General features: G+C 44.4%; 61 protein-coding genes and 1 pseudogene (1 of these 62 cut by a window edge). 23 read left to right on the forward strand and 39 right to left on the reverse strand.

Going from position 1 to position 56868, the window contains the following annotated elements; translation table 11 throughout:
- Nucleotides 1–741 carry the 3' portion of an SDR family NAD(P)-dependent oxidoreductase gene (locus QWZ05_RS05795; protein WP_290297202.1) on the forward strand. It extends 192 nt beyond the left edge of the window, so the window shows 741 of its 933 coding nt (coding positions 193–933); its start codon lies off the left edge, out of view; it ends in the stop codon at nt 739–741.
- 30 nt (nt 742–771) lie between these two features.
- Here QWZ05_RS05795 and QWZ05_RS05800 read toward each other — a convergent pair whose 3' ends face one another.
- The 3 genes from QWZ05_RS05800 to QWZ05_RS05810 form a co-directional block, all read right to left on the reverse strand.
- Complete coding sequence (locus QWZ05_RS05800; protein ID WP_264875976.1) at nt 772–975, reverse strand: hypothetical protein; 204 nt, start codon at nt 973–975, stop codon at nt 772–774.
- 337 nt (nt 976–1312) lie between these two features.
- On the reverse strand, nt 1313–2269 hold the full coding sequence (locus tag QWZ05_RS05805) for a sensor domain-containing diguanylate cyclase (protein WP_264875977.1): 957 nt from the start codon (nt 2267–2269) through the stop codon (nt 1313–1315).
- 151 nt (nt 2270–2420) lie between these two features.
- Nucleotides 2421–3941: a T6SS phospholipase effector Tle1-like catalytic domain-containing protein gene (locus QWZ05_RS05810; protein ID WP_290297205.1), complete on the reverse strand. Its 1521-nt coding sequence runs from the start codon at nt 3939–3941 to the stop codon at nt 2421–2423.
- A gap of 376 nt (nt 3942–4317) precedes the next feature.
- Between QWZ05_RS05810 and cspE the strand changes: the two genes are divergently transcribed.
- The 3 genes from cspE to QWZ05_RS05825 all read left to right on the forward strand — a co-directional run bounded on the left by cspE (nt 4318) and on the right by QWZ05_RS05825 (nt 6081).
- A complete protein-coding gene (gene cspE / locus QWZ05_RS05815) occupies nt 4318–4524 on the forward strand; it encodes a transcription antiterminator/RNA stability regulator CspE (RefSeq protein ID WP_264875979.1) in 207 nt (68 codons plus the stop codon).
- Nucleotides 4525–4696: 172 nt separating this feature from the next.
- On the forward strand, nt 4697–5053 hold the full coding sequence (locus QWZ05_RS05820; RefSeq protein WP_264875980.1) for a YibL family ribosome-associated protein: 357 nt from the start codon (nt 4697–4699) through the stop codon (nt 5051–5053).
- 137 nt (nt 5054–5190) lie between these two features.
- A complete protein-coding gene (locus QWZ05_RS05825; protein ID WP_264875981.1) occupies nt 5191–6081 on the forward strand; it encodes a DMT family transporter in 891 nt (296 codons plus the stop codon).
- Between the two features lie 161 nt (nt 6082–6242).
- Here QWZ05_RS05825 and QWZ05_RS05830 read toward each other — a convergent pair whose 3' ends face one another.
- A complete protein-coding gene (locus QWZ05_RS05830; RefSeq protein ID WP_290297208.1) occupies nt 6243–6488 on the reverse strand; it encodes a DUF6868 family protein in 246 nt (81 codons plus the stop codon).
- 313 nt (nt 6489–6801) lie between these two features.
- Here QWZ05_RS05830 and QWZ05_RS05835 point away from each other — a divergent pair, with 313 nt between their 5' ends.
- Nucleotides 6802–7236 (forward strand): hypothetical protein, encoded by a 435-nt coding sequence (locus tag QWZ05_RS05835; protein WP_290297209.1) that lies wholly within the window; start codon nt 6802–6804, stop codon nt 7234–7236.
- A gap of 110 nt (nt 7237–7346) precedes the next feature.
- Here QWZ05_RS05835 and QWZ05_RS05840 read toward each other — a convergent pair whose 3' ends face one another.
- Entirely contained in the window at nt 7347–8963 is a 1617-nt protein-coding gene (locus QWZ05_RS05840) for a methyl-accepting chemotaxis protein (protein WP_290297211.1), read from the reverse strand.
- A gap of 309 nt (nt 8964–9272) precedes the next feature.
- Between QWZ05_RS05840 and QWZ05_RS05845 the strand changes: the two genes are divergently transcribed.
- From QWZ05_RS05845 to QWZ05_RS05855, 3 genes are all read left to right on the forward strand, one after another.
- Nucleotides 9273–10286 (forward strand): Gfo/Idh/MocA family protein, encoded by a 1014-nt coding sequence (locus QWZ05_RS05845; protein ID WP_290297213.1) that lies wholly within the window; start codon nt 9273–9275, stop codon nt 10284–10286.
- Entirely contained in the window at nt 10283–10765 is a 483-nt protein-coding gene (locus tag QWZ05_RS05850; RefSeq protein WP_290297215.1) for a GNAT family N-acetyltransferase, read from the forward strand. The genes QWZ05_RS05845 and QWZ05_RS05850 overlap by 4 nt, the downstream gene beginning before the upstream one ends.
- A 245-nt stretch (nt 10766–11010) precedes the next feature.
- Nucleotides 11011–13137 (forward strand): methyl-accepting chemotaxis protein, encoded by a 2127-nt coding sequence (locus QWZ05_RS05855; protein ID WP_290297216.1) that lies wholly within the window; start codon nt 11011–11013, stop codon nt 13135–13137.
- Between the two features lie 59 nt (nt 13138–13196).
- Here the strand turns inward: QWZ05_RS05855 and kduD (QWZ05_RS05860) are convergent, their stop codons facing one another.
- The 9 genes and pseudogenes from kduD (QWZ05_RS05860) to kduD (QWZ05_RS05900) all read right to left on the reverse strand — a co-directional run bounded on the left by kduD (QWZ05_RS05860) (nt 13197) and on the right by kduD (QWZ05_RS05900) (nt 22241).
- Nucleotides 13197–13958 (reverse strand): 2-dehydro-3-deoxy-D-gluconate 5-dehydrogenase KduD, encoded by a 762-nt coding sequence (gene kduD / locus QWZ05_RS05860; protein WP_290297218.1) that lies wholly within the window; start codon nt 13956–13958, stop codon nt 13197–13199.
- Nucleotides 13959–14063: 105 nt separating this feature from the next.
- Nucleotides 14064–14245, reverse strand: a pseudogene (locus QWZ05_RS05865) (hypothetical protein); the annotation flags it as partial.
- A gap of 1 nt (nt 14246) precedes the next feature.
- On the reverse strand, nt 14247–16247 hold the full coding sequence (locus QWZ05_RS05870; RefSeq protein WP_290297220.1) for a heparinase II/III domain-containing protein: 2001 nt from the start codon (nt 16245–16247) through the stop codon (nt 14247–14249).
- A 6-nt stretch (nt 16248–16253) separates the two neighbouring features.
- Nucleotides 16254–17687: a glucuronate isomerase gene (gene uxaC / locus QWZ05_RS05875; RefSeq protein ID WP_290297222.1), complete on the reverse strand. Its 1434-nt coding sequence runs from the start codon at nt 17685–17687 to the stop codon at nt 16254–16256.
- A gap of 134 nt (nt 17688–17821) precedes the next feature.
- Nucleotides 17822–19588, reverse strand: coding sequence for a sodium:solute symporter family protein (locus QWZ05_RS05880; RefSeq protein ID WP_290297224.1), 1767 nt, complete (start codon nt 19586–19588; stop codon nt 17822–17824).
- Between the two features lie 322 nt (nt 19589–19910).
- Nucleotides 19911–20546, reverse strand: a complete 636-nt coding sequence (locus tag QWZ05_RS05885) for an RpiB/LacA/LacB family sugar-phosphate isomerase (protein WP_264875992.1) — start codon at nt 20544–20546, stop codon at nt 19911–19913.
- Between the two features lie 51 nt (nt 20547–20597).
- Nucleotides 20598–20918 carry a cupin domain-containing protein gene (locus tag QWZ05_RS05890; protein ID WP_290297226.1) on the reverse strand — a complete coding sequence of 107 codons (321 nt, stop codon included), beginning with the start codon at nt 20916–20918 and terminating at the stop codon, nt 20598–20600.
- Nucleotides 20888–21451, reverse strand: coding sequence for a YgjV family protein (locus tag QWZ05_RS05895; RefSeq protein ID WP_264875994.1), 564 nt, complete (start codon nt 21449–21451; stop codon nt 20888–20890). Before QWZ05_RS05895 ends, QWZ05_RS05890 begins: the two co-directional genes overlap by 31 nt.
- A gap of 28 nt (nt 21452–21479) precedes the next feature.
- Complete coding sequence (gene kduD / locus QWZ05_RS05900) at nt 21480–22241, reverse strand: 2-dehydro-3-deoxy-D-gluconate 5-dehydrogenase KduD (protein ID WP_290297228.1); 762 nt, start codon at nt 22239–22241, stop codon at nt 21480–21482.
- 260 nt (nt 22242–22501) lie between these two features.
- Between kduD (QWZ05_RS05900) and kdgR the strand changes: the two genes are divergently transcribed.
- The 3 genes from kdgR to QWZ05_RS05915 all read left to right on the forward strand — a co-directional run bounded on the left by kdgR (nt 22502) and on the right by QWZ05_RS05915 (nt 25961).
- Complete coding sequence (gene kdgR, locus QWZ05_RS05905) at nt 22502–23287, forward strand: DNA-binding transcriptional regulator KdgR (protein WP_290297229.1); 786 nt, start codon at nt 22502–22504, stop codon at nt 23285–23287.
- Nucleotides 23288–23379: 92 nt separating this feature from the next.
- A complete protein-coding gene (locus QWZ05_RS05910) occupies nt 23380–25248 on the forward strand; it encodes a DUF294 nucleotidyltransferase-like domain-containing protein (RefSeq protein ID WP_290297231.1) in 1869 nt (622 codons plus the stop codon).
- A 2-nt stretch (nt 25249–25250) separates the two neighbouring features.
- The gene (locus QWZ05_RS05915; RefSeq protein WP_290297232.1) at nt 25251–25961 is read left to right on the forward strand and encodes a 3'-5' exonuclease; all 711 of its coding nucleotides are present in this window, start codon (nt 25251–25253) and stop codon (nt 25959–25961) included.
- On the opposite strand, the gene QWZ05_RS05920 is transcribed toward QWZ05_RS05915, so the two are convergent.
- On the reverse strand, nt 25953–26348 hold the full coding sequence (locus QWZ05_RS05920; RefSeq protein ID WP_290297234.1) for an ACT domain-containing protein: 396 nt from the start codon (nt 26346–26348) through the stop codon (nt 25953–25955). The two genes, QWZ05_RS05915 and QWZ05_RS05920, sit on opposite strands and share 9 nt — an antisense overlap.
- Before the next feature lie 128 nt (nt 26349–26476).
- Here QWZ05_RS05920 and QWZ05_RS05925 point away from each other — a divergent pair, with 128 nt between their 5' ends.
- Complete coding sequence (locus QWZ05_RS05925) at nt 26477–26983, forward strand: hypothetical protein (protein WP_264875999.1); 507 nt, start codon at nt 26477–26479, stop codon at nt 26981–26983.
- A gap of 7 nt (nt 26984–26990) precedes the next feature.
- Here QWZ05_RS05925 and QWZ05_RS05930 read toward each other — a convergent pair whose 3' ends face one another.
- The 3 genes from QWZ05_RS05930 to nrdD all read right to left on the reverse strand — a co-directional run bounded on the left by QWZ05_RS05930 (nt 26991) and on the right by nrdD (nt 30237).
- Entirely contained in the window at nt 26991–27458 is a 468-nt protein-coding gene (locus tag QWZ05_RS05930; RefSeq protein ID WP_264876000.1) for an ASCH domain-containing protein, read from the reverse strand.
- Nucleotides 27459–27508: 50 nt separating this feature from the next.
- Nucleotides 27509–27976 (reverse strand): anaerobic ribonucleoside-triphosphate reductase-activating protein, encoded by a 468-nt coding sequence (gene nrdG / locus QWZ05_RS05935; RefSeq protein WP_264876001.1) that lies wholly within the window; start codon nt 27974–27976, stop codon nt 27509–27511.
- A 140-nt stretch (nt 27977–28116) separates the two neighbouring features.
- Complete coding sequence (nrdD, locus tag QWZ05_RS05940; protein ID WP_264876002.1) at nt 28117–30237, reverse strand: anaerobic ribonucleoside-triphosphate reductase; 2121 nt, start codon at nt 30235–30237, stop codon at nt 28117–28119.
- Between the two features lie 295 nt (nt 30238–30532).
- Here nrdD and QWZ05_RS05945 point away from each other — a divergent pair, with 295 nt between their 5' ends.
- The gene (locus QWZ05_RS05945) at nt 30533–31444 is read left to right on the forward strand and encodes an endonuclease/exonuclease/phosphatase family protein (RefSeq protein WP_290297238.1); all 912 of its coding nucleotides are present in this window, start codon (nt 30533–30535) and stop codon (nt 31442–31444) included.
- Between the two features lie 49 nt (nt 31445–31493).
- On the opposite strand, the gene QWZ05_RS05950 is transcribed toward QWZ05_RS05945, so the two are convergent.
- Nucleotides 31494–32096, reverse strand: coding sequence for a 2OG-Fe(II) oxygenase (locus tag QWZ05_RS05950; RefSeq protein WP_264876004.1), 603 nt, complete (start codon nt 32094–32096; stop codon nt 31494–31496).
- A 181-nt stretch (nt 32097–32277) separates the two neighbouring features.
- Between QWZ05_RS05950 and QWZ05_RS05955 the strand changes: the two genes are divergently transcribed.
- The 3 genes from QWZ05_RS05955 (at nt 32278) to QWZ05_RS05965 (ending at nt 34467) form a co-directional block, all read left to right on the forward strand.
- Nucleotides 32278–33516, forward strand: a complete 1239-nt coding sequence (locus QWZ05_RS05955; protein ID WP_290297242.1) for a leucine-rich repeat-containing protein kinase family protein — start codon at nt 32278–32280, stop codon at nt 33514–33516.
- A 164-nt stretch (nt 33517–33680) separates the two neighbouring features.
- On the forward strand, nt 33681–34133 hold the full coding sequence (locus QWZ05_RS05960; RefSeq protein WP_290297243.1) for a DUF302 domain-containing protein: 453 nt from the start codon (nt 33681–33683) through the stop codon (nt 34131–34133).
- Between the two features lie 103 nt (nt 34134–34236).
- On the forward strand, nt 34237–34467 hold the full coding sequence (locus QWZ05_RS05965; protein ID WP_264876007.1) for a PAS factor family protein: 231 nt from the start codon (nt 34237–34239) through the stop codon (nt 34465–34467).
- 79 nt (nt 34468–34546) lie between these two features.
- On the opposite strand, the gene QWZ05_RS05970 is transcribed toward QWZ05_RS05965, so the two are convergent.
- The 4 genes from QWZ05_RS05970 to QWZ05_RS05985 all read right to left on the reverse strand — a co-directional run bounded on the left by QWZ05_RS05970 (nt 34547) and on the right by QWZ05_RS05985 (nt 36604).
- Nucleotides 34547–34876 (reverse strand): zinc ribbon domain-containing protein YjdM, encoded by a 330-nt coding sequence (locus QWZ05_RS05970; RefSeq protein WP_290297245.1) that lies wholly within the window; start codon nt 34874–34876, stop codon nt 34547–34549.
- 174 nt (nt 34877–35050) lie between these two features.
- Entirely contained in the window at nt 35051–35299 is a 249-nt protein-coding gene (locus tag QWZ05_RS05975) for a DUF3297 family protein (protein WP_264876009.1), read from the reverse strand.
- 210 nt (nt 35300–35509) lie between these two features.
- Nucleotides 35510–35962 (reverse strand): hypothetical protein, encoded by a 453-nt coding sequence (locus QWZ05_RS05980; protein WP_290297247.1) that lies wholly within the window; start codon nt 35960–35962, stop codon nt 35510–35512.
- A gap of 24 nt (nt 35963–35986) precedes the next feature.
- On the reverse strand, nt 35987–36604 hold the full coding sequence (locus QWZ05_RS05985; RefSeq protein WP_290297249.1) for an HAD family hydrolase: 618 nt from the start codon (nt 36602–36604) through the stop codon (nt 35987–35989).
- A 454-nt stretch (nt 36605–37058) separates the two neighbouring features.
- On the opposite strand from QWZ05_RS05985, the gene QWZ05_RS05990 reads away from it, so the two are divergent.
- Together QWZ05_RS05990 and QWZ05_RS05995 are read left to right on the forward strand one after the other, a co-directional pair.
- The gene (locus QWZ05_RS05990) at nt 37059–37343 is read left to right on the forward strand and encodes a type II toxin-antitoxin system TacA family antitoxin (protein ID WP_005398409.1); all 285 of its coding nucleotides are present in this window, start codon (nt 37059–37061) and stop codon (nt 37341–37343) included.
- Nucleotides 37340–37618, forward strand: a complete 279-nt coding sequence (locus tag QWZ05_RS05995) for a type II toxin-antitoxin system RelE/ParE family toxin (RefSeq protein ID WP_264876012.1) — start codon at nt 37340–37342, stop codon at nt 37616–37618. Before QWZ05_RS05990 ends, QWZ05_RS05995 begins: the two co-directional genes overlap by 4 nt.
- Before the next feature lie 427 nt (nt 37619–38045).
- On the opposite strand, the gene QWZ05_RS06000 is transcribed toward QWZ05_RS05995, so the two are convergent.
- Nucleotides 38046–38579, reverse strand: coding sequence for a GNAT family N-acetyltransferase (locus QWZ05_RS06000; protein ID WP_264876013.1), 534 nt, complete (start codon nt 38577–38579; stop codon nt 38046–38048).
- A complete protein-coding gene (locus tag QWZ05_RS22305; protein WP_307726627.1) occupies nt 38576–38845 on the reverse strand; it encodes a type II toxin-antitoxin system TacA family antitoxin in 270 nt (89 codons plus the stop codon). The genes QWZ05_RS06000 and QWZ05_RS22305 overlap by 4 nt, the downstream gene beginning before the upstream one ends.
- Nucleotides 38846–39127: 282 nt before the next feature.
- Between QWZ05_RS22305 and QWZ05_RS06010 the strand changes: the two genes are divergently transcribed.
- Together QWZ05_RS06010 and QWZ05_RS06015 are read left to right on the forward strand one after the other, a co-directional pair.
- A complete protein-coding gene (locus QWZ05_RS06010) occupies nt 39128–39376 on the forward strand; it encodes a type II toxin-antitoxin system Phd/YefM family antitoxin (protein WP_264876014.1) in 249 nt (82 codons plus the stop codon).
- Nucleotides 39366–39656 carry a type II toxin-antitoxin system RelE family toxin gene (locus QWZ05_RS06015; protein WP_264876015.1) on the forward strand — a complete coding sequence of 97 codons (291 nt, stop codon included), beginning with the start codon at nt 39366–39368 and terminating at the stop codon, nt 39654–39656. Before QWZ05_RS06010 ends, QWZ05_RS06015 begins: the two co-directional genes overlap by 11 nt.
- A gap of 150 nt (nt 39657–39806) precedes the next feature.
- Here QWZ05_RS06015 and QWZ05_RS06020 read toward each other — a convergent pair whose 3' ends face one another.
- Nucleotides 39807–40496: a pseudouridine synthase gene (locus QWZ05_RS06020; protein ID WP_290297258.1), complete on the reverse strand. Its 690-nt coding sequence runs from the start codon at nt 40494–40496 to the stop codon at nt 39807–39809.
- Nucleotides 40497–40746: 250 nt separating this feature from the next.
- Here QWZ05_RS06020 and QWZ05_RS06025 point away from each other — a divergent pair, with 250 nt between their 5' ends.
- Nucleotides 40747–41415, forward strand: coding sequence for a hypothetical protein (locus QWZ05_RS06025; RefSeq protein ID WP_264876017.1), 669 nt, complete (start codon nt 40747–40749; stop codon nt 41413–41415).
- Nucleotides 41416–41550: 135 nt separating this feature from the next.
- Here the strand turns inward: QWZ05_RS06025 and QWZ05_RS06035 are convergent, their stop codons facing one another.
- The 6 genes from QWZ05_RS06035 to QWZ05_RS06070 all read right to left on the reverse strand — a co-directional run bounded on the left by QWZ05_RS06035 (nt 41551) and on the right by QWZ05_RS06070 (nt 47383).
- On the reverse strand, nt 41551–42153 hold the full coding sequence (locus tag QWZ05_RS06035) for a hypothetical protein (RefSeq protein WP_237312830.1): 603 nt from the start codon (nt 42151–42153) through the stop codon (nt 41551–41553).
- Between the two features lie 152 nt (nt 42154–42305).
- Entirely contained in the window at nt 42306–43397 is a 1092-nt protein-coding gene (locus QWZ05_RS06040) for a hypothetical protein (RefSeq protein ID WP_290297271.1), read from the reverse strand.
- Nucleotides 43398–43564: 167 nt separating this feature from the next.
- On the reverse strand, nt 43565–44410 hold the full coding sequence (locus QWZ05_RS06050; protein ID WP_290297275.1) for an HNH endonuclease: 846 nt from the start codon (nt 44408–44410) through the stop codon (nt 43565–43567).
- A gap of 133 nt (nt 44411–44543) precedes the next feature.
- The gene (locus QWZ05_RS06060; RefSeq protein WP_110415740.1) at nt 44544–45104 is read right to left on the reverse strand and encodes a hypothetical protein; all 561 of its coding nucleotides are present in this window, start codon (nt 45102–45104) and stop codon (nt 44544–44546) included.
- 119 nt (nt 45105–45223) lie between these two features.
- Nucleotides 45224–46870: an ATP-dependent nuclease gene (locus QWZ05_RS06065; protein WP_290297277.1), complete on the reverse strand. Its 1647-nt coding sequence runs from the start codon at nt 46868–46870 to the stop codon at nt 45224–45226.
- A gap of 156 nt (nt 46871–47026) precedes the next feature.
- Complete coding sequence (locus tag QWZ05_RS06070; protein WP_290297278.1) at nt 47027–47383, reverse strand: DUF6404 family protein; 357 nt, start codon at nt 47381–47383, stop codon at nt 47027–47029.
- Between the two features lie 267 nt (nt 47384–47650).
- On the opposite strand from QWZ05_RS06070, the gene QWZ05_RS06075 reads away from it, so the two are divergent.
- Entirely contained in the window at nt 47651–48613 is a 963-nt protein-coding gene (locus QWZ05_RS06075; protein WP_290297648.1) for an integron integrase, read from the forward strand.
- 23 nt (nt 48614–48636) lie between these two features.
- Here the strand turns inward: QWZ05_RS06075 and cobA are convergent, their stop codons facing one another.
- The 7 genes from cobA to QWZ05_RS06110 form a co-directional block, all read right to left on the reverse strand.
- Entirely contained in the window at nt 48637–49392 is a 756-nt protein-coding gene (gene cobA / locus QWZ05_RS06080) for a uroporphyrinogen-III C-methyltransferase (RefSeq protein WP_290297279.1), read from the reverse strand.
- Nucleotides 49393–49513: 121 nt separating this feature from the next.
- The gene (locus QWZ05_RS06085) at nt 49514–50368 is read right to left on the reverse strand and encodes a formate/nitrite transporter family protein (protein WP_290297280.1); all 855 of its coding nucleotides are present in this window, start codon (nt 50366–50368) and stop codon (nt 49514–49516) included.
- A 202-nt stretch (nt 50369–50570) separates the two neighbouring features.
- Complete coding sequence (gene nirD / locus QWZ05_RS06090; protein WP_264876027.1) at nt 50571–50894, reverse strand: nitrite reductase small subunit NirD; 324 nt, start codon at nt 50892–50894, stop codon at nt 50571–50573.
- 16 nt (nt 50895–50910) lie between these two features.
- Entirely contained in the window at nt 50911–53469 is a 2559-nt protein-coding gene (gene nirB / locus QWZ05_RS06095) for a nitrite reductase large subunit NirB (RefSeq protein ID WP_290297281.1), read from the reverse strand.
- Nucleotides 53470–53828: 359 nt separating this feature from the next.
- Entirely contained in the window at nt 53829–54254 is a 426-nt protein-coding gene (locus QWZ05_RS06100) for a YeeE/YedE family protein (protein WP_290297283.1), read from the reverse strand.
- The gene (locus tag QWZ05_RS06105; protein ID WP_264876030.1) at nt 54254–54679 is read right to left on the reverse strand and encodes a YeeE/YedE family protein; all 426 of its coding nucleotides are present in this window, start codon (nt 54677–54679) and stop codon (nt 54254–54256) included. The genes QWZ05_RS06100 and QWZ05_RS06105 overlap by 1 nt, the downstream gene beginning before the upstream one ends.
- Nucleotides 54680–54689: 10 nt before the next feature.
- On the reverse strand, nt 54690–54998 hold the full coding sequence (locus QWZ05_RS06110; RefSeq protein ID WP_264876032.1) for an ArsR/SmtB family transcription factor: 309 nt from the start codon (nt 54996–54998) through the stop codon (nt 54690–54692).
- A gap of 178 nt (nt 54999–55176) precedes the next feature.
- Here QWZ05_RS06110 and QWZ05_RS06115 point away from each other — a divergent pair, with 178 nt between their 5' ends.
- Nucleotides 55177–56829 carry an FAD-dependent oxidoreductase gene (locus QWZ05_RS06115; RefSeq protein WP_290297287.1) on the forward strand — a complete coding sequence of 551 codons (1653 nt, stop codon included), beginning with the start codon at nt 55177–55179 and terminating at the stop codon, nt 56827–56829.
- The last annotated feature ends 39 nt before the right edge of the window (nt 56830–56868 follow it).

Consider the following 56868-nt stretch of genomic DNA (forward strand, 5'->3'; position numbering starts at 1 on the left):
GTTAGCGATTTAGAGTCATGCCAAAAAGCGGCTGAAAACCTCAATACCAGAGTCGATGGCATTGTATTGAATGCCGGAGGGGCCGGCGGCTCTGAACCGACTAAACTGACAAAAGATGGCGTCATTTTTACCTTTGCTGTAAATGTTCTAGGTAACATCCACTTAACTGAGCTTCTGATGCGCAACGGTAAGTTATCTAAGAATGGCTCTGTCATGTATGTTGCAAGTTTTGCCGCGAGAGGCGCGCCTGAGTTGGGGTCGAAAAAACCACCGATCACCGAGGGTTCAGTTGAAGAGTGGCGAACCGTCGTTAATGGTGAAAAGTTTACCACCAACACGTCATACACAGACCACTATGGCTCCGTAAAACTGATGGGGGCATTGTGGACGATGAGCATGGCGCGCAAGCATTCAGACATGAGATTTATCACAGTTGATCCCGGCATGGCCGTGGGTACTTCTGGAGCGGATGACTTCCCTTGGTATCAGAAGTGGGCGACCAATGCCACAATGCGAGTTATGCAGTTCATAGGCAGAGCGCATTCTGTCGATGTTGGAGCGCAGCGTTATGTCGATGTTCTGCTCAATGAAGATACTTTTAAAACGGGTATCTGGTGGGGTAGCAAGAAAGGACTTACAGGAGAACTGGCTAACCAGCGACAGCACTGGCCTGAAATTATCGGAAGTGAACTTGCTCAAGACAATGCAGCTGCCGTTATTCACTCTTTTTTGCCTCATTAGTTATCGAGTGTCACGCGTGAAGCTCATAGGCTAGCCTACTTCAGTAATTCTGATATTCGGCTTACTTGTGTCAATCAACAGGCTCCACTCTTTGTCGAATGCCTCGACGAGAACAGCATATTGATTTGGAAAGCCTTTCAGTGGTGCTGATTTCATATTATCAATGTATGCCGGAGGGACAGAGTACTGACTCTCCATGTAACGTTTAACTTCAATAGAATGTGAATTGTTCATTGCCGATTGCTTCCTTGATGCCGCTCAAAGTGGATGATTCACCACTTCATTGTCACTAATTGATTGCACGTGGCTTCTCGCCCTCTTATGACACGCTTAGTTTGTATGCATGAGCCAGATGCCCGTGAATCGTGATGGTAAATGACTTCTATGAATGTTTTATGTACAACTTGTGGCATTAGTGTTCTGGCTGCGGTAGATACTCTTTGAATGGATTCGTCTTTATATAGATTGGTTTAATGGCAATATCGTCAATATGGCTTATCTAGAGGGGCTCATCCTGCGGCTAGACTTTGTTCAGATGACTAAACCAATCTCCTGGCCTAGAAAAACCGCCTCACCTTGGACACTTATCTTTATACATTTCACAATCGGCCTTCTCAATCCGCTCTTCTAGAGTGGCTGCACTATCATGCTTAAAATGACTGATGCCGAGGCTATACTCAATGCAGTAGGGTTTACCAAGCTCTTGGTTTATTCGAGCAATATTGTCACTAAAACGCGAGATACTGAATTGGACGATATCAGGGTTTGAATCGGTAAGAAAAACTGCAAATTCATCACCACCCCACCGGGCAACAATGTCTGATTCCCTAAAGGTTTGAACCAGCTGTTGTGCAAAAGTTTGCAGCACAAAATCGCCCTCTGCATGCCCATAGGTATCATTGATCGCTTTGAACTTGTTTAAGTCGAAAAGCAACACTGAGCTATCAATCTTGCTGCGTTTACACAGTTTAATCGCTTGCTCACCACATGACATCAAGCCCCTGCGGTTGGCAATATTAGTGAGTTCATCGATGGTTGCGACCTGCAAGGTGTGTATCTCATGCTCAACCATTGCCCCAAGATCACAAAGTAGCTGACGCTCGTCTTTGCTGAGTTCTTTTGGCTCACTGTCGATCAGGCACAATGTACCGATGTTTATCCCAGGCCTAAGCTTTAATGGATAACCGGCATAAAAACGGATATTAGGCTCTCCTGTCACCAGTGGGTTATCACTGAATCTTGGGTCTTGTCGGGCATCTGGAATAATGAAAAGATCGTCGTTGAGGATCGCATGACCACAGAATGAAATTTCGCGAGGCGTCTCTGTCGCGTCAAGACCCTGAATGGATTTGAACCACTGTCTGTCTGAATCAATCAAACTGACCAGAGCCATGCGCACGCCAAACACTTGCTTTGCCATACGAGTAACACGATCAAACGCCTCCTCGTAAGGCGTATCCAAAATATCGAGCATCTTTAAAGCGTGAAGCCTCTCGGCTTCATTACACGGCATCTTCGGAGGCGTCATTCATCATCCTTGTTCTAGTGCAATCTAATGTACGTTAAGTCACTATAAATAAGCCACTATTTATACTAGCCAAGAATCAGAGTAGTTTAATAATCAACCCACTGACAAGCCAATAGAGTGTAAATTTAATGATTCATAAGCCCCTTCACACTCAAACCACCTCAACCTTCAGCGTCACATAACCTCGATTGTTACCATAGAAGCCCCAAGCATCATTAGGGTAACAATAGAGGTAGCCTCCATTTCCCTTTACTTGATACTGTGCTTTATCGCCAATCTCAAATGACTCGAGTGGAGCGTGAGTACCATCCTTTTGTGGATTACCGCCATTAGCGACAGTGCCCATCAAACAGAACCAAGGAGAGTTTTCGTGGCGCTTGGTGCCGGAGAAGTCTTGGTCTTGATGAAACAGAGTATTGAAGGCGTTCTCTAGTTTACCAAACAGGCTACCAACCACATGCAGTGCCTCCGAGATATGAAATTGGCCATCGTTAGTCCCTTTTGGACCGCAGACAATCTTTGCATCTTTCCATGCGCCTGTTGCGCTAAAGCGATACTGCTTGCCTTTTTCAAGATAAATTCCTGTCCAGTGGTAAGGCTGATGTGCATATATATCGACACTGACAGGTGATGTTTTGGTCGGTGTTAGTGTCGGTAAGTATCGACCTTGGGTAATAGGCGGTTTTGTCATACGTTGAATCGCGGAATCACTAAGATATTGAGATTGTGATAGCAAAGGGATAGAGCGTGGGGCGGGCAAGAGTACTTTCATTAAGCCTTGGTGGGAATCGTGCAACTCGTCTTGATAGTTTGGCGCAATCTGGTCAAGAACCGCTTGATCCCAATAGATGGCTTTAATGGCACCATTCAACTCATCAATCATCCACTCAAGTGCACCATCGGATAGCCCTTTCTCTTTATAGCCTCCACCAACATCACTGTGTACGCCGGGAAACCACACTTGCTTGATATCAGAAGTGCCGTTATCGGACTCCCACAGGGTGGGTGAAAAACTGCCTCGCTTCTCATCTATCGCTACAGCGTGACGAGCCACCTGTACATTCTCACTCAACTTAACATCATGAAAGCTGTACTTACTCACGATATCGAACAGATTCAATAGGTATTTATCATTTGGGATCCCCAAAGCGCCAACGGTGTCCCACACACCAATAAATGCGACTTTGTTTGAACGCGGATGAAACTTCACGCCAAACTTATCGACAAGGTATTTGCGTGGGTTTTTGCTCTGGTCTTTGTTGCGATAGCCATATTGATAAATGGTTTCGACTAACTCATCTCGTTGGTCGTCCGCCACTTGTGAAAAGTCAGCGATGCCCAACTTCGTGATCATGCCACCTAAACAGCGAGCGGTATATGCACCGCGGCTAAAACCCAATAGAGCAATGGTATCTTTGGCTTGATACTTATCACATAGCCATAGATAACACTCTTTAATGTCTTCGCTTAAGCCGACCCCAACCATGCCACCGAGAACTTTATCAAACAGCCCGCCCGTCCCGACACCCTCTTGATAGTGAACCAGCTGTTCTTTGGGAACGGGTTTCAGACAATTGAAAATTTTGCGTACGTTAGTGGGCGCAAGCTCGCCATCGTCGCGATTGTCCTTTGCATTCCAAGTGCCGTCACAGCAGATAAATAGGTTTTTCATTGCTAGCCTCCTTTTGTTGTTATTGTTTCAGAGGTTAGATATACAGCGTGCGATTCTGCGTGATATGCGCCGCAGACATCGAGTTTACCCTGTCACAGCGACAACTCATTTCAAAGTTGCTCAAAAGTGAGCCAGAAGAGCCCATTTTGGGCAAAGTTACAATTAAGTGCCTAGATAGTTCATAAAGGACTATCTATTCGTCTAGATTGGTGTATAGTAGCGCTTGCTCTGGTAATAGAGTTGTTTTAGAAATACCGTAATAGTTAGTTTTCCAGTTGTTCCTTCTTAGTAAACACCTGTACTACCCTTCGTTATTGTCGTCTAAATAATTACTACTTCAGCGCATTACATTAATTAAATACAAAGGGGACATCCTATGTCTAAAGCTACTGGTACAGTAAAATGGTTCAACGAAACTAAAGGTTTCGGTTTTATTTCTCAAGAGAACGGCGACGACCTATTCGTACACTTCCGTTCAATCGTTTCTGACGGTTTCAAAACTCTAAACGAAGGTCAAAAAGTTTCTTTTGACGTTGAGAGCGGTCCTAAAGGTCCTCAAGCTGCTAACGTAACTCCATTATAAGTTACCGTTTAAACAGTTTCTTAAAGCCTTGCTCTTGAGCAAGGCTTTTTCGTTTCTGAAAGCTAAACATTACAAACACTTCTACACCTTGCGCCAACCTGTCTACAATTAGTACAACTTGAGCGCTTGTGCTAGACTCGCCTCCCTTTTCTGATTCACCGAGACAACACAGATGAAAATTAAACAAGAGTTACAGAACCTTAATAACCGCATTAACACGTGTCAGCGCAAGCTTGACGCGGCTAAGTCTCGTGGTGATCAGGAAATGATTACAAAGTTCACTGATGACCTTGATAAGCTGAGTAAAAAAGCAAACTCTCTAAAGCACAAACAGAGTTATGACCTCAACAAAGAGCGTAAGAGTCTGCTTGATATGCCATTCAAGCGTGCGATCACCAAAGAAGAACAAGCCGACATGGGCAAACTGAAAAAATCAGTTCGTGGTTTGGTTGTGGTTCACCCGATGACGAAGCTCGGTAAAGAGTTGCGCCTTGAAGTTATGACAGGTTTCGCACCGAAAAAATTCTAAGTCCTCCCCATTTATGGGGGGACTTTTAGGCAGACCCGGCTCTTAAAACTAAGCCTTGTCTGCTCCTAAATTTATCAGGGCAGGTCTTTACCTGTCCTTTTACTATCTGTTAGCTCAACGGTTCTTTAAAGATAACTATGACCTCTAACCCAACCTCACTGCTGCCAACTGGCGTAAAGTTCATGCTGCTGTCTGCAATGGGCTTTGCCCTGATGTCTGCCTGTGTGAAATATGTCAGCACTCATGGCATCCCTGTTTTTGAAATCGTCGCTGCAAGGGCACTAGTATCACTGATTTTGAGTTACCTTGATGTGAAAAGAAAGCGTATCTCTATCTGGGGTAACAACCGAAAGCTGTTGTTAGCACGCGGAACTGTTGGCACGATGGCACTCATGTGTGTGTACTATTCTGTCACTACTCTGCCGCTGGCTGAAGCGACTATTTTACAATACGTTCACCCTGTTTCGACAGCTTTACTGGGTTTGCTGTTCCTTAAAGAGCGTATTCAACTCCCGACACTGATTTGTATCGCTCTATGCCTACTTGGCCTTTTTGTTATTGTTCAGCCGAACATGGCGGGTAATCATGCCGAAGACTTGCCTCTCTTTAGTGTTGGCATAGCATTGCTTGGCGCGATGGGAAGCTCAATTGCTTACATCATCGTGCGTAAGCTCAGCCGAACAGAAGACAGCTCAGTTATCATCTTCTACTTCCCGTTAGTTGCGTTGCCAACCTCTATCCTTCTAACTTGGAATGACTTTGTGATGCCAAGTCTTTACCTCACCTTTATGTTGGTACTGATAGGGATATTTACCCAAATTGGTCAATATGGTTTGACTAAGGCGATGCAAACTCAGGCCGCAGGGCAAGCCTCAGCCTATTCTTACATTCAGATTGTGTTTTCAGCTTTGATTGGCGTTTGGGTGTTTAACGAGATTCCATCTATCTGGACATATATGGGCGGCGGATTGATTGTGACAGGTGCGCTTATCAATGTGTTTGGGCGACAGTTAAAACTCGTGAAGTAGCATCATAGAAATAGAGACAAAAAACGCAGCGACAATTCTCTCGCTGCGTTTTTCATCATATTGAACCACAAACTAAGCGTAGCTTAGTCTGTGGTGCTCGAGCTCTGTTTTAAGCCCTATCACCAAAGGCAACAGAAATGCCTGGTAAAAACCTATAATTTTTAACCAATGATCTTTAGCGCAAGATAAGGTACGACATTCAGTACAAGTGTGAGTATTTTGTAATGACTTAAATAGCAAAAGTATTGTTGATTCAGTTCACTCTCTGTCAGCGCAGATACACGACTGTGAAATGAAACTATGGCGGATCTCATCGTGGTGAGTAGCAGACTAGATAAGGCAAGCAGTGCTAGATTGAGCACTGAGCACCAACCAAAAAACTCAGTCACTAGATCGATATCTAACATCAGCAACTCCATTTCAACGTTCAATTTTCACACTAACATAAAGTGTTGACTTGATATTTAACTAAGATCATCATTTCAATCTAATTACAATTCACTGCGACATGCCAATGGCACTTAATTAATGTGTTTCAAAATGTAAGCCATAACTATCAGTCACCACATCAAATAAACAGACTAAATCCATTTTTATCATTCACTTAAGTCACAATGGTTAACCTATATCGCATTCATGCAAGTGATAACATTGACACTTATTATACTGTGTTGTTTGTATTAAAATTCGCGCCACTTTTTACTCAAATTTTCTGCAGACATGAAATATATAATTCAGCTACTCGTACTAATGAGTGTCTCATTCGGTGCGGCAGCCAATAAACAGATCGGTGTCGGAGTGGGTTTTCACTTTGGCGAAAACGAAATTGAGGAGCAATGGGAAGATGATTTTCGTGTCCATGGCAGCCTAATGTACAATGAGCCAGGCAAGCTTTATACGAAAATCGCTTCGGATTTTAAACACTACCATACGGCATCAGCAGGGATTAGTATTCCTGTTCAACCGTTTGAACACGGTAGCGCCAGCATCGGCATTGGTGGCGGTGTTCTTGACTACAAATACAGCGATGACAACTGGGTTGTGTCGTTAATGTTTGCCTCCAACTTGGTGTTTCACAACCTTGGTCAAGGTGCGACTATCGACTTTAACAGTGATATGATTGCGTTTAATTACTTTATTGCCTTCATTCAATAAACTACTTTTGTAGTAAACCAAAGCTGAAATCACTATAATGAAATAAGAAGTCTCTGTGACTCCTTATTTCATTAACATCACTCTGAATCGAAAAAACATCTTTGACCGTTTTATCCGATCTTAAAGTATGTTAACTGCTGCTTAAGCTCTTCAGCGACACTCACCATCTCTTGTGTTTGCTTGGCTAGATGCTCTGTTGCATGGCTGATTTCTGCTGCAGACAAGTGAATCGTTGAGACATTTTCACTCATCTCGTTTGCAACACCACCTTGCTGCTCTGCCGCTGCAGCAATTTGAGCCACCATGCTATTAGCTTGAGCCATTTCAGACATCATGCCATCTAAAGTCACTTTAGTTTCATTGGCAACCTGGGTTGTCGCATCAATATTTTGATTATTGCTCTCCATCACGTTGAGCACTTTATCTGCATTGTCATAAAGCTCATTGATGGTTTGCTGAACCTCATTGGTTGAAGCTTGCGTGCGACTCGCTAGATTTCGTACTTCATCCGCGACGACCGCAAAGCCACGGCCTTGCTCACCAGCTCTCGCCGCTTCAATTGCCGCATTTAGGGCCAGCAGGTTGGTTTGCTCTGAAACTTCTTGGATCACTTGAACAACCGCACCGATATTATCAACGCCTTGCTTAAGCTCTGCCATCAGCTCTGATGTTTCAGTGATCGACGACGATATTGTGGTCACTGCTCCGAGTGTCGAGTTCATGCTTTCACGACCCAACAAGGCTTCCTGAGAGACTTGATCAGTGCGCTCAGAGGTCTGCTCTGCATTGCGCGCTACGTCTTTGATGGTGCTCGACATCTCTGTCATTGCTGTTGAAAGCTGTTCTAATTGCTGATTCTGAGATGCAATGCTCGTTGAAGTCTCTTCACTTGTTGAGGCAATGCTCTCAGACAAAGCACTGGCCTTTTCCGCTGTTTCTAGCGAAAGTGTCAGTGTTTCTCTCATCGTAGATTGCATAGCTGCAAGGCCTTTCGATAACTGGCCAATTTCATCGTCTCTTTTCAAACCGACGAACTGAGTGAGATCCCCTTCTGAGATACGTTTTAGCTTATTCAGCAACTGATTAATTGGTTGCACAATACTGTTACCAATAATCAAACTTGCTGAGAACAACAAAGCTATCGCAACCAAAGCGATCGTTGCTTGAATTTGGATATTGCGAACAAAGGCTTGCTCAATGTCAGAGACAAATAAGCCCGAGCCAATAATCCAATCCCACTCACGCACATAGCTCACGTAAGAAATCTTATCGAGAAGCTCGCCTTGTGGAGACAGCCACGTGTAGTCAAGCCCACCAGCGCCGTTCGTTCGAGCAATCTGAGACATCTCTTGCCAGTGGTGGTGCCCGGCACCATCACGCACTTGCGTCATATCATTACCCACCGATGTCGGGCGCAGTGGGTGCATCACTAGCTTGTTGGAAGTATCTGTTATCCAGTAGTAGTTATTTCCTTCGTAGCGCAGTGCAGCAAGACTTGCCAACGCCTGTGATTTGGCCTCTTCAACCGACAAATCAGTGCGATTTTTGTAGTGATTAACAAGGGAAATCGCCGTTTCTACTTGGTGCTCTAATTTCTCCGATCGCTCTGTAAGCTGCTGTTCTTTCTGTAGAAAAAGGTTAAATATACTGGTACTTATGAGCAGGAAAGCAGCAGCAAATACCATGAGCAGTAACTTATATTTTATCGCGAGGTTCTTTAATACCACTGTGGGCCTCTTATTGTATGTGTGCAATCTAGTGGTATTCTGCACTGCAACTCATGTCATTAACAGAACACGCCGCGCACTTATAATTGATAAGTGGTATCAATATGTAACTTCATGTAAACACAACCTACGTTCTTCCTTCCTGATGAAATAACTTTCCGCCTAAAAAATAAGAATTGTGACTCTAGCCGCATGTGATTTATCCAAGTTCCGACATAGCACCGATTTTCCAACAAATCGAACGCGGTAAGGTATATCCAATTCAAAATTTAATGGCGTGATGCCAAATAACATAATTGAGAGAAACATATGTCAGTCACATTTTGTCCAAACATACGCTGGGGAATCATCGGCCCGGGACGTATCGCTCATCGCTTTGCTGGCGCATTTTCTGCCATCAATGATGGTGCGCTCTATGCTGTCGCCAGTCGCAATAAAGAGCGATTAGCCGTCTTCGCAGACCAGTTTGGCATACCACACCGTTACACCGATTATGAATCTATCTTAGCGGATCCAAATGTAGATGCGATTTACATTGCTACGCCCCACCGTTTCCATTTTGAGCTAGCTAAACAAGCACTTGAATCAGGAAAAGCGGTACTGTGTGAGAAACCACTAACGGTAAATAGCACTCAAAGCCAAACCCTATTCGAGATTGCCAAACAAAATGATGCCTTCTTAATGGAAGCTCTCTGGTCGCGTTTCTTACCCGCATGGCAACAAATCAAACAGTGGCTCAATGACGGTGTTATTGGCGAAGTTGTCTCGATGCACTCTTCCTTCGGATTCAAAGCAGAGCGCAATGTCGATGACCGCTTATTTAACCTTGAACTCGCTGGCGGCGCGCTGCTTGATACTGGTGTATACAATATTGCTATGTCTGATTTCGTTATGGGACAAGCACCCGATACCATCCAATCTGACGTGTTGGTGGGTGCCACGGGCGTTGATGAACGCTGCACTGTCACTCTGAGCTTTGGTGATGTGCGCAGTGAGTTTACCTGCTCTTTCTTAGAAGCCTTACCCAATGAGTTCCGTGTTGTCGGCTCAGACGGACAAGTCATCGCTAAGAGTAATTTCTGGGAACTGGATAGTGTGCAACTGACAAACAAAGACGGTTCTGAGCAGTGCTTCTCATTCCCTCATCTAAGTAATGGGTTTGAGTATCAAGTGATGGAAGTCCATCGTTGCCTGCACGCAGGAAAACGTGCCAGCGATAATGTTTCTCCCGAGTTTACTATCCGCAATATGGCCGTTATGGATGCGATTTTAGCGCAAGCTGGTGTGCGCTACCCGTTTCTAAAATATGAGGCGACCGTATGATAGAACTCGATACACTGAAGCCCAAATACCAAGAGAAAATCCTTGAGATTTCATTGACGACAGAACAGGAGCAGTTTGCCAGTTCTCCCCTCGCTTTTTTGGCAGACAAAACCATTGGTGTTGACCATCATGTGATAAAAATTGAGTGTGACGTGGTTGGCTTTTTCAAGCTCGACCGCTATTTTTCAGAGCAAAATGATTTTGCGCCCGTACGTTCACTTGGTTTAAAGGCGTTTGTTATAGACCCGGCATTTCAAGGCCAAGGTATTGGCCAGCGTGCGGTCAATGCCTTGCCCAAATATGTCAAAAGTCACTACCCTGATTTCAATACGATTTACCTCACTGTCAACTGCAAGAATGACGCGGCAAAACACTGTTATCTCAAAGGTGGGTTTATCGACTCTGGTGAGTTGTATCTAGGCGGACCTGTTGGCCCGCAGCACATCTTGTATCAAGATTTGAGCAGCCGAAGGATATAGTTGCTCTCAACAGAATCATTATAAGAACCCATGCCATTGGGTGATTAATTCAGCCCTAAAACCAGTCACTTAGTTTAATCTCAAGCGATTACTTTTAGTGCATTGCACCAAAAGTAATCGCTCGCTAGCACCAAAATAATGCACTCCTATCTGCTTTCACGCCCAAAGCACTCAAAAACACCCCATTAAGACGTGGTTCAATAATTGCTAACTTATTAATAGTTATAGAAACACGGACAAGAATAATGGATTTAACGCTTCAAGAACGTCATTGGCTAAAATGGTTTGGTAGAACCGGAAAAATTGCAATGCGCAAAGCCTGCTTTTTCAATCGAAATCGTACCAAAGAACTAGAACAGACTTTTGATAGTATCGCCCATACGCGTGTTCAACTTCTAAAGACCTGGGTTAATAATCAGTGGCACTTTCTTGAGGATGCGGCTCTCTACCTATCGAGCCGCAGGGAAGATCAAACCCAAGAAACCTTGCAACAGCTATTAAGGCGGGGACAAGACTTCTCCGAACTGTTCATTACCGATCATCAAGGCACCACGCTACACTCATCATTCTCACGCCACATAGGCCAAGTGATTGTCGATGATAAAGCGCATACCCACGGACAACAAAAGCGTTATTTACATGGTCCTTTCGTTGACCCACGTAGCCTTGAAGTCGGTGCATCGAGCTCATCATTTCATGATGAAGTCACCCTCATGTTTTATGTCCCGTTTACCCGAAGCAACGGCGAACAAGGCTGTCTCGTTGGTCGTATCCCCAATGATGTGATCAGCGATCTAATTCAACGTGAGGCAGGGCATATATACAGTGAGTCTGGCGACAACTACCTATTCATGGTCAAATCTAATCACGACCCAAGCATTCAACCGGGCATTGCCCTTTCACGCTCACGCTTTGAAGACAACACCTTTTCTCATGGCGAAAACCTAAAACAAGGTGTCAGCACCGACTGGGGTAGTGTGAAAATCCAACGTCACACTGAATTTGAGATCCGCTTTACCGATCCTGCCACTAATGAATTGCACCCAGGTGTCCGCGAGACTATCAAAAATGGCAGCAACCTCTTCGTTGAATACCCTGGGTATTCCGACTATCGCCATATTCCTGTGATTGGAAAAGGCTTAACGTTTCAGCTAGAGGGCTCTCCTGACACCTTCGGTATGATGTGTGAGTCTGATTTAGAGGAGGTGTATCGTGACCGTAGCCTAAGTCAAAAGCTATCTACCCACTTCATAACCAGTATGACGGCGACACTTTTTGTTCCCCAATTTATCGCTCACTGGTTTAACTTAGGCCTTGCAGCACAGAGTGCCCTCATGGTGCTGTGTATGTTTATCAGCCTACTGCTATTTCGCACGTTTTCAGCAAAGCCACTCGCTAATAAAGTGCATCAAATGACCATGGTGATTCAAACTTTAGCGGAAGGTGATGGCAACCTGAGACAACGTTTAGACCCAAGCAGCTTTAGCAGTGACGAGCTAGGGAGTTTAGGTCGTTGGATCAACAGTTTTATCGATAATCTCGACGGTATAATTAGTGAACTGGTGCATGCCAGCAGTGAGGTTAAGCAAGTGTCTGAATCTATGTTTAGACGCAGCCAAGTCATGCGCTCAGCCAGTGAAGAGGCCTCTGCATCGCTAACGAATATGGTCGAACTAAGCCAGCATCAACAAGATGAAATCACTAATGCGAATGTTTCAGCCACCCAAATGGATGTGGTAATGAAAGAAGCGGTGGAAAGCGCAGAACAGGAATATCAACAAGCAGCACAAGGAATGGAGACCGTGCGAAGCATAGTTGAAACTTCCGCGCTGAGCGTCAACCAAGTCAACAGTGACATGGACAAGGTCTCTGGCATCATTGACATCATCACCGATATCACTGCACAAACCAACCTGCTGGCACTCAATGCTGCGATTGAAGCTGCTCGTGCTGGCGAACACGGACGCGGATTCTCTGTGGTAGCGTCTGAAGTGCGAACTTTGGCGGATAGAACTTCCGAAGCAGCCAATCATATTGGCAGTATCATGAAAGAGCTCAATACTAAGTCACGTCAAGCGGTCGTCTCTATGGAGCAAGGAGTAGAGAACGTCAGTAACGGAAACTTGATGGTCAATTCCAGTGAGCGCAGTGAACAAATGCATGCTGCGGTCTCCGACCTTTTCCAAACCATCTCTAAATTAGATCAGAACAGCACACAAAACGGCGCTACCGCTGATAAAGCGCAGCGCTCTGTACAAGAGCTTCAGGGCTCAACTCAACAACTCGAACGACGAGTGACCCTAATGAGTAATGCACTAGAGCGTCTTGAGCAGTTAGTCGGGCGATTTGAGGTGAGCAGTAAGGTCGCTTAATACACACTCCGTTTAACAAAAAAGAGCCAGTCAACACTGGCTCTTTTTCTTACGCAATACTACCTTGCTAACCAACCGCCATCAACAGCGATGGTATGGCCATGCATGTAATTGGAAGCAGCTGAGGCTAAGAAAACGCAGCTACCTGCCAAATCTTGTGGTGTGCCCCAACGGCCTGCTGGAATACGCCCAACAATCTCTTTATTACGCTGACCATCTTCTCGCAGAGCCTGTGTATTGTTCGTCGCCATATAGCCCGGAGCAATACCATTCACATTGATACCATATTGCGCCCACTCATTGGCCATCAGGCGTGTAAGACCAAGCAGGCCACTCTTTGATGCCGTGTAAGAAGAGACTCGAATGCCACCTTGATACGACAGCATAGACGCGATATTAATGATCTTGCCGCCTTCGCCTTGAGCGATGAACTGCTTCGCAACGGCTTGTGACAAGAAGAACACCGACTTGGCGTTGGTGTCCATCACGTCGTCCCAATCTTGCTCGGTAAAATCGAGCGCATCGTTACGGCGAATGATGCCAGCATTGTTCACCAGAATGTCGATTCGGCCCGCTAGCTTTAGTGACTGCTCGACCACGTCATTGACACACTGACTGTTGCTTAAATCCGCCTTTACATTGTAAAAGCGCTGCCCTGCTTGCTCTACAAGCGCCTGAGTTTCTGTCGGTTCAGAGCGATTGACGCCAACAATATCACACCCAGCTTGGGCTAAACCCACAGCCATTCCTTGACCTAAACCGGTATTGCAGCCAGTGACGACAGCGACTTTGCCTTGCAGATTAAATGCATCAAGAATCATTACTCATTTCCAATATCAAACGCTTTTTTGAATATGGCTATGTTGGCAGAGTTAATTTTGTATGACAAATCTTAATGCGACATCATTTCTGGTTTTCCGAAAAATCTACATCGAGATGGTTAATGGTGGTTCCGGTACCTCAAGAAAACACGCGATCACTCGATAAAGCTCACCTTCTGCAACTGTCACCTTGCCGTTCTCCTCGATGACTAATCGACACGCTTTAACAAATTGGGCGCGTTGAACGGGTTTAATTGCAGCAACAACTCCAAGGACGCACGACTTAAATTACAGTAATGTCACTTCACACGTAGTAAAACAATAGCGCCAATACTGCTCATCACCCGCATTGCTGATGGTAAACCACACATTGCAATCATCCCAGTTCACTGATTTGAGCTCAGCACTTTGTGCCTCAGAAAGGTCATGCAGCACCACTGTTTTAAGCTCAGCTTGAGATGAGCGGATCAGGGTATAAGCCAAATCAGACGTTGCTGGGTTATCCGGCGCATATCCCGTTAACACATCGACATTGTGATCCGTCACTACATGCTGATGATAATCGGCTTGTTCTTCAATCTTATATCCTTGAGTAAAACTGCGCTGACCTTCAACTAAATGTGTGTCTGTCATGCGTGCTAACGCGCCTTCAAGTGGATTAGCAACTGCTGCGCGCCACTCGTTATCTTTGTGTTCGCCACGAACGTGGTAGGTCAAATCTAGCTGCTGTTGGTTTGGGTTGCCAATCACGTTTAACTCTACCGCCAAATGACCTAACCAAAGCATAGTACGGCGGAAAGAAACGTCTTTATAAGCGGCTGAATCCCACTGCACGATCGTATGGCTATCGACTATCGCTTCAGGCTGTGACCAATCGGCCAAGGTATCCACCAAAGTGAAGCCTTCTCCTTGCTGATAGCTCAGCAAAGATGGGTCAATCGGTGACTGATTTTGCTGATTCACAACCAAGGTATTATGAGTCGCGGTATTTTTGTAGTAGCCATAGTGCAGTTCAGCGCCATAACCCGTTGTCCCCAAATCAGGTAAAATCTCTTTGCCATCGCGGGTCAAAATAAGACCTAAACGGTCATAGTGATCATGCTCACCGCCGTATGGTGCGTGTTTGAGTAGCATCGCATTATTACGTGCTTCATCTAGTGCAATCGTGATACCCACCTCTGCACTGTGTGTTGATTGACATTGCAGTGTTCTAGCGGATGGCAACTCATCCACACCGTAAAGTAGTGCATCGATATTGTCGCGGCTGATATTTTGATAGATGCTCACTAGCGCACTTGCAAACTCCTCACACGGATGCTGTTTATAGGCAAACTCGAACAAATGCGCATGCGTGAGCTTTTCTTGCCCTGCAATACAGTCATTCAAACGCGGGAAGTCACCCGTGTTCATCACTAACTGCAATGGGTATTTCATCATTTTCAGATAGTTAGGGTTGGAGCTTACTGAGTATGGTGTGTTGCATGCCATCTTCTCAAAGTTCTGTAGAGCCTGCAGCGCATAGTAGTGGTAGTGAATTGAGCCTTCAAACCACATGCCATCGCCCATCGAGCCATGGTTCAACTGATAGTGGATGCCATAATCGGTATTGAGCGCAAAATCGAGATACTGCTGATCATCGAGGATCAAGCCAATCACACCAATCGTCGCATTAATTTTCATCTCGTGGTTGTGCAGTTGATCAGTGCGGTGCTCAATCAGAAAATCAGCACCTTCACGCAGCAAGCGTACTTCAATTTTTTCTTGCTCTTCCTCCGTTAAGGCTTGCTTGATGAAATCATAGCCACGCGCCAAATCAATATGGCAGTTCGCTTCACATAATGTTTGTGCGTTTGCTTTACCTGGGCCGTTATATGGAATGCCGCCGTGCACTTCATAATCTGGGTAATAAGTCGCGTAGGCCAACAGAATTTCACGTACTTTCTCCAAGTACACTGGCTCTTCAGTGAGATGCCACAACAAACCAAGGTCATAACACGCTTTGGCATTAATGCCATTTAACCAACGCCACCAAGCGCCGTCATAAGGCTCACCAGTAAACGCTTTGCCATCAACAGGGCAGCAGTGAGATTCTAGTTGATGCCTGTCCCATGTTAGACGCACACCATGCTCTGGACAAAAGTAGTAAAGATTCCATGTTGCGCGGCCGTCAGTCGGCACCAACACATCGTTATTCAGCACGACTTCATTATTGTTCTTTAGTGCTTCGATGGTTGAAACTGTCGCCTTGCGTTTGATAGACGCCATCTCTTGAGCTGAAAACTGTAACATCAATATTTACTCCCCTAGCTGGGCTGACTGATTAAAATTGAAATAGCGCTCTGCATTCTTGTAACAAATATTCTCAATGGTTTGCTTGAGCAGTGACTCATCGTGAGGAATCTCTCCCTCTTCTACCCACTTAGCAAGCAAGTTACACAGCACTCGGCGGAAGTATTCATGACGGCTAAACGAGAAGATATTCCGTGAGTCCGTCAGCATGCCTACGAAGCGCCCTAGTGCACCTAGATTTTTCAGAGTAGTGAGCTGCGCCTCCATGCCATCCTTGTGATCGTTAAACCACCAAGCTGCGCCAAATTGGATTTTACCTGCTGAGCCATCACTGTCTTGGAACGCACCCGCCATACAGCTTAGAATGGCGTTATGATTTGGATTTAGGTTGTAAAGTACGGTGTTAGGCAGCGTCTGCTCTGCATCAAGCGCACTGAGTAACTGAGCAAGGTTTTCCGCAATCAAGCGATCATTGATCACGCTAAACCCAGTACCTCCACCTAACGCTTGCTTGCGGCGTTGATTGACATTCACCAACACCCCAATGTGGATCTGCATGCTCCAGCCGTATTTGTGATAGCGCTGGCCTAACTCGATAAATAAGCGAGTTTTAAGCTGAACAACCTCATATTCGGTGAGAGCTTGGTTCTGCTGCGCCTTAAAGAACAGTCGCTCGACTTCTTGGCGATCACAAGGGGCAAAGTCGACCGTTGTCAGACCTAAATCTGAGAGACGGCAACCCAAGCGGTGGAAGTTTTCAATACGCGCTTCAATAGCCGCGACAAAATTTGCAAAGGTGTTCGAAGGAATTGTCGTTAATGTTTGTAAGCGTTCGGTGAGGGTGTTCAGCGCCTGTGAATCATCAAATACAAACAGTTCATCCGCTCTGAACGTCGGCAACACTTGAACATCAAAGTCAGATTCAGCAAGCGCTGCATGATATTGCAGGTGGCTTAATGGTGAATCTGTCGTGCATAGCGTTTGTACCTTTAAATTCTTGAGAACCTGACGCGTAGTGTTTTTCCCCGCTTTTAACTGCTCATTACAATGCTGCCAAATCGTCTTAGCATTTTGCGGATTTAACAATAAATCGCAATCAAAGAAGCGTTTCAATTCAAGGTGAGACCACTGATACAAAGGATTACCGAGTAAGTAAGGCATCGCCTCACACCACTGAGTAAACTTGTCATTATCAGGCGCATCTCCTGTAATAAAATGCTCGTTAATGCCATTGCTGCGCATTGCTCGCCAAACATAGTGATCACTGTATAGCCAAGCTTCGGCAAGGTTGTCGTATTGAGTATCCTGCCAGATATCTTTCGCATCGAGATGGTTGTGATAATCGATAATCGGTAAATCTGCGGCGTAGCAATGATAAAGCTGCTGTGCTAACTCGGAAGTCAGCAAGAAGTTATCATGAATATAATTTTTATGTTCCATCGTTCTTTTCTCGAAAGTACTTAGGCAGAGGGCCTATCCCCTGACTAACTACTCTTGTATTGCACTACAAAAAAGTGTTTCAAATAGCTAAGCCATCCATAACCCTGAATGGCTTAGCATTACTCAAAGGCGAATTAGCTTTGAGTCTGGAGTTTTAATTTGGGTGAGACCTTAGCGCTCTTAAGAAGTAGAGCACCCACCGTCAGAACCACACCACCACAGAAGACAAATGCCATGCGTCCCCAGAATGGATTTGGAATCAGAACCATTGCCATCACAAGCGCACCAAAGACGAGAATCAGACGGCCCAGCATGCTGCGTTGTTGACGGTCAAATTCATCTTGTCCTTCTTCTTCAATCACTGGCGTTGCGACGTCTGTCCAGAACTCGTTTAATTCTTCAGCACGCTCTGCTTGTGGCGCTTTGTAGAACTTCGTTGTTAGGCAGAAGAAACCACCCGTGATAACAAGGTGACCGATGATGCCATTCATAACAATCAAGTCAGACGCTTCGCGACCAGTGAAGCCATTCTCTAGACCCAGCATGTTCGCAATGACGTCTGGAGTAATAACAAAGCTCACTAGGTAAGATACGAATACACCTACTAGCAATGTTGCCCACGCTGCCCAGTCCGGTGTTTTCTTAATGAACATACCGAAGAACAGAGGCACTAGGATTGGCATTTGAAGAAGGGTACTTACGTACATCATCGCATCGAACAAACTCAGTTCACGTAGTGAGTTGATAAACAGTGCGACAATGATGATAAGCACGCCGAATACTGATGTGACCAACTGGCTAACACGCATCAGCTTTTTCTCTGAAGCAGTTTTGTTAATTATTGGGCTATAGAAGTTGCGAACAAAGACACCTGCATTACGGTTTAGGCCAGAGTCCATTGAAGACATCGTTGCAGCAAACACTGCCGACATCAGTAGACCAACCATACCCACTGGCATTGCGCGCTCAACAAAGACTAAGTAAACCGCGTCCGCTGCTTTGCCACCTAAAGCATCAGAGTGAGCAACGAGTGCATCTGGATAAATGACCGCTGAAACCCAAGGAGGCATGAACCAAATTGCTGGGCCAATAAGCATCAATGCAAAGGCAAGAAGTGCTGCTTTACGAGCATTTACCGAATCCTTTGCAGTAAGGAAGCGGTAAGAGTCCTGCATGTTGTTGATGTTTTGCAGCTGCTTAACAAACATGAAGATGAACCATGCAACAAACAGTAATGGGTAGTTCATGTCAGGACCCATGATCGAGTCTGCAGGGAACTGTTCAATCAAGTTACTAGGGCCACCGATTTTCACGATCGCAGCCACCGCACACACGACCGTCACCGCCATGATAACCACCATCTGAACGAAGTCTGATGCAACAACGCCCCATGAACCACCGATAACTGAGATGAATAGAACAATCAAACCTGTCACAACAATCGTGGTTTCGATATCAATTTTGAATACAGCACTCACGAACAGAGCAAGACCGTTTAACCAAATACCTGTGTATACAATACTGGTTGGCATGGTTGCCCAAGTGAAAACTTGCTCATTAGTTGCACCAAAGCGACGACGTACACCCTCAACTGGTGTCACCACACGCATTTGACGGAAACGGTATGAGAAGAACAACCAAGAAAGAAGGAAGCCAAAGGCATTGGCAATGAAGATCACCATGATTGGGAAGCCGTCTGTAAACGCCTTGCCCGCAGCACCTGTAAATGTCCAAGCACTAAACTGCGTCATAAACGCTGTTGCACCTACCATCCACCAAAGCATCTTACCGCCGCCACGGAAGTAATCACTCGTCGAGTTTCCAGCAAAGCGTTTGAAGATAAGTCCAACCGCAATCATGAAAACAAAGTAAACCCCAACTACGAGTATATCTATGTTCATTTTGTTACCTCTGGCAATTTTAAAATGATAATTAGTAATTTATAAAACAATGGTTCAATAATAATTTAGTATGACAAAAGATCTAGCCAAAGACATGGGAAATGTGATCAATGAAACGCTGTTTTAGATTAATTTATGAGAACTTTGAAGCACGCACTTTTTGTATAGTTTTTGAGCTTGTGACGAAATTTAGGCCCAAAAAAAGCACCTACCAAAAGGCAGGTGCAAACGAACGGACGTTCGTGGATACTCTCTTGCTTCCAGCGACACCGAAGCCATTAACCGTATATCGATATAAACGGTGCCGCGAAATAAAGTGCGTTTAGTCGATTAGAGACTTAACGTATTCTGCGATCTCTGGAACTTGGCAGTTAGAGAAGAAGCACTCTTGGAATTGAGCACTGCCAACGGCTTGCTTAACTAGCTCTTGGTCGATTGCACGTAAAGACTCAACAACATCTTTACAAACTGCAGATTTAACTTCGCTTAGGATAGCTGCGTTTGCTTGCTGTGGTGCTGCACGCTCAATTGGGTAGCCTTCGCCACGAGCGCCAGTGAACGCTTTTTCGAAGATGTAGCGAACGTTCAGTTCACCTGCCCAACCAAAGCCTTTTGCGAATGCTAGAGACAGTGCATTGCCGTTGTTGATTTGGTTGAATAGGAATGCATCAGATGGCTCTAGGCAGTAGCCACATACCACACCAGGGTGCAGATTACTTGCCATCATTGCGCCTTGACCTGTACCACAACCTGTTACGATGAAGTCTACAGCTTTAGAGTTCAGTAGAATGCTAGCTTGAATACCTAGGTGGATGTACGTTAGGTGATGATCGTTCTCATCGGTCATGCCTACGTTGAAAACTTCGTGACCTAGGCCACCAGCAACGTTGTTAAGTTCTGCTGCAACCATAGCGTTTTTTGGTGCTTGGCTGTTTTCCATAGTTAGTGCGATTTTCATTTGATGCTCCTACAGTGACCTGCAAATAATTAATTCTTTATAAATAATGTCTTAAATAAAGTCTTTACGCATTGGCGTAAAGTTATCGATCAGCACGCCCGCCTCAAGGCAAACGCAACCATGTTCAATATTTGGCTCTTTATACATAGTGTCACCGGCTTCAACCACTTTGGTTTCTTCGCCGATAGTAAACTCAAACTTACCTGATAGAACGTAAGTGAGCTGCTCATGAGGATGAGAGTGCATAGCGCCAACTGCGCCAGATTCAAAGTGCACTTCTACTGCCATCATGTTGTCATTGTGAGCCAGAACTTTACGTGAGATACCCTCACCTAAATCTTCTAGTGTGATGTCTTTGTTGTGTACAAACATGGTGTATTGTTCTCTTGTCGATTCGCTGCCGCTTTGGCTTTTCGTTGATCAGCAATCAATCGAAAAGTGGTGCTGAGATTGACTGTAATCAGGGTCATCTCCAGCATGGTGCCACCAATAGATCCTACAATAATATTATTAATCAACCAGCAGCAAGCGCCAACCAAAAAGCCCAATCTCATTGCAATTCCTTTGAGGCAGAACACACTATAGGTGCCAATCGCCGTACCCAGTAATGGCCAAATATCATGGACAGATTCCATAAGGAAATATCCACTCACAGCGCTGATTGCAATGAAACCAGATGCGACCACCAGTGACGATACGTATATCGATGTCGCTGTGCGAAGGGCAGACAGTGCCGAGCTCGCAACAGAAACCAGTGATCCGAGTAAAAAATAGTGAATAAGGTGGTTGATGTGAAAAAACAGCATCAAGACTTTCAGCTTGCGATCGTCCTTCTGATAGAAGGTAAAAATACCGAGCGCTAAGCTAACAAAACCTAGGATTTGAGCGATAAACGCATTATCCATAACCACCTCTTACTTCACAAAGGGGGAATTAACGTGACAACCAACCGCCATCAACAGCAACAGTGTAGCCGTTAATGTAGTTAGAAGCGCTTGATGCTAAGAATACACACGGACCAGCAAGGTCTTCTGGCGTACCCCAACGAGCGGCAGGAATACGGTCTAGGATCTCTTTGTTGCGTTGCTCATCGGCACGCAGTGCTGCTGTGTTGTTGGTCGCCATGTAACCTGGTGCAATAGCGTTTACATTGATACCGTGGCTTGCCCACTCGTTCGCCATTAGACGAGTGACACCCATCACGCCACTCTTTGATGCCGTGTATGAAGGAACACGGATACCGCCTTGGAATGAGAGCATTGAAGCGATGTTGATGATCTTACCGCCTTCACCTTGAACAATCATCTGTTTAGCAACAGCTTGAGACATAAAGAATACCGACTTAACGTTGATGTTCATTACGTCATCCCAGTCTTGCTCTGAAAAATCAATCGCGTCATTACGACGGATGATACCTGCATTGTTCACTAGAACATCAATTCGGCCTAGCTCAGTCACAGCACGGTCAACGATTGAAGGGATATCATCTAGCTTCATTAAGTTTGCACGAATATCAACAAACTTACGGCCTGTTGCTTCAATTTTTTCTTTTGTTTCTGCTGGCTCAGAGATATTCACACCAACAATGTCACAGCCTGCATTTGCAAGACCTAATGCCATACCTTGACCAAGACCAGTGTCACAACCTGTAACGATAGCGACCTTACCTTCTAGATTAAATGAATCAAGAATCATGTTCGTTCCTCAAAAAAGCTGATATTTCGTGTTTGGTTTTGATGGCTCGCCATCCTGTGAAATTGAATATAGCAATTTTTAAAACCGCATTTCAATTTAATTTGACATATCTTTTCAAAAAAGTTGACGGAGATCTCCATTTTGTATGACAAGAGACTTGTTCGGTTTCAAATTTTTAAAAACCATTTTTAAAAATAGTGGAAGCGTACTAGCTGATAGGTATAATGCGGCCATAGTGATTAAGACTAATGGTATATATGATGGAAAAAACAACGCAGCCAGAGGCCGTATCTTCGGTTCTTAAGGTATTCAACATTCTGCAAGCCCTTGGCGAACAAAAGGAAATTGGCGTATCTGAACTTTCTCAGCGTCTGATGATGTCTAAAGCAACGACTTATCGTTTTCTGCAAACCATGAAAACACTAGGTTACGTAGCACAAGAGGGAGAAGCTGATAAATACTCTCTAACGCTTAAGCTATTTGAGCTAGGTGCGAAATCGTTAGAGTATGTCGACCTAATTGAACTGGCAGATAAAGAGATGAAAGCCATTGCAGAGCAAACCAATGAAGCTTTGCACTTAGGCGCACTTGATGAAGATTCCATTATCTATATTCACAAAATCGACTCTAACTACAACTTGCGTATGCAATCTCGTGTTGGTCGACGCAATCCACTTTATACGACAGCTATCGGTAAAGTTTTGTTAGCAGAGCGTGATGAAGAATTTGTTCGTGAGACTCTGTCTCGCATTGATTTCGTAAAGAGCACAGAGCGCACACACGAAAACGCTGATCAGCTAATGGCTGAACTAAAAATTGTTAAAGGGCAGCATTACGGTGAAGATAACGAAGAGCAAGAGCCGGGCTTACGTTGTTTGGCTGCACCGGTTTACGATCGCTTTGGCACCGTGATTGCAGGCGTATCTATCTCTTTCCCAACGATTCGATTTGATGAGAAGCGTATGTCTTATTACATCGGTCTGCTGCATAAAGCAGGTCGAAACATCTCTGAGCAACTCGGTTACAAAAACTACCCTGTTAAGTAACTTAACGTTCTATTGCGAACGAGCAGCATCTCATGCTGCTTTTTTTACCACTCAATGAATTTGTGAAACATCGTTTTGATTTGGAGTTTTGTATGGGTTCTTCAATTACCCCCAACATCCGTGATTTTCTTGCTCGATTAGACCCTTTCGATAAGTTACCAAGCGCACTTGTTGAGTCTTTATCAAACTCGGTGGTGGTAAAATATCTCGCAAAAGATGAAGTGATCGCCTTCAGCGCCCTTTGCACAAAACGCTACTTGTATATTGTGCGAACAGGCGCGATAGAGCAGCGCAGTCAAGATGGCACACTGCGCGCTAGGCTTGGCGTAGATGATCAGTTTGGCTTTACCTTTCTTGGGCCACTGCAAAAAGCAGAAGATGGTTATGAAGCTCAGGCCATCGAAGATTCATTGTTATATCTGGTCCCTCATCACGAGTTAACGCGTATCTGTCATGAACATCCAGAGTTTGCCGACCACTTCGCTGCGCAAGCCACGACCCGTTTGACCACTGCCGTGAAACACGCCGTGCGCAAAGAAGATAAAGGGCTGTTCTTTCGTCAAATAGGTGAAGTGGCGAGCAATAACATTGCGATTGTCCAACAAGATGAACCTATAAAATTGGTTGCCAAAACAATGTGTGGCAAGCAAAGAAGTTCGTGTGCCGTCGTCATGAATCACGATGAAATTGTCGGTATGGTGACAGACAGAGACATGACTCGCAGCGTAGTTGCGGCTGAAGTCGATATTAATGCGCCTATCTCGAGTGTCATGAACAGCACACCTATCCTCATTAACAGTGAAGATAAGGTGATTCAGGCCATCTCGTTGATGCTGCAATACAATGTGCGTTGTTTACCCGTGGTTAAAGAGGGTAAGGTATCTGGTTTGTTGACCACAACCCATCTCGTCCACAACCATAAAACCCAGTCTCTATTTCTGATTGAGAAAATTAAATACGCAGATTCAATCAACGCGTTAGCAGCGCTTAAAGAAGAGAAGCAAACCATCTTCCAAGCACTGGTAGAAAGTGGGATTAGTTCAGAGCTGCAAGGGCAAGTGATGTCGATGATTATGGATGCATTTACCCGTCGAATTATCCAACTGACCGAGAAAACACTGGGGCCACCACCATGCGAATACGCTTGGTTAGTTGCCGGCTCTCACGCCCGTAATGAAGTTCACATGCTGTCCGATCAAGACAGTGCAATTGTCCTGTCAGACCAAGCAACAGAAAGTGACCACCACTATTTTAATTATCTTGCGATGCGTGTATGTAACGGCCTTGCTGCTTGTGGCTATCCGTTGTGTGATGGTAAGTATATGGCGGCAAATAAAAAGTGGTGCCAACCCGTTTCTCGTTGGAAAGAGTATTACCAAAAGTGGGTTCTCAGCCCAGAATACAATAAGCTGTTAAGCGTCAGTGTCTTTCTAGAAGTGCGTGCGATTCATGGCAATAAAGAGTTTGTTGATGCCATTCATAACCACATGCATCAATGTATTCAAAAGAACCCGAGGTTCATTCCTGCCCTCACTCGTGATGCAATAGAAACACAACCACCGCTGGGAATTTTTAACAGCCTTGTGTTGGAGAAAGGCGGAGAAAACAGTAATACCCTCAACATCAAAAAGTATGCTCTTAATCTCATCATCGATTTGGCTAGAATATTCAGTTTAGCGGCCGGCGGCTCATTAACCGGCACTGAAGAGCGTTTTCGCTATGCCGCTCAACACGGCACGATGTCCCAAGACAGCTGTGAAAACATTATTGGTGCTTTCCGCTTTATCACCCATGTTCGTTTTCGCCATCAGCTGAATGCGATTCTCAATGGCAACACGCCTGATAACCATATCGCGCCAGAGCAGTTCAGTAGCTTCGAACGTAAACACCTCAAAGAGGCGTTTAAGATCATTAGTGAACTGCAAGATGTGGCCACGCTACGTTTTGTTAAGGGTAGTTAATCATGTTTAAGAAGTGGTTCAGTAAACCTTCTCGCCAGTGTCAAGAAACGCTGCGCAGCAATATAGTTCCTTCACCGGCTCACAGCCGAGCGCTACAGCAATATTTAAACTGCCCACAACCGATGCTGGCTGATCGTTTAAATACGCAACAGTTTGTTGCGTTAGATTTTGAAATGACAGGACTTGAAGCGAGCCAAGATAAAATCTTGTCGATTGGCTTAGTGCACTTAAACTGCGAGGAGATTGATCTCTCAAGTAGCCATGAGATCTACTTAGATCATGGGCAGTTTGTAAAAAAAGAGAGCGCGGAAATTAATGAGATTGTGCCCAAGCAACTCAAAAACGCGACAGCCGCCAAAACTGCCCTAGACGAGCTATTAGCGCATATTGAAGGAAAAGTTGTGATTGCGCATAGCGCCTGTATAGAGCGAAACTTCCTTAATGCGCATTTACAGCATGCCTACGGGCTTGAGCACCTACCATGCCACTACATTGATACGTTGCAACTGGAAAAGAAATACAGCTATGCAGGTCAATCAAAATCGCACCAAAGCTATCAATTGAATGACCTTCGCCAACACTACAATCTGCCAGACTACTACGCACATTCAGCCGCGAGTGATGCCCTCGCGTGTGCAGAGCTCTTTCTCGTGCAACTGGCAAAGTTGCGCCTTAAACAAGACACCACATTGGCAGATTTAACCTTAGTTTGAAAACTCGGCCAAGGCTTGCAAGGCTGCTTGCGCTTTCTCTTGCTGAACAAAAATGTGGTCGTGGTAATACGCTGCGATCACATTAGCGCTAATGCCATGCTCTGCAAGTTTGGTAGCAACTGCGGCTGTTAATCCCACAGCATCTAAGCTCGAGTGCACCGTTAAAGTGATACAGCTATACACACCATCAAATACCAGATTTGCTTTCTCTGCCGTTTGCTGCTGTAAAACAAGAGTTAACCCTTCTTGCTCACGAAAAGTGGCAATAGGCTCAAGCTCTGCGATTGCTGCTAAGGTATTGTCGAGCGTACAAAATACATAGTTGTCGTCTAGCAGCTCTGGAGACATGCTCCTCAAGAGTGTCTCTAAATCAGAAATTCCCTTCATTTTCTCTCCACTTTTTACTTCTACACTTATCACTGTTGATAATTTACTCAACTTTACGCAGTTTTGCGTTAGTTGACTTTGTAGGCGCTACACTGCACCGCAAAGATTAAACGAACGGAGTAACTCATATGACCCATTCAATCACGAAAAGATTTGTTGTCGCGGGCACGCTGCTAATGCTGGTTTCAACACCTATTTTAGCTAAGCAACCACCAGTTGTGACTAAAAAGCCGAAAGGTAAGAGTGTGGTTGTGATTAAACCGTCACATCGCCCAGTGAAGAAAGCCCCTGTGCATCGTTCATATCATTACAAAAAAGTCCCTGCAGGTGCGACTTTTGTCCTGATTGCTGGGATCAGCTATGCCGTGATTAACAATGCGTACTATAAGCGCAGCAGTGACACTTATGTCTATGTAGAGCAGCCACCAGTCTCTGCGTCAACCACACAAACCACGACTGTGACCAACACTGCGCCAGCAGTCGACACCTCGAACCATGGCAAAATTGTCGATGTTCTACCGAGTAATGTCACTACCGTCACTGTCGATGGTGCGACTTTCTATGTCCAAGGCAGCGACTGGTATGCCCCTATTGCAGGCACCAATCAGTTTGTGATCATCGAACCGCAATTCTAACGCTTATCTACTCGCAATATACAACCTTAAAACGCTCAAGGACGAGTGTCATCTCTGGTGATGGATCTATCCCTAGCTCTACACACTCTTTACTAAAAAATTGCCAATGCGCATCACGCCACCAGCGCAAGGTTTTATCCCCTTCACCTTCAGCAGCCGCAAACTCATCCGTCACATCACAATAACGACAAAGCTCAACTTGGGTAATTTCGATAATACACTGCGGGGCGCCTTCCCAGTTTGTGACTACTTGTAGGTGTCCTACAGTTGGCATCAGCTCCCCTTCTTCAAGATACCAATGTGCCATGCTGCAAGTCGCCGTTTTGATGCCTTGTTTTATTAGCTGGGCACATAGATCAGCATTGTATTTGTCAGCGCAGAAATAATCTGAAGAACAAGAGGCCGTTAAACGAGGATCGTTGTTGGGTAGCGTGCTGAGATAGCGATTTAGATAGTGTTTTGATGCTTCTTCCATGAAACAGTCCTTAAAGAAAAAGCCCCAAGCAATCGCTCAGGGCCAAAAAATTACAGTGTAAACGTATGAATAATCTGATTGCTCGAACCGCGCCAATCTAGGCTTGGGTCGGCTTTGTCTTGCTCGAACTTACCGTCGATTAGTGTGTCGATATAGGGCAAGACTTGCTGTTGGTGCTCATCCAGCTCGTGGAGCTCGTAGCCCGTCCAGGCCCAAATGTCTTTGTCTGGGCATTCGGCTTTGACGCGCTTAACGATGCGTAAGATGTCATCAATATTGGCTGGGTGAAGCGGATCTCCACCTGAGAGTGACAGACCTCGACGCTTGATGCGCTCGTCTTTCAAGTCAGCGATGATTTGATCTTCCGCTTCTTGAGTAAATAGCACACCAGAGTTCAGGCTTTGCGTAGACTGGTTGTAGCAACCACGACACTGGTGAACACATCCTGAAACGAAGAGTGTACAACGTGTGCCAGGTCCATTGACCACATCAATTGGGTAATACTGGTGATAATTCATTGGGCTACCATTTGTTGCCGGCATTGAACGTTACAAGCTGCACGTAAACCGACTATAGAAACAAAACCGACCTCTAACGAGGCCGGCTATTCTGCTCATTATTCAACCAAAGAGCAAGTCATTATCTTTGGTTATTCTAATTACAGGTGCTTAACGCGGCGCTTCACTTCTTCTTGCTTACCAAAGTTGAATGGACGCGCATCTGGGCTGCCCAAGTAACCACAAACACGACGGGTTACTGATACCTTGGTTGAATCGTGGTTGCCACACTTCGGACACGTAAAGCCTTTACTTGTGGTGTCAAACTCGCCGTTATAGCCACACTCATAACACTCATCAATTGGCGTGTTGGTGCCGTAGTACGGTACGCGTGAATAGCTGTAATCCCAAACGTTCTCAAGTGCTTCAATGTTCTTCTGCATGTTCGGGAACTCACCGTAACAGATAAAGCCACCACTTGAGATTTCTGGGTAAGGCATCTCGAAGTCAATCTTATCGTATGGGTTCACCTTCTTCTGCACGTCTAGATGGAAGCTGTTGGTGTAGTAACCTTTGTCAGTCACGCCATCAATCACACCAAACTCTTTGGTATCGATGCGGCAGAAACGGCTACATAGGTTTTCACTTGGTGTACCGTAAAGACTAAAGGCATAACCCGTCTCTTCAGCCCAACCATTCACCGCTTCTTTTAGGTGTTTGATGATCTTAAGACCCGCTTCACGCATCTCTGCATCATCGTACATGTGAACGTCAGTGCCCATTAGAGCAGTAATCGTTTCATGAATACCGATGTAACCAAGAGAAATTGACGCACGGCCGTTCTTGAAGATATCAGCAATAGAGTCATTCGCGTTCAAGCGAACACCACATGCGCCTTCCATATATAGGATCGGTGCAACACGGGCTTTCACGTTCTCAAGGCGAGTGATACGAGTTTCAAGCGCGCGACGAGCAATCAACAATTTCTCATCAAGCAGTTCATAGAACTTTTCGATGCTACCATCGGCTTGCAGAGCAATACGCGGAAGGTTCAAGCTCACAACACCTAGGTTGTTGCGACCTTCGTGTACCAGCTCACCGTTCTCTTCAAACGTATTTAGGAAGCTACGACAGCCCATTGGCGTTTTAAATGAACCTGTAACTTCAACCACTTTGTCGTAGTTCAAGATATCTGGGTACATACGCTTAGACGCACACTCTAGCGCCAGTTGCTTGACGTCGTAGTTAGCATCGCTTGATTTGTGGTTCAAACCGTCTTTGATAGCGAAAACCAATTTTGGGAATACTGCGGTTTTCTTGTTTTTACCAAGGCCTGCAATACGGTTCTTCAAAATCGATTGTTGAATCAAACGTGATTCCCAGCTAGTACCAAGACCAAAGCCGAAAGTCACAAAAGGAGTTTGACCATTTGCTGTGTGCAGTGTGTTTACTTCGTACTCAAGAGATTGGAACGCGTCGTAACACTCTTTTTCTGTACGTGCTGTTGCGAATGCTTGCGGGTCAGTGATCTCCCACTCTTGTGCAACTTGCAGGTGTTTGTCGTAGCTTGCTTTCACGTAGGGTGCCAGCACTTCATCAATGCGGTTGATGGTCGTGCCGCCGTAAATGTGGCTAGCGACTTGTGCGATAATTTGTGCTGTTACAGCCGTTGCGGTTGAGATTGACTTAGGTGTGTCAATTTCAGCGTTACCCATTTTAAAGCCACGCGTTAGCATGCCTTTTAGATCGATCAACATACAGTTGAACATTGGGAAGAACGGTGCGTAATCCAAGTCGTGGTAGTGAATGTCGCCCACTTCGTGTGCGGTGACTACATCACGTGGCAGGATATGTGTTTTTGCGTAGTGTTTTGCAACGATACCCGCAAGTAGATCGCGCTGTGTTGGAATCACTTTGCCATCTTTGTTTGCGTTTTCGTTGATAAGATCCAGGTTGCTCTCTTCGATCAAACCTTCGATCTCGCGCGTCAATGCACTCTGTTTCTCACGCGCAATATCGCGATCGTGACGGTATTCGATATAAGCACGGGCCAGCTCTTTATAAGGGCCTTGCATCAACTCGTTTTCAACTAGAGTTTGGATTTCGTGAATATGGATTTCTTCGCAATTATCGAGCTTTAACTCAACAGCCAAAGCGACGTTAAGAGCATAGATAGCAAGTTCTTTGTTGCTGTGCTCTGCCGCACTCTCTACTGCTGCTTGGATGCGATCACGGCTGAATGGTGCGCGTGAGCCATCACGCTTGATTACGATAGGATTCACCTTTTCTCCTTACCCAGCATACTCACAGAGTTATCCACAAATACACTATATAGGGTGCTTTATTATTAGACTGACACTACATATTGTGGGCGTATTTAACGAGAAGCACCATTCAAAAGTAATGATCTAGATCAATAAAATTCGACAACCGAATAAGATTCTCTCAATAATTTTATGCCACTCTCACTCGGTGTTGAAACAATGAAAACGAGAAAAATTAATAAAAAATTGATTGCTTTTTACAGAGTGCTGATAGGATAAAGGCTTACCGAAATTTCTAATCAACGGACGGATTATGAAGCACTGGATTTCCCCTCTTTTTGTCATATTGCTTGGGTGGCTACCCTGCCCTCACATTTTAGCAACAGACAGTATTTTCCCCTTAAAGGTGGTGACATGGAACATTGAATGGCTAAGTTCTGAGCATGACAAGGCGATCCCCGAGTCTATCCGCACCAATGACGACTACACGATCCTCAAACGTTACTTCAAGATCCTGTCTCCTGATGTGCTCGCTTTTCAAGAGGTGAATGATATAGATGCGATTCGCCGAGTGGTCGGCAGTGGTTATCATATTGTCCTTTCCGATCGTGCTGGAGAAAAGTACCAACACCATCAGTTTCCTGATATCAACCAATATACTGGCTTTGCCATCAAGCATCGCTTGGCTTACGACAACCATGATGATTTTCCGCTGGTTAGCAAGAGAAACAGCAAACTGCGCTTTGCGTCTTATATTGTTCTCGCACCAGACTCCTCACAGCCTGTGCACATGCTCTCAGTTCACTTAAAAGCAGGCTGTAGCGGTGCGCAAAGGGAAAACTACGCCTGCCACCAGCTAGAACAACAAGCACAAGCATTAGGGGAGTGGATAGCGGAGCGCGAAGAGCAGAATCAAGCATATGTAATAGCCGGCGACTTTAACCACAAACTCGACTACCCAACCGATTGGGTTTGGGAGAGTATTCGTGTGCATGGAGACATGCATCTCGCCACTATGAATACGCCGGCCGATTGCAAAGTCCGATCAAATAAGAGTGCCTATAAAACTCACCAGTTCCGCTCTTTAATTGACCACATCATCGTCAGCAACGATCTATCGAGCAGTAAGGTGCGTCAAAGCGTCTATTCCGTTCGAGATGTTCTAGACCATCGACTTAGCGACCACTGCCCTATAACGGCAACGCTAGCGCCTAAGTCTCCTTAGTTTTTATCCCCTCCCCTTTTCAAGGGGGAGGGATAATCTGCTCGAGTGGCTAGTACGCAATATCCAGCTGATTGTCTTTGACACCATTGATACGGAACCAACCCGCAATACTGAAACGCTCAGCATGGGTCGGCAAAACCTCGTGAGGGAACTGTTCAGATAAGAATACAAACAAGCGACCAGAGCGTGGGGGGATTTTAGCAATCACCTTGTCGTTAAGGTCATACACCACGAGTTCACCAGCGTCCGATTCATCCCAACTTTCGTTCATATAGAACACGGTAGTCAAACGACGGTTCTCATTACCTTTAAAGCAGTCTAGGTGCTTTTGGTAAAAATCCCCTTTTTCGTATTTGGCGAAATGTGCCTCATACTCGAACAAGCCCAAGAAGAAATGACGATTCGCCTCTAGGCGGATCTGCTCCATCTTATCGAGAAAAGAAGACACGGACGCCCCCATATCACGCTTGAGCCATTGAATCTTATCGCTACGAATAGATTCAATCCGTGAGACATCATCATTACGACCGATCCTTGCCTTTTTCCAGTTGTCTGGAATGCAATCACGCAGTTGTACGACTTCGTCTTGTGTTAAAAAATCGTCCCAGATGTAGTAGCCGTCCTTAGCAAGTGCATCGATCAGTTTGTTCATGTATATCTGCCCGTCATTTTTGAGGCGCTATATGTAGGTGATTTACCCGCCATCAACAAACAGACTTTTTTGTCGTCACGACAACAACCCGACTTTTGACTGTGATTACATGCCACATTTGATTGAGTTTTTAGTAGACTAGCCGCCGATTAAAAAGTTAACTCAGTTTGGACTCGTCATTTTGCACACTCTCGCTCAACTTAAATCCGGTGAACTGGCCGGTATCAGTCGCCTTAAAATCGCAGAAAATCTCACCTCATTTCCAATGGAGATCTTAACGCTTGCTGACAGTTTAGAGATCCTTGATCTCACCGATAATCAGTTGAACGACCTACCCGATGAGCTCACACAACTGACGAAACTGAAGATCATCTTTGCTTCAAACAACCGATTTGAAACCTTGCCGAAAGTGCTTGGCGAGTGTGAAAACCTAGAGATGATTGGTTTTAAAGCGAATAAAATCAATTACGTGCCAGAGAACTCGCTACCGCCTAAGTTGCGTTGGTTGATTTTGACCGACAATGAACTCGAAGCGCTACCTGACTCGCTCGGCGAAAGGCCAAAACTGCAAAAGCTCGCGCTTGCAGGCAACCGCTTAACAAGCTTGCCGCAATCCATGAGCCAATTACACAACCTACAACTGCTGCGCATCTCTGCTAACCAATTGACAGAATGCCCAGAGCAGTTGCTCGACCTACCACAACTGGCATGGTTTGCCTTTGCAGGAAACCCGTTCTGCCAATGCAACCTTCACTCACAAACCGTGCCTGAGATCGCTTCTCAAAGCTACATGCTAAAAGAGGTGCTAGGGCAAGGTGCCTCTGGGGTGATTTCAAAGGCGGTGTGGAATGAATCGCAAGATGAGTTCCCAAATGAAGTCGCTGTCAAAGTATTCAAAGGAGAGATCACCAGCGATGGCTACCCAGAAGATGAGTTGCAGGCGTGTCTTAAGTTGGGTTATCACCCAAACCTTGTGAAATCACTTGCTCAAGTCAATGAGCCTAATTATCTAGCCCTCATTATGGAGCTGATTCCTGCCCATTACCGAAACCTGGGCTTGCCACCCTGCCTAGATAGCTGCACACGCGATACGTTCACTCCAGGCTTTACACTAACGATCGCTCAAATTGAAAAAATCGTGGCAGAAATGAGCGATGTGTTTGAGCACCTGCACAATAATCAGGTTTGCCATGGCGACCTCTACGCGCACAACACACTATTTGATGAACAAGCTAATATCATCTTCGGTGACTTTGGCGCAGCCAGCATGTACCACATGCTAACCAAATCGCAGCAAGACAAGATCAAGCAGATTGAGCACCGCGCACTAGTACACTTTATCGATGATATGCTGAGTGTGTGTGCATCAGAAGATCGACATAGTGACGCTTATCAAGCACTAAAGCAGCGTATTGCATAGAAACGTAATTTAAGACCAGCTTATCAAGGACAGGCCATTAACTTGCCTGTCCGTATCCCCCTAAAAAAAGCACTCCCTTACCACACTACCGCTGTCCCTTGTTTCTCATTGACTCTTCTATACTCACTAAACCCCCAAAAACAAACAGTGGTTAGGAGAATCAAATGAAATTAATTACTCACATCATCGCACTTTCATTCCTGTTGGTGTCTTCGGCGTATGCGGATAATGGTTTAATCACCATAAAAAGCCATCATGGTGTGGACGCCACCGCAGAGCGCCTTGAAAACGTATTAGATGAGAGAGGAATGACCATCTTTGCCAGAATAGACCACGCCAAAGCAGCAGAAGATGTAGGTATTGATTTGCGCCCTACGCAATTACTGATTTTCGGCAACCCTATGGTGGGCTCCAAGTTGATGATATGCGCACAAAGCGCTGGAATTGACTTACCTTTGAAAGCGCTAGTATCACAAGATGAACAGGGAGACGTTTGGTTCTCTTACAACGCGCCAAGTTATCTGGCGGATCGACATCAAGCGCAAGGGTGTGACAAGCTTGTAGAGAATATGACCAAAGCGATGGCGAGTTTCGCTCAGTTAGCAACGCAACCTTAGTTTTATGAAATAACCATGAAGAAATTGTGACTAATGATGGGGTATTTGATTATTTTTCGCGCTATAACGGAGCGACATACAACAAAGTTGCTAGGAGAATCGTATGCCCCCCATTACTACTCTCATGTATGACACTTTGAAAAACCTGTCGGACCATGAACATCGAGACCACGCAGAAATACGCCAAACCCTCTATGATCGCCTCGAGCTATCGCGCGAGCAACAATTGGCCTTATACTCAAACGTATTAGGCCCTGCTAGCGCAGGTCGCTATGAAAACCCGCAAGACATCGATAACGCCGTGAGCGCCGCGATAAAAATTATCAGTAAATAAATCATTCGGTCAGTCGGCTATGAATACGACTGACCTTGCTCTGCTATACCTTCTTGACAGATTTCGCTTAACCTCAGCTTTAGGCCTTCTTAACGAACTTGGCCGTGATCATCATGTCACCCGCACCATCCACTTTGCAATCAAGCTGATGATCTTTGCCTTCAACAATACGCTTGATGACCGCTTTGGTACCAATCTTTAACACCAGTGAGCTGCCTTTTACTTTCAGGTCTTTAGCCAACGTCACTTTATCGCCTTCCAACAACGCAGTGCCGTTCGCGTCTTTCATCAACAGGGATTCATCCACTTCTGTCGGATTCCACTCATGGCCACACTCTGGACACACGAGGTTTTCTTGATCTTGATAAACGTATTCAGACTGACAATTAGGACATGGAGGGAAAGACATAAGTTACCATTGGTTATCGAAAAACGAGGCACTATGGTAAAGGCTTACAGAGGATTACGCGAGAGCTGGCAAAAAAATCTCTACAAAAATACAGAGAAAAAGGCAGGCCAGATAAAAATAATGCATAGAAAGTCGCCCTTCTATGCATTGATATAACGTTAAGCAAAAAACGAATTAAACGTAGTAAGCTTCAACAGTACCTTTTAGCGTGATCAGCATTGGCTGACCCCAACGGTCTTTTGCTTTCGGTGAAGGGATTTTTACCCAACCTTCACTGATGCAGTATTCTTCAACATCGTTACGCTCTTTGCCATTTAGACGAATACCGATCTGATGCTGGAAGCACTCTTCTACAAAGAATTGGCTGCGTGGGTTACCTGCAAGGCGATCAGGTAAAGCTGGCTTTGAGTTGTTGTCGCTCATTTTCATGACCTACATTTGAGTTAATAGTGCCGCATTGTAGTCAATACCAAGCGGGGTCTCAAGTCAGTTTCGCGCTGCATTAACTCTCGCTTCTTGGTCGAAAGTGACGCTTCCCTCTGATGAACTACTTGGCCTACCCTATTACCCTGCGCTAAAAACGCAAGCAGTGATCAAAAATATAGATGAGTTTCAAGCATGGGCGGGCGGGTTCTAAATAACGTCTTCACAAAAACGAAACAGGTATCCATCTGGGCTTTGAACGATAAACTGAGTTTGCGTGGCAACGCTATCGCCCACCGTGTATGACTTGCTTTCTAATGGCAGGTAAACGACATCTGGCGCTTTGGATTGCACTCTCGCGTACAGTGAAGCAATATCACTCACATCCCACTGAAAGTTTATCCCTCTGCCAAACGGATATTCCAAATAGCCCGTTACCCATTTTCGAGAGTCACCCGGCGTATGAGGACAAGAGATATAGTCCATTTTAATAGCAAATTTCAGCTTACGAACAAGGTCTGCGGTAAACAAGATTCCGCCAGGTACAACAGTAATGATCACAGCCTCACTGAACTGGCTATTTAGCTTGTCAGCAACGATCTCTACGCCCTGTTGAATCTGTTGTTCACTTAAGACTAATTCACCGATATGTGCAGAATCCATGATGATTTCCTAATTCTGTTACGATTAAAACTGCAGGCCCAATGAGATTAACGCATCTTCACATTGCGAGGCACTATTAAACTGGATGGCCGCTATCCCCACCGCTTCTGCTCCCGTGACGTTATAAGGCATGTCATCGATGAACACGGTTTCTGAAGCTGCTAACGCATACTGACTCAAAAGTGACTGGTATATTTCAGGTTGAGGTTTCAATAAACCCACTTCAGCCGAAACAATCGCGCCCTCAAACAACGGCCAAAACGAATAGGTCGCTTTTAAGTGTGACACGATTTCATGAACATTGTCCGTTAAGGCAAAGACTCTATAACCCGCAGCCTGACAGCGTTCAATCAGCTCCACTGCCCCATAGATAAGTATTTGAGTATGCTTGATGTAGTAAAACAGGCGTTCACATTCCAACTCTGAGAAACCCAGAGCTTGTTGATAATGAGCTTTAGCATCATTTTCTGAGATCTGTCCTTTATTCAAACTTAACCAAGTTTCAGACTGAAATATAGATTTTACTTGTGCTTCAACCGAGTCGCTGTCTCCAAAGGTTAGCCGCACAATCTCAGCTGGAGCCCAACGAACAACCACATTACCAATGTCGAAAACAACATTTTTGATACTATATGAATCCACTTTGTACTCCTTTACCTAGCCAAATTAGGGCAAGCCGCAAAACTTATCCTACCAGCCTTTCCCAAAACGCGCACTGCATACACCAACGCCCAACAACACGGTTTACTTAATCCGTTCAGATAAAGTGTCGTGACAGCGATATGTATCCTTGTTGGTTAGGCTAAAAAAGTGACTATCCATCATGGTGACAGACAGAATCCTATTAAACACTGAATGTAGACCTGCTGTCCGATCCACTGTTGTCAGCGGTAGCTAATGTTGACAACAGTGGAAGTCCATGTTGCCCAATTTAGCAGCTTACAACACTACCAATACACTCGAATTTACCACCGAAATCACTGAAGCTAGATCGAGTTAAAAATGCCAAGCGTTGGCTGTCTGCTTAAATGCTGTTAGTTGCCTAGCTCAAAGCCTAGTGCTAACATTTGTACACACACCAACAAAGGAATAAATCATGGACACTAGAATTCAATTTCGTGTTGATGAAGAAACAAAACGCCTAGCTCAACAAATGGCGGAGAGCCAAGGTCGCACTCTGAGTGACGCATGCCGTGAACTTACTGAGCAACTCGCTGAACAACAAAGAAAAACATTATCTCACGATGCATGGCTAACTGAACAAGTAAACCTAGCATTTGAGAAGTTTGACTCAGGGAAGTCCGTTTTCGTCGAGCACCAAACTGCTAAATCTCGAATGGAAGAGCGCAAAGCCAGAATCCGTAATCGAGGTAAGCAATGATTTTATGGGAAGAAGAGTCACTTAATGATCGTGAAAAGATCTTCGAGTTTCTCTATGACTTCAACCCTGATGCAGCAGAAAAGACTGACTACCTGATTGAAGCAAAAGTAGAAAAATTCCTTGAACAACCTTTAATGGGTGTACAACGAGATGGCATCCGCGGACGATTACTCATTATTCCTGAGATTTCGATGATTGTCTCTTACTGGGTCGAGGGCGATATCATCCGAGTTATGCGTGTACTCCACCAGAAACAAAAATTTCCTACGGATTGATTGTTTCCTCTGGGGAACTAACGCCGAATTAAGTGGTGAGCAACGCACGACCACTGAACTTAACCCATTGTGCCGTAAAATAATATGGGCATTATTAACGACTGATAACGAGTATAAAGCTAACTATATAAGCGGTTAGCCCTTACCGAGTCAAAGCAATAGCAATTGATGGCAATAAGGTCAGACCGAGATGCTAGAACCAGTTTAATTTGGAAGTTACAAATACTGTCTAACGAATAAGGTCGGCATCAAGCGAATATCATCAGGGTGACGGAAAGAGTCCGATGAAAAACCGAATATAGACCAATTAAGGGGTGATCAACACTACCCCCTACCTAAAGCAATGTGCCATAAACACTAAAATTCAAGCAGAAGCAAAAATGCCAAGCGTTGCGAATCACTCTTAAATACTTGTTATATTCGTAGGCTATTGATTAAAAATATGTTCTACCGTTTTCATTGGTAAAAACATACGAATACGCCCATTATGCTCACACAAGACTTCAAAGCCAAACTTCGTGTAGAACGCTTCAGCAGAATCTGTCAGACAGTCGACAACAATTGCGTAGGCCCTCATGTGATGATTCACTTCCCACAAGTACTTCAGCGCACGAATTAGACTAACCTTTCCGAGCCCAGAGCCATGAAACTCCTTGTGCACAGCTAATTGAGCCAAAAGAAAAACAGGGACTGGATACCTAGGAAGTTTCTTATCTGATTGTGCCGGTAATGTTTCTCGGCTAATTGAACTCGGGGCAACACTATAAAATGCACAAATAGCGAATTTTTGATTTATCAGTGGTTGGGCACTAGGTAAAACCATTGTTCGGCTAATACCTGCTTGCATGTGCTTTGCAGCTTGAGTTTTGATAAATGCGTTTAACTCATGCTCACCACAGTCGAATGAGTTGCGGTCATGCTTTGATTTACTAAGTTCTACGAACTCTTTACCCCAACTCACTTAATACCGCTCTCATCTGTAAATTTGGCAGCTTCAAGCAACGCTTGGTTCGGTGCTTTTGCTTTATTGCATGCAGCCATAAACTCGTCAAAGACACTGTCTTTAACCATAATACTTTGATGCTCCTCAATAACGTGAGTCGCATCTTCGTCCATAAGCCTCACTACATATTCAGTGAGACTTTTTAAACCAAGTAAAGCCGATGCTTTTTCGGCTTTTGCCTTGATCTCTTCATCAAGGCGGATATCTAAACGTGCTGTTGCCATAACCCCTCCTATGTACGGATTCATTCCGTAACCTGAAAGATTATAGTGCAAACTTAAAGTACATTCAATTTGTACGGATATTTTACGGAACGAGAGAGAATATAACGCCTTGCTAACAAGCGACAACGCAATGCCACTTAACTTGAATATTATGCCCTAAACACGGAGTCTAAACTGTGAGTTGAGTTCGCCAAGCGTTAGGAGTCTTTGTTAAGCAACTTGTTATACCGCTTGGTTGAGACTAAAATGACCCAAATAAAGACCACTTAAGAGACTGAATATATGACCACTAGAATTTTGGCAGATGTTGCTGCAAGCATTACCGAGTTGAAAGCTAACCCTATGAAAGTCGCAACTAGCGCGTATGGCGAACCTGTTGCTGTATTAAACCGAAATGAACCAGCTTTTTATTGCGTACCTGCCGAAGCGTACGAAATGATGATGGACAGACTCGAAGATCTTGAGCTATTAGCTATCGCTAAAGAGCGTGAAGCTGAAGAGAGCATTTCGGTAAATATTGATGACCTATAAACTCGACTTTAAAAAGAGTGCGATCAAAGAGTGGAAAAAGCTTGGCTCGACTTTGCAACAACAATTTAAGAAAAAGTTAATCGAGCGCATAGAGAACCCACATGTTCCGGCTTCAAAGCTTTCTGGAGCGGACAACATGTATAAAATTAAACTTCGTCAATCGGGCTACCGTCTCGTCTATAAAGTTGAAGACGATGTCATCATTGTAACCGTCTTAGCCGTTGGGAAACGCGAACGTAGCGATGTTTACCGTAAAGCCATGAAAAGGTTGGATGATTGATTGTGGCATAACGCCGCGTTAAGTGGTGAGCAACGCTACCACCTTGCCTAAACTATTGTGCCGTAAACACTAAAGCTGAATCAAACCGAAAATGCCAAGCGTTGGGAATCCGTCTTAGTCGTTTGTTATACACAAAATATTACTCGATACTCAGTTGGAAAAAGACTGTACTTCCAGATCTGTTAGGTAGCGCCACTGACCAACATCAACATCTAAACAGACAGCACCAATTGCCTCTCGATGAAGCGAAACAACACGATTACCAACAGCAGAAAACATCCGCTTTACTTGATGAAACTTACCCTCTGTAATCGTTAAAAGCACTTCTTGAGGACTTACAATTTCTAATTTGGCAGGTCTCGTTAATTTCTGTTCACCTTGTAAAAGAATACCCTGTTGGAACTTGGAAGCTACATCCTCAGCGATCGGGCGCGAAAGCCCAACACGATAGACCTTTCGGCATTCTTTTGTTGGTGTGGTGATATTGAAAGACCACCGACCATCATCAGTGATTAGAACTAAACCCGTAGTGTCCGCATCCAAGCGACCAGCTATATGCAGTTCAGACACATGCTCAACTTCTAGGTAGTTAAATACAGACGGGTAAACTTCATCAATATTGGAGCATATAGTTCCTGCGGGTTTGTGCATCAGTATGTAGCGAAAATCGCGCGCCTTTAACTGAGCACCATTGAGCAAAATCGTATTGCTTTCATGTACCTGATTAGCTTCATTTTCGACTACGTGTCCATTAACACTGACTTGACCAGCGTTGATCCGTTGAACTACTTCGATTTTAGTGAGTTCAGTACTCTTCAGTATAAATTTATCGAGACGCATTATCAGCCAAATTCAAGTTAAGTGAGAACCGTACATTATCCAACCCCGATAGAAACAATCAAGAATTGACCGATAAATTAGTGGTTTATGAGCTTTTGTGTATAACGCCCGCTCAAGGGGTGAGTGAACGTGTGCCATGTCTGAGCGAAGCGAGTTCGGCACACGTTTACGAATGCCACTTGAAGCGTTTGTTAGGCTAATCTCACCTAGCACGGAAATGAGCGCTGTAAAACTATAGGTATTTTATCGAATGAGCCTGCTACTTCTACTGTTACTTTGCTTCCTAATTTCATTGATGTTTGGCCATTTCGAGCTGGAAAGATATCCTCGCTATACAACAGTAAGACGACATGAAAGAAAAGGCACTAGGGGCGTAAGACAACATCAACGTCGTATCTCTGATGGAACTCGTATCATTTGGGTTCCACACAAAAAAACTCCAAAAGCGAACACTTTTAGCCGCAATAGACCATATGAAAAACAGCCACCCGATATTGCAAAGCCTGACAGCGGTTCTATAGAGCAAAACACAGTTAACACCGATGAATTTGACTTAAAAAGCGAGCACGGCAAACGATTTTTAATGCTATCTGTAGATAATAAATTGCGAATTTTCGACAGAACCGTTCCTCACACGGATGAGAGAGTGGTGTACCTGTTTAATAATGCTTCGCATGAAAAACTAGCCTATCCGTTAAAAGAACTAACAAAGGACAGAGTGGAAGATGCTACGCATAGGTTTTCAGAAAAAAACTTCGAACGATTGCAAACAAGCAAGGGGGAAGTGAACTCCAAAAACGATGAATCTCCCACTTTTAAAGCAAAAAAGAGTCCACCAAAATTTAAGACATATTACCCATCACCAACACCTAACCGTAATCAAAATGGCTATGGCAGCGGCTTTCTTCATAAAGATTAAAGTACTACGGGGTGAGCCTAACGCCCTGTCAAGGTGTGAGCAACGCAATACCGAAGCTTCTGCATACCACCTTAAACACAAAACGCAACGCATAGTAAAAATGCCACGCGTTGCGAATCACTCTTAAACAGTTTGTTAGTTTTTAATTACGTGCGGCTCTAAAGGCACTGAAACGTTATAGATTACAAGGCATGCAACTAGTAATGCGATAATTACACCAATTACGCCCACTCTTTTTGAGTTAACGAATGAAGGCTCACCAACCTTAACTCTCTCCCATTCCTCTTTTAACGTCAGTTGGGCAAAGTCACGAATGCTATCAACCATTTCTACTGACTCTTCCCACTTACCTTTACTCGCAAGGTTTTTTGATTGCACGAGGCAATTACGCAAATCTTTTTGGTGTTTGCTTTTATCATCAGGGTTTAGACGCATCATGATATTTGAATAGGCAATTGCAAGTGCTTGATGTTCTTCCTTTGTCTCCATCGAACGAGCTAAAACATCCACTGAATCTCCATGCTTCTGCTCCATAGCCCAATATATTTCTTCCGTTGCGACCAGAGCTGAAATGTACTTTGAAATATCATCTCGCAGTGCATCAATCCAGTTCTGTCGTAATTGAGATATTTGCTGCTCTTTGGTTAAAACTAAACTAAGAAACGAGAATGCACCCGCTATAAGGGCAGCAATAACAACCCCCACAGGCACAAGCATATTAACTGGGATTTCACTCATAACTTTCCTTAAAAACTAACGCCCAATTAAGGGGTGAGCAACGCTACCACCCAAACTGAAAGCATTGTGCCATAAACGCTAAATTTGAAGTAGAACCAAAAATGCCAAGCGTTGGGAATCCCTCTTAAATTGTTTGTTAAGTGTATAGTCGATCACTCAAAGTAGGTTGGGTTTTGACGTTCATATGCTTTGAATGGATCTTTCTCTCGGGTCAATTTATACAATTGAAGATCTAAATTCATGCCTTTGTGATTTGTTATATTAGAAGTTTTCTCAGTTACTGTATAAGTAACTCGTTTATACTTATCACTCTCAAAAAGTACAAGGTAGGGAACCATTTTTTCTACCGATTTAGGGATCGCTAGATACATTTCTGTAGTAATAAAATCTGTCGAGTTAAACGGAACATCTGCATCGAGTTCTACTTGATCTTCACTATTAAACCTAAGTTTCTCCATAGCATGCACTGAAGCAAGATTAGCTTTAGGATAGTAACTAATTTTTGCAAGTGGACTTTTAACGTCAAGCTTTGACTCCAGTATCGCACGGTAGTCACCCGAAAACGAAAGGTAAATATTACTAGCGTATTGATTCTTATCAAGAACTACATTTTCATCATTAAACAAATTAGATCTATCGACTATAATCAGCCCTTGATATCTTAACTGCTTCCAATATTCAGGCACAGATAGGTCACTGAATACGTAATCTTCTGGCCAATAATGGGCATAGAAACCTTCAGTCACTGAATTACACTGAATGGAAAAATATTTTAAAAACTCCACATTATTTCCATGGGAGCTTTCCAACTCGTTGCTGTTACACAACTCAAAGTTATTATTTAAACCCACATCATCAACGATCTTCCCAATAACTGAACTTTCGTCAGTTAGAGCTTGCTTATACAGAACATGAATATTCAGCTCATCTATTTTGCCAACTGACTTCAATATATGTTGACTAGTTTCAATATTTGAACTCAAGTCATCAATTATTGAGTTCATTTTATCTATACTTTGCCTATACTGCTCTTCTCGATTTGAAGCTAATGTTTCTTGTTCTTTGTTTTCAACACCTTGTACAATAAGGGTTAAAACCAAAGTGATAACAATTAAACTAACGAGAGTTTTACCAGCAATACTAACTTTCTTGTTCTCACCCTCTCCGTTATAGACATCTAAAAAAGTACCAATAGCACCAGCCAAAGCGGTGACAAGGATAAGTAGATACTTGAGTTCAATCACGCTAGCCTCCGTACTTAACATTAACACTTAACTATAGCAGTTCATACACTTAACGCCCTGTCAAGGTGTGAGCAACGCAATACCGGTGCTACCGCATACCACCTTAAACACTAAAACCAACGCATAGTAAAAATGCCACGCGTTGCGAATCACTCTTAAACAGTTTGTTAGCCAGCTGGCCCAAAGTGTATTTCCCTATGGCAGTTGGGGCAGAGACTTATTACATTTTCAAGGCTGTCTAAGCCGCCCTGCGACAACGGTATTATATGGTGAACCTCTAAGTACGGCTCTCCATTGGAACGCTTAATAAAGGGCGCTTTTTCTTTGCACTTTTCGCAAAAGCCTTCTGCTCTATATAATGCTTCCGCGACAACATCAGGGTCTCTACGATAATCCTGAACCAGTCTATAAACGACTTTCGGTTTAGTAGATCTAAAGGCCAACCTTCTTTGACGGTTTTCTGAACTATCATCAAGTGACTCATTTACTTCATTTTCGAAGGTAACTTTATATTCGGCTTGTGATTCTTTGATTGTTTCATTTGCTGTTGGGAACAACTTATCCTGAGCCACAAATCTGATAAATGCCTTAGCATTGATTTCATCAAACGTTTGAACAAGTCCAATATGGACGTTTCTAAGTTTTTGATTCGAAGCTTTACTGATAACAAACAGTGGAATCTTGGATTCAAAGCAGTTTTTTAGCGCTTGTATTTCATTTTGATCATGACTTCCATTTCTGTTTGTATTCGGAAAATCATAATCGATGCCCTTTGACGACATGTTATCACTGTAGTTTTTACCGGTGTGCAAGATACTAACTGCAACTCCGCTCGATGGAGAAACTACGCCCCTTGTTACATCTGAGTTAACCCATACTCCAGCCGCACCACCATAGATACCCAAGTCTCTCAACTTAGAAGGCTTTACATCAATTGCAATGTCTACATAGCTGATCGCATTGAAAAGTCGTTGTCTTCTTTCTATTTCTTTTATTATCAACGTAATTCCCATTTTCTTTGTTGCTGGCTAACGCCCTGTTAAGGTGTGAGCAACGCAATACCTAAGCAACCGCATACCACCTTAAACACTAAACACAACGCATAGTAAAAATGCCACGCGTTGCGAATCACTCTTGAACAGTTTGTTATATGCGCACTTGCGGGTTAGGGTTGGTTTTTGAAATGAATGCTGCTCCTAAGAGCATTGGTCTGTACTCAAAATGAAATCCATCTAGCCCAGTATTTCCATAGCCATAAAGCTCTGCCGCATACAAACCATTAGTAATATCTCTAAACAATGACGCATCAAAAAATTGCCCACTTTCTAGTAACAACCAACAGTGAACTTTCTGCGATGCATCTGAAACACCAGTATTTAACTGATCTTTCAGCGTACCTAAGTCGCATCCCATGTGTGGCTGACCATTAACAAGTACATCGCCAAAAACCAATTCCGATTTATACCCTTGTTGGGCAAATGCTTCTTTTAGATGTGAATGCACATACAAACAAGCCCCTGCCATATGGTCGTAATTTAACTTAGGTTGTACGCTATCAATGATTTGAAACAACGCTTCCATGTCTTGACGAGTAAGTGCTCTATAATCAGGAATTGACGGAGACAAGCCTAATAGCTCAGATTCACCTAGAGCCAACTCAAGACTCATAACATGATGTTCATGTTTCTCTCTAATATTTTTAAACATATCACTCTCTAAATTTAAACGACTAGCATATAACGCCGCAATAAGCGGTGAATGAACGCGTGCTATGTTTGAGCGTAAGCGAGTCGGCACGCGTTCATAAATCCGACTTAATTGCTTTGTTAGGCCATCGCGTCCAATTCAGCTTCTGTTGTATATAATCCAGTATGAGTGCCATTATTTATTGATATTAATGACTCTCGTAAAAGTTTATATTTATCCGAAGTGTAAAAATCAGGCGATGTTATGTGGGTAAATAAATTATACGGTTTATCTTTAACTGGAGACTCATTGAGATAAAAACCCTCAAAATCTGGATTGTGCACAACCGTTTTAACTCTTCCATTTGTTTTATTTGCTTCAGTTCTGATACTGACATTTATTGTCCACATCGCATTTTTAGCTCCATCGGATCTTAACTTTGTATCTAGGTCGTGCACTGCAATTGCAGAAGCTTGAAACTGGTCAAATATTTTTATAAAAGTTGGGATATTGGCTTTACCACGACAGTTGATTACACAGTGAGAACCCTCAAATTGGCTATCTTCAATAATATGCTGATACGCTAAATACTCTGTATCACCTTCGACTAAAATTGAATTGTCATAGAAGAAAAACTCATTAACTGTAGGACAGCAACGATTCAACATTTTTAAATTATCTTTTTCTTGAGTGCTAAAGTTGGCTTTATCCGTTTGAAAGTAGTAAACACCGGCCGAAGTATTGGAAACCTTTATTAAAGTTGTATGGTCTTGGGTTAAGTCAATGAATATAGGCGAATGAGTTGTACATATAACCTGCCAACCTTCTACTTCTGCTAGCGCATAAATAGCTTTTCGTGCAGCTCTAATGATTGAAGGGTGGAGGTTAATTTCAGGCTCATCTAAAAGCAAAACTTTAGGGGCATCATTGCTAATTACTTTTGTACCTTTTTTAAACTTACCTTCACTACAGAGTGCATTGATTGCCGACCATAGGAAAGCTCTCTGCACCCCTGTCCCTTGGTGAGCTAAAGCAGCTGAATGACCATTAGATTCAATATAGAATTTACTTCCATCTTTAATTGCGTCCTCAGCTTTGAATTTGCCGACTCCTGTTTCAAAGCCAACTTTGACACCACCAAAAAGTTTATTTATCTCAGATTCTATTTTCCCGTTTAGTTGACTAATATCACCTGAAATCTCTGCCTCCACTTCTTTTGCCAGCTTTTCAATTTCGGCTACTATTCCAGCTACTTTACTTTTATCATCTTTTAGTTTTTTGGCAGCATTCTTTGAAGCTAGCTCTTTTACAACTTTTTCAAGTGCGTCATAGCCATCATTAGGGTTGACACGAATAGGGACTGGTAACCTACTTTGGAGGATTGTATTCCACCCTCCTGCACCACCTTTTTTCCAATCAGAGAGTTGGTTACTAAAACTATATTTTGTACCTTTCTCATCAGCCTTGTCCCACCTAATTTGAAATTTTGCACAATCTCCAAACTCAGGGTCTGCCGCTAAGAACCACTCTTGACCTAGAGCATCAATATCGTCCTGAGAGATATCGGTAAAAACACCTGTAATACAAATAGGTCTTCCGTCATTTCTACCGTGAAAATGATCTATCGTTAAAGCTGTACCCATTGATACATATGCTTCATAAGCATCTAATACCGTGGACTTGCAGCTATTATTCGGGCCAATCAAGACAACAATATTGTCGATGAGAATCTTGACCTCATCATCAATGCCTTTAAAGTTCTCTATTAGTAGTGCTGATAACTTCATTGAAACTCTCCATGTTATTTTGGTTGGCCTAACGCCTTGCTAACAAGCGACAACGCGATGCCACTTAACTTGAATATTGTGCCTTAAACACAGAAATTAAATTGCGACTGAGATCGCCAAGCGTTAGGAGTCTTTGTTAAGCAATTTGTTAGGTTTTTACTCGCCGCCTAGGCTTTTCCAGTCAGTAAGTTTCAACCGTTTATGCTGAATATAGAAATACAAAGCCATTGTAGTACCGAAAAGAGTTCCCGCAATTGATGACCAAACAACGGCTTCAGCAATCGACTTACCCTCAGACCCCCAAGAAAATAGCCACATCAATATCCCATATATTGGAGTGAAGGATATAAAGGATAGGGAAACATTTGCCACAAAAGAACGATAGTAAGGGGGTGGTTGTTTGCAACCAATCATCTTCAACAATTTGTCGTTTGGTGGGTTATAGTTAGATTTCCACACTCCCTTATTGTTTAGCTCTTCATGAGCAGCTTTCAGTTTTCTTTCGTAATCCATTATGAATTTCCATTTCCAAAAAGTTAATTGGCTTAATTAAACCTAACGCTTTATATACGGCAACAAGCCGTCTAACCCACGAGCTTTCTGCCACCTATTACTTGTGCTAACTTGTGAGCTAGTGCCTAAGAGCCCCTGCAAATCAGATTGTTAGCGAGTGAGCCATTATGACACTTGTCGCATTACACGGCAAATTGCCGTCTATCTGCAATATGGCGGCTTAGACTGATGATTATGGTTTTAATCGACAACATTCATTAGATGAAGATTCAATCTCCTTTTTTACAACACATCGTTGATTTCATGTACTCCAGACACTATGCCAAACGCACAGTCGAGGCTTACGTGTATTGGACAAAGCAATATATCCTGTTTCACGATAAGCAACATCCTCGCTCACTGAGTGATAAGCATGTAGAGCAGTTTCTATCTCATCTTTCAATCAATAGAAATGTATCAGCCAACACTCAAGCCCAAGCATTGAATGCTCTCGTTTTTGTCTATGAGCATATTCTTCATCAACCAATTAAAGTCGATATGAGATTCAGAAAAGCAACCAAGCAGAAAAAGTTGCCTATCGTATTAACGAAGCGAGAGATACGAGCACTTCTAGATCATGTGAAGCCAGCATGGTTGCTGCCAGTACAACTCATGTATGGTTCTGGATTAAGAGTCAATGAATGTGTCAGGCTAAGATATGGGGATATTGATTTCGACTTTTATGCGTTAAGGATTCATCTTTCAAAAGGTAACAAGAGCCGAATCGTGACTCTAGCAAAAGAGCTATGCCCCGCACTTTACCAGCAAAGAGAAGTGGTTCAGCGTCTATGGCAGACGGACTCAAAGCAATCCGACTATGCTGGTGCTTCAATGCCCAATGCACTTGAGAGAAAATATCCCGGTGCGAACAAAACGCTGAGCTGGCAGTTTCTATTTCCTTCTCATAAGTTGAGTATTGACCCGATATCAAAAGTGCAGCGCAGGCATCATATCGATGTCACGACAATTCAAAGAGCAATCAAAGCCGCGGCAAAACGTGCCAATATCACTAAACCCGTCACCTCTCATACCTTAAGACATTCATTCGCCACTCACTTACTCGAAAGCGGGGCCGATATTCGAACGGTTCAGGAGCAGCTCGGCCATACTGACGTCAAAACCACTCAAATTTACACGCATGTGCTAGAACGAGGAGCAAATGGTGTCGTCAGCCCTTTGAGTCACCTATAACTTGCTTGCTCTTGGCTCTAGAGTTAAAACCACTTCAACTTGTCATGCAAAGACGTCACACTACCTACCACAATCAACGCTGGGCTGATGGCCTGTTCGGCTAAATCCCCCAACTCTGATAGCTTGCCAGTGAATACGCGCTGCTCTTTGCGAGTGCCGTTTTCGATAATCGCACACGGCATGTTGATATCAATACCCTGCTCAATCAAATTGGCTTGAATATGACGACACTGCTTCAAGCCCATATAAAACACCAGCGTATTGTTTGGCTGTGCCAGTGATGACCACTGAATTTCTTGTCCGTTCTTTTGAATGTGACCGGTAATGAACTGCACACTCTGTGCGTGATCACGGTGAGTCAATGGAATGCCTGCGTAAGAGGTCGCGCCTGCCGCTGCCGTAATTCCCGGAACGACTTCAAAGGAGATGTTGTGCTCAGCGAGCTCTTCAAGCTCTTCACCGCCACGACCGAAGATGAATGAGTCGCCGCCTTTTAGACGCACAACACGCTTACCTTCGAGGGCTTTTTCTACCAAGATTTGATTGATTTGGTCTTGAGGAACGCAGTGAAAATCCAGTTGTTTGCCAACGTAAATACGCTCAGCCGTGTCATTGGCTATCGCAAGAATCTCTTCTGAGACCAAACGGTCATACACCAAGACTTCCGCTTGTTGAATAACGCGATAGCCTTTCACAGTTAACAAATCAGGATCGCCAGGGCCCGCTCCAACCAAAGAAACAAATCCGCCTTGACTTGCTTGAACTGCGTTTGTAGACATAGGAACAACTCTTAAAAATTAACTATAAAAAGTGACAATCGACAATGGCTCTTTTGAGATCATCACTTGTTATAGTCAATCAGCCCCACACAAAGTGAGGCTGAGGCACTTGAATTCGAGATTATTTTGCGCTGAACGCAGGTGTTGCTTCTACTTTCTCTTCTTTCGCATCTAGAGATGGTGCTGTTTTCGCGTGTGTTAGGTATAGAGGCACACATGTGAACAGTAGACCACCAACGATGTTACCTAGAATGGTTGGGATTAGGTTAAAGTTCAACCATGTCGCAACACCAAAATCTGCACCTAGCATCATGCCTAGTGGGAAAAGGAACATGTTTACAACCGCGTGTTCAAATACCAACGCGAAGAAGATGAAGATTGGGAACCACATTGCAGCGATACGACCACTTAGGCGACGCGCTGTCATGTTACCAATCACACCTAGACACACCATTAGGTTACATAGAATACCGCGTACAAAACAGGTGATCCAACCGTCAACGCCCAGTGACTCAAAGCCTGCTGAGCGAGCTGTTGATGCGTTGATGATAGTTTTTGCTACTGCACCGCCGTCGTTAGTGAAGTTTGACGTTAGTGAAAGCGCGATGATGTAAGCGATAAAGATAGAGCCGACCAAGTTACCAAGACCAACAAGACCCCAACAACGTAGAACGCGACCCCAAGAGATACCTGGGCGGTTTTCAAATTTCGCTAGAGGTGCTAGACCAAATACACCCGTTACTAGGTCGTAACCCATGATGCTTAGAATAACAAAGCCCACAGGGAACACCATTGCACCCACCACACCGATACCGGTTTGCGTGATGGTTGTCAGTGCAAGTACTACCGCCAGTGAAAGGATGATACCAGCCATGAAGCCACGGATAAGCAAGTCACGCGTGTGCGTTTTCGTTTTTGCTTCGCCAACGTTTATCATCGTTTGCACGAATTCAGCAGGTTTAAAGTCAGACATCATTGTCTCTCCATAAAGTATTAAGATAAAAGTTTAAAAGTGAATAGGGAAAGGCTCCCAGCTTTCGCGACCCTACATCTACCAAAGCAGGGAACCTTTAATCTATTGACTCTTACGAGAACTCTCTACAAAGAGAAGGTTCGAGGATGAAGGTGAAAGGTCGGAGATTACGCCTCTTCCTTCATCCTCTGGCCTTCCGCCTTTATTAACCGGCGATCTCTACCGAGCCTTTAACAACGCGCGCTTTAAACGCTTTCACGTTGAAGCGCTCATCTTCCATGCATGCGCCTGTGGCTAGGTTAAAGTGTTGTTTCTTAAGCGGGCTAGCCACCCAAAGCTCGCCTTTGTGCTCGCCGATAAGGCCGCGTGATAACACGTTTGAGCGAGCAAATGGGTCCATATTGCTGATCGCAAACACTTCTTCCGCTTCTGAAGGGCGGAACACCGCCACTTGTTGGTCTTTCACTAGAGCACAAACGCCAGTACCCGGTACGATGTCTGTGATGTCACATACTTTTTCAAATGCCATGATGATGACTCCGCTCTTATTCAGTCACTGCTACGTGAAGGATGTCGCCCTTCGCCTCTGGGTGTTTCTCTGTGTAAGTTGCAGGGCGGTGCTGGGCACGCTCGTCAACAAACATCACGTTGTCATCACGCTTATCTGAGTTGATGAAGTGTGAGAAACGCTTTAGCTGAGACTCATCGTTGATGGTATCCGTCCACTCACAACGGAACTCTTCAACCAACTTAGCCACGTCAGTTTCTAGTTGCTCGTTGATACCAAGCTTATCTTCAACAATCACTTCACGTAGGTAGTCAACACCACCTTCCATGTTCTCTAGCCATACTGATGTGCGCTGTAGTGGCGCAGCCGTACGGATGTAGAACATCATGAAACGGTCGATGTATTTGATTAGCGTTGCTTCGTCTAGGTCACTTGCTAGCAGGTCAGCGTGGCGTGGCTTCATACCACCGTTACCACATACATACATATTCCAGCCTGCATCGGTCGCGATGATGCCAAGATCTTTACCTTGTGCTTCCGCACATTCACGAGTACAGCCAGACACACCAAATTTCATCTTATGCGGAGTACGGATGCCTTTGTAACGGTTCTCGATCATCACTCCTAGGCCAACAGAGTCTTGAACACCGTAGCGACACCAAGTTGAACCGACACATGTCTTAGCCATACGCAGTGCTTTCGCATACGCTTGACCTGTTTCGTAACCTGCTGCAACCAGTTTCTTCCAGATAGCTGGAAGGTCATCTTTTTGCGCACCAAATAGACCGATACGCTGCGCGCCCGTCACTTTGGTGTAAAGGTTGTATTCCGCTGCCACTTCTGCCAGCACTTTCAATGCTTTTGGTGTGACTTCACCACCCGCCATACGAGGGATAACAGAGTAAGTACCGTCTTTTTGCATGTTACCTAGGAAGTTATCGTTGGTATCGTGCAGCTTAACCAGTTGTGGTTTAAGGATGTGCTCACCCCAGCAAGACGCCAAAATAGAACCCACTGCAGGTTTACACACTTCACAGCCGTAGCCTTGACCATACTTCTCAAGAAGCTCATCAAACGTTTTGATCTCTTCGATGCGAATTAGGTGGAACAGCTCTTGGCGAGAATAAGCAAAGTGCTCACAGATATCGTTCTTCACTTCGATGCCAGACTTTGCTAGCTCAGCATTAAGCACTGAAGTCACAAGAGGAATACAGCCGCCACAGCCAGTACCCGCACCGGTTGCTGCTTTAATGTCAGCAATCGTGTGGTGACCGTCAGCAACCGCTTGTGCTACTTTGCCTTTTGTCACATCAAAACATGAACAGATAACGGCACTTTCTGGTAGCGCGTCTGCGCCTAGTGTTGGCTTCTCTGCGCCTGCGTGCGCCGGAAGGATAAGCGTATCTGGATGTTCTGGTAAATCGATTTCGTTGAGCATAAGCTGAAGAAGGTCGCCATAGTCAGACGTATCGCCAACCATTACTGCACCAAGCAGTTTCTTGTTATCTTCAGAAACGATCAGACGCTTGTAAACTTCTTGCTCTTCGTTTTGGTAAACGTAGCTCTTACAACCTGGAGTACGACCATTCGCATCACCAATTGAGCCTACTTTCACGCCAAGAAGCTTAAGCTTCGCTGACATGTCCGCACCTTCAAACTTGCTATCGTTACCAAGAAGGTGATCAACCGCTACGGTTGCCATTTTGTAGCCAGGAGCTACTAGGCCATAGAACATCTCATTCCAAGACGCACACTCACCAATCGCATAGATGTTTTCATCAGACGTTTGTGAGTAGTCGTTGATCGCGATACCACCACGCGGTGCAACCTCTAGCTCCATTTGACGAGCGAGCTTGTCTTGTGGACGGATACCCGCAGAGAAAACAATAAAGTCAGTTTCAAGCTCAGTACCATCCGCAAAGCGCATTACGTTGCGTGCGTTTGTGCCTTCAGGTGCAATTTCAAGCGTGTTTTTGCTGGTGTGAACATTCACACCCATGCTTTCAATCTTATTGCGCAGTTGATTACCGCCCGCTTGATCTAACTGTTCAGCCATCAGCTTGGGAGCAAACTCGACAACGTGAGTCTCTACGCCCAACGCTTTGAGTGCGCCTGCCGCTTCAAGACCAAGTAGACCACCGCCGATAACCACACCGACTTTGCTCTTCTTCGAACACGCTTCAATCGCTTTTAGATCTTCAATGGTGCGGTAAACAAAACAGTCTTTGCTTTCACGGCCTTTAATTGGCGGTACAAACGGGAAAGAGCCCGTCGCCATGATCAGCTTATCGTACTGAATTTCGCGGCCAGAGCTTGAATAAACGGTACGCTTTTCACGGTTAACGTTAATCGCGCGTTCACCAAGTAAGACATTGATACCGTGTTTTTCGTAGAAGCCTTCTTTAACAAGTGAAAGCTCTTGTGCTGTATGGTGAGAAAAGTAAGAAGAAAGGTGGACACGGTCATAAGCGACGCGAGGCTCTTCACAAAAAACAGTAATGTCAAAGTTAGACACATCCGTCTTATCAACCAAATCTTCGAGATATCGGTGACCGACCATGCCGTTACCAATGACAACGAGTTTCATCTTGCTCATACGGGTTCCTGATAAATATTTAAACTGCAGGGGTGAACTGCATAACTGAACGCATTGTCATTTGTGAAAGAAAATTAACATATGATGTAAATCAATTACCGATAAATACTACCCTAAAGGGGTATGTTGAGTATTTTATCGACAGTATTTATCATAAAATACTACAAATAAGACTATTTAGTGAGATTGTCACTATAGGTAAGAAAGAATATTACAGCAGCTATTAATAGTTAGAAGCACGAAATATATACCACTACCTCCTTACTTAGTGAATGAAAATTCATTTAATCGTTTTCCATCTGCATAAAAAAAGGTAGCCTAAGCTACCCCTTTTGTATGATTGTTACAGTGAAAACGACTTATTTTTGTACTTTTTGAACCAGCAGTGAACCACCTACCATAGCGAGAACAAATAGCAGCATTTGGCCGTTACCAAACGATAAACTCGTGATCGCCGGACCTGGGCAGATCCCACTTAGCCCCCAACCGAGACCAAACAGCACCGCCCCGCCAATGAGTGGCTTATCAATTGCGCGTTTGATGCTAATTGAGAATGATTCAGCCGCAACGGGCTTGCTACGTGGTTTGATCAACAGTTGATAGCCTAGCACAAACACCGCCAAAGCACCGCCCATCACAAAGGCTAAACTTGGGTCCCACTCTCCGGCTAGATCAAGAAAGCCAATCACCTTATCAGGGTCGATCATTCCCGATAGCGACATACCAAAGCCAAACAACAGACCGGCGCTTAACGCAGACATTGAGAAGAGAAAGTTTGGTTTCATTATGCGCCTCCGAGGTGAAATCGAACAAACACAGTGATGATTGCCGTCGCCATAAAGGTGCACGTGGCGACAATAGAACGGACAGAGAAGCGCCCCATTCCGCAGATACCGTGCCCACTGGTGCAGCCGTTACCGATACGTGTGCCAGCACCCACCAGCAGACCCGCAGCCACAATCATCAACCAAGAGCCATTAGGCTGACTTGGGATCTCAACTCCCAACCAATAGGCGCTGATTGCGCCAGCTATCACCATTCCACTCAGAAATAGGGCTCGCCAGCCTTTGTCACTCTTATCTGAGCCAAACAGACCATTGGTGATGCCACTGATGCCGGCAATCTTGCCATTGATCAGTAGCAGTAACAGCGCTGATACGCCTAATAACATGCCTCCAAACAGGGAGAGCCAAGGAATCGAAAAACTCATAACACTTCTCTTATCGACAGAATACGGTATGGAAACTCGCGATGAGCCCTTCCACACGAGGATCAGCCAGTGAGTAAAACACTTGCTGCGATGATTTTCTCACTTTCACCAATTGATGGTTTCTCAGCACTGTTAGATGCTGTGAAAAGGCCGACTGGCTTAAGGATGAGTTTTTTTGCAGATCCGCCACGCATATCTCACCTTGTGTCAGTTGACACAACACCAACAGGCGATCAGGGTGTGCCATCACTTTAAGAATGTCCGCAGCTTCAGTGACTTTACCGCGCATTTCATTCAATTCGACACTGTCTGCTTGCATTTGATTACCTCAATACATCACTCATCAATAGTACAAAGCATACTCACCAAATTAAATTAGTCAATACTAATTTAGCAATGTTAAATTTAGCTTGTTTTTTATTAGACATTTCTAATTTAGTTGATTATGATTTTTGCACATCAAGATTATAGTGATACTGAAACGAAGAGGTTGTCCCATGACTAAAATTGTCATCATTGGTGGTGTAGCTGGCGGAGCATCAGCTGCAGCAAGAGCACGTCGCTTAAGTGAAGATGCTGAAATCATCATGTTTGAACGCTCACCTTTTGTCTCTTTTGCAAACTGCGGCCTGCCATATCATATTGGTGGTGATATCCAAGAGCGCAGCAAGCTATTGCTACAAACACCAGAGAGCTTCCTCGCCCGCTTTAACGTTGATGTACGTGTGACTTCGGAAGTCACTCACATCAACCGCGGTGACAAAACCGTTTCAGTCAAAAACCTGATTACTGGCGAAACCTATCAAGAAAGCTATGATTTTCTTCTGCTAAGCCCAGGTGCTGCTCCTGTGGTTCCACCTATTCCAGGGCTTAATAACCCATTGACCCACTCACTGCGCAATATCCCAGATATGGACCGAATCATTGCGACACTAAAAAACAAAGAGGTGAAACACGCCACGGTTGTCGGCGGTGGGTTTATCGGTCTAGAAATGATGGAGGCCTTCCATCAACTCGGTATTCAAACCACACTGCTTGAGATGGCAGATCAGGTAATGACCCCTGTTGATCGTGAAATGGCCGGTTTTGTTCATCAAGAAATTCGCGATAAAGGCATTGATCTAAAACTGAGTACTGCACTTTCGAGCGTCGAGTACATTGCAAGTGATGACTCCCTCACTCTAACACTGAGTAACAATGATCAAATCCAAACGGACGTATTGATCATGGCGATTGGTGTTCGCCCAGAAACCAAACTTGCTCAAGAGGCGGGGCTACAAATTGGTCAGCTTGGCGGGATCTATACCAATGACCAGATGCAAACCAGCGATCCTGCGATTTATGCCGTTGGCGATGCAATTGAAGAGAAAGACTTCATCACAGGTCAGCAAACGTTAGCCCCTCTGGCAGGCCCAGCTAACAGGCAGGGGCGTATGGCGGCAGACAATATGCTTGGCCGCAATGAGCACTATCAGGGCACTCAAGGTACGGCTATTTGTAAGGTGTTTGACCTTGCCGTTGCCTCAACGGGTAAGAATGAAAAGCAGTTGCTACGTGAAGGCATCGCCTTTGAAAAAGTGTATGTGCACACGGCAAGCCATGCGAGCTACTACCCAGGTGCAGAAACGGTCTCATTCAAGATGTTGTTTGACCCACAATCACGCAAGATACTTGGCGCGCAAGCCGTGGGTAAAGACGGTATCGATAAACGTATTGATGTGATGGCAGTAGCGCAACGTGCCGGTATGACCGTTGACCAACTTGAGCACCTTGAGCTGACCTACGCACCACCCTTTGGCAGTGCGAAAGATGTCATCAACCAAGCCGCATTTGTAGCCAATAACCTTATCAAAGGCGACATCAAAGCGATTCACTTCAATGAAATCGACAACCTCACAGCAGACCAAGTGCTGCTTGATGTGCGTAACCCAAGTGAGCTTGAAGATGTTGGTTTTATCGAAGGTGCACTGAATATTCCTGTCGATGAGCTGCGCCAACGCCTTGACGAGCTACCGAAAGACAAAGAGATTGTCATCTACTGTCAGGTCGGCCTGCGCGGTAATGTGGCGTATCGCCAACTGGTTAACTCTGGCTTTAAAGCGCGAAACCTGCTTGGTGGATACCGCACTTATAAATTTGCCCAAGCTTAACCAAGAAAGGGAGCATTTGCTCCCTTCTTCTCATTTCTG

Source organism: Vibrio agarivorans, from assembly GCF_030409635.1.
Lineage (GTDB): Bacteria > Pseudomonadota > Gammaproteobacteria > Enterobacterales > Vibrionaceae > Vibrio > Vibrio agarivorans.

Bases quoted from the DNA above. Each gene is read 5' to 3' on its own strand.
- QWZ05_RS06020 (WP_290297258.1), bottom strand. From the start codon at position 40,496: ATGCGTCTCGATAAATTTATACTGAAGAGTACTGAACTCACTAAAATC.
- QWZ05_RS06050 (WP_290297275.1), bottom strand. From the start codon at position 44,410: ATGGGAATTACGTTGATAATAAAAGAAATAGAAAGAAGACAACGACTT.
- QWZ05_RS06035 (WP_237312830.1), bottom strand. From the start codon at position 42,153: ATGAGTGAAATCCCAGTTAATATGCTTGTGCCTGTGGGGGTTGTTATT.
- QWZ05_RS05830 (WP_290297208.1), bottom strand. From the start codon at position 6,488: ATGTTAGATATCGATCTAGTGACTGAGTTTTTTGGTTGGTGCTCAGTG.
- QWZ05_RS05835 (WP_290297209.1), top strand. From the start codon at position 6,802: ATGAAATATATAATTCAGCTACTCGTACTAATGAGTGTCTCATTCGGT.
- QWZ05_RS06105 (WP_264876030.1), bottom strand. From the start codon at position 54,679: ATGAGTTTTTCGATTCCTTGGCTCTCCCTGTTTGGAGGCATGTTATTA.
- QWZ05_RS05910 (WP_290297231.1), top strand. From the start codon at position 23,380: ATGGGTTCTTCAATTACCCCCAACATCCGTGATTTTCTTGCTCGATTA.
- QWZ05_RS22305 (WP_307726627.1), bottom strand. From the start codon at position 38,845: ATGGCAACAGCACGTTTAGATATCCGCCTTGATGAAGAGATCAAGGCA.
- QWZ05_RS05960 (WP_290297243.1), top strand. From the start codon at position 33,681: ATGAAATTAATTACTCACATCATCGCACTTTCATTCCTGTTGGTGTCT.
- QWZ05_RS05895 (WP_264875994.1), bottom strand. From the start codon at position 21,451: ATGGATAATGCGTTTATCGCTCAAATCCTAGGTTTTGTTAGCTTAGCG.
- QWZ05_RS05990 (WP_005398409.1), top strand. From the start codon at position 37,059: ATGGACACTAGAATTCAATTTCGTGTTGATGAAGAAACAAAACGCCTA.
- QWZ05_RS05880 (WP_290297224.1), bottom strand. From the start codon at position 19,588: ATGAACATAGATATACTCGTAGTTGGGGTTTACTTTGTTTTCATGATT.
- nrdG (WP_264876001.1), bottom strand. From the start codon at position 27,976: ATGAATTATCACCAGTATTACCCAATTGATGTGGTCAATGGACCTGGC.
- QWZ05_RS06060 (WP_110415740.1), bottom strand. From the start codon at position 45,104: ATGTTTAAAAATATTAGAGAGAAACATGAACATCATGTTATGAGTCTT.
- QWZ05_RS05970 (WP_290297245.1), bottom strand. From the start codon at position 34,876: ATGTCTTTCCCTCCATGTCCTAATTGTCAGTCTGAATACGTTTATCAA.
- QWZ05_RS05965 (WP_264876007.1), top strand. From the start codon at position 34,237: ATGCCCCCCATTACTACTCTCATGTATGACACTTTGAAAAACCTGTCG.
- QWZ05_RS05930 (WP_264876000.1), bottom strand. From the start codon at position 27,458: ATGGAAGAAGCATCAAAACACTATCTAAATCGCTATCTCAGCACGCTA.
- QWZ05_RS06070 (WP_290297278.1), bottom strand. From the start codon at position 47,383: ATGGATTACGAAAGAAAACTGAAAGCTGCTCATGAAGAGCTAAACAAT.
- nirB (WP_290297281.1), bottom strand. From the start codon at position 53,469: ATGAGCAAGATGAAACTCGTTGTCATTGGTAACGGCATGGTCGGTCAC.
- QWZ05_RS05800 (WP_264875976.1), bottom strand. From the start codon at position 975: ATGAACAATTCACATTCTATTGAAGTTAAACGTTACATGGAGAGTCAG.
- kduD (WP_290297218.1), bottom strand. From the start codon at position 13,958: ATGATTCTTGATGCATTTAATCTGCAAGGCAAAGTCGCTGTCGTCACT.
- kdgR (WP_290297229.1), top strand. From the start codon at position 22,502: ATGGAAAAAACAACGCAGCCAGAGGCCGTATCTTCGGTTCTTAAGGTA.
- QWZ05_RS05845 (WP_290297213.1), top strand. From the start codon at position 9,273: ATGTCAGTCACATTTTGTCCAAACATACGCTGGGGAATCATCGGCCCG.
- QWZ05_RS05820 (WP_264875980.1), top strand. From the start codon at position 4,697: ATGAAAATTAAACAAGAGTTACAGAACCTTAATAACCGCATTAACACG.
- QWZ05_RS06100 (WP_290297283.1), bottom strand. From the start codon at position 54,254: ATGAAACCAAACTTTCTCTTCTCAATGTCTGCGTTAAGCGCCGGTCTG.
- QWZ05_RS06025 (WP_264876017.1), top strand. From the start codon at position 40,747: ATGAGCCTGCTACTTCTACTGTTACTTTGCTTCCTAATTTCATTGATG.
- uxaC (WP_290297222.1), bottom strand. From the start codon at position 17,687: ATGGAACATAAAAATTATATTCATGATAACTTCTTGCTGACTTCCGAG.
- QWZ05_RS05870 (WP_290297220.1), bottom strand. From the start codon at position 16,247: ATGTTACAGTTTTCAGCTCAAGAGATGGCGTCTATCAAACGCAAGGCG.
- QWZ05_RS05995 (WP_264876012.1), top strand. From the start codon at position 37,340: ATGATTTTATGGGAAGAAGAGTCACTTAATGATCGTGAAAAGATCTTC.
- QWZ05_RS06110 (WP_264876032.1), bottom strand. From the start codon at position 54,998: ATGCAAGCAGACAGTGTCGAATTGAATGAAATGCGCGGTAAAGTCACT.
- QWZ05_RS05915 (WP_290297232.1), top strand. From the start codon at position 25,251: ATGTTTAAGAAGTGGTTCAGTAAACCTTCTCGCCAGTGTCAAGAAACG.
- QWZ05_RS05925 (WP_264875999.1), top strand. From the start codon at position 26,477: ATGACCCATTCAATCACGAAAAGATTTGTTGTCGCGGGCACGCTGCTA.
- QWZ05_RS05805 (WP_264875977.1), bottom strand. From the start codon at position 2,269: ATGACGCCTCCGAAGATGCCGTGTAATGAAGCCGAGAGGCTTCACGCT.
- QWZ05_RS06115 (WP_290297287.1), top strand. From the start codon at position 55,177: ATGACTAAAATTGTCATCATTGGTGGTGTAGCTGGCGGAGCATCAGCT.
- cspE (WP_264875979.1), top strand. From the start codon at position 4,318: ATGTCTAAAGCTACTGGTACAGTAAAATGGTTCAACGAAACTAAAGGT.
- QWZ05_RS05950 (WP_264876004.1), bottom strand. From the start codon at position 32,096: ATGAACAAACTGATCGATGCACTTGCTAAGGACGGCTACTACATCTGG.
- QWZ05_RS05980 (WP_290297247.1), bottom strand. From the start codon at position 35,962: ATGGATTCTGCACATATCGGTGAATTAGTCTTAAGTGAACAACAGATT.
- QWZ05_RS05885 (WP_264875992.1), bottom strand. From the start codon at position 20,546: ATGAAAATCGCACTAACTATGGAAAACAGCCAAGCACCAAAAAACGCT.
- kduD (WP_290297228.1), bottom strand. From the start codon at position 22,241: ATGATTCTTGATTCATTTAATCTAGAAGGTAAGGTCGCTATCGTTACA.
- QWZ05_RS05810 (WP_290297205.1), bottom strand. From the start codon at position 3,941: ATGAAAAACCTATTTATCTGCTGTGACGGCACTTGGAATGCAAAGGAC.
- QWZ05_RS05825 (WP_264875981.1), top strand. From the start codon at position 5,191: ATGACCTCTAACCCAACCTCACTGCTGCCAACTGGCGTAAAGTTCATG.
- QWZ05_RS05975 (WP_264876009.1), bottom strand. From the start codon at position 35,299: ATGAGCGACAACAACTCAAAGCCAGCTTTACCTGATCGCCTTGCAGGT.
- QWZ05_RS05890 (WP_290297226.1), bottom strand. From the start codon at position 20,918: ATGTTTGTACACAACAAAGACATCACACTAGAAGATTTAGGTGAGGGT.
- QWZ05_RS05945 (WP_290297238.1), top strand. From the start codon at position 30,533: ATGAAGCACTGGATTTCCCCTCTTTTTGTCATATTGCTTGGGTGGCTA.
- QWZ05_RS05855 (WP_290297216.1), top strand. From the start codon at position 11,011: ATGGATTTAACGCTTCAAGAACGTCATTGGCTAAAATGGTTTGGTAGA.
- QWZ05_RS06010 (WP_264876014.1), top strand. From the start codon at position 39,128: ATGACCACTAGAATTTTGGCAGATGTTGCTGCAAGCATTACCGAGTTG.
- QWZ05_RS06085 (WP_290297280.1), bottom strand. From the start codon at position 50,368: ATGATGTCTGACTTTAAACCTGCTGAATTCGTGCAAACGATGATAAAC.
- QWZ05_RS06065 (WP_290297277.1), bottom strand. From the start codon at position 46,870: ATGAAGTTATCAGCACTACTAATAGAGAACTTTAAAGGCATTGATGAT.
- QWZ05_RS05850 (WP_290297215.1), top strand. From the start codon at position 10,283: ATGATAGAACTCGATACACTGAAGCCCAAATACCAAGAGAAAATCCTT.
- QWZ05_RS05920 (WP_290297234.1), bottom strand. From the start codon at position 26,348: ATGAAGGGAATTTCTGATTTAGAGACACTCTTGAGGAGCATGTCTCCA.
- nirD (WP_264876027.1), bottom strand. From the start codon at position 50,894: ATGGCATTTGAAAAAGTATGTGACATCACAGACATCGTACCGGGTACT.
- QWZ05_RS06015 (WP_264876015.1), top strand. From the start codon at position 39,366: ATGACCTATAAACTCGACTTTAAAAAGAGTGCGATCAAAGAGTGGAAA.
- cobA (WP_290297279.1), bottom strand. From the start codon at position 49,392: ATGTCTACAAACGCAGTTCAAGCAAGTCAAGGCGGATTTGTTTCTTTG.